The sequence below is a fragment of the Antarctobacter sp. genome (assembly GCF_048262615.1).
Taxonomy (GTDB): Bacteria; Pseudomonadota; Alphaproteobacteria; order Rhodobacterales; family Rhodobacteraceae; genus Antarctobacter.
Genome location: NZ_JBLXFB010000026.1, coordinates 1 through 52,362 on the forward strand (window position 1 = coordinate 1; position 52,362 = coordinate 52,362).

Consider the following 52,362-nt stretch of genomic DNA (forward strand, 5'->3'; position numbering starts at 1 on the left):
TGACACCAACCGGAGACCCCGCCATGACCGCCGCCACACCCAGACCCCCCGGACGGACATCCCTTCGCCTGACGGGGACCACCGTGGCGGCGGTCACCCTCAGCGCCACCCTCGCCGCCACCCTCGCCGCTACCTTATGGGCCCCATCATGGCCGCCCGGCCCGGCGGAGCGCGGGCATTGAGGCTGGGTGTCGGTTTCTGTGCTTAAATAGTGGGCAGCCCAGTCGCATGTGGTGGTTTGTTACCCTCTGAAATTGAGAATGCCTCGCAGTAACATTGACTTTTGCGAGTTGGTCGCAATATAGATCGGTTGAAACGGGTGCTCGGGGCGCCTTTTGCAACGCCCCGGTGTGCCTCAAGTAGGAGCCGATGGCGTGACACCAACCAAAAGAGACTTTTTGACCGGCCTTGCTGCGGCGTCGCTTGTGCTGGCAAGCGGCCCGGTCGCGGCGGGGGGGACGCTGTCTGTCGTGGCCACCACAGGCATGATTGCCGATGCGGCCCGTCAGGTCGGCGGCGATCTGGTCGAGGTCAAGGCCCTGATGGGGCCGGGCGTGGACCCGCACAGCTATCGTCAGACCCGGACCGACATTGTGGCCCTGGCCCGCGCCGACGTGGTGCTGTGGCATGGTCTGTACCTTGAGGCGCAGATGCAGGACTTTTTGCAGGATCTGAGCGAGCAGGGCACCGTGACCGCCGTGGCGGAGTCCATCCCGCGCGCATTGCTGCTGGCCCATGACACCTATGCCGACAAATTCGACCCGCACGTCTGGATGGTGCCCGACCTCTGGGTCCATGTGGTCGAAAATGTGCGCGCGGCCCTGACCGCGGCCCGGCCTGAAAACGCCGGGGCCTTTGCCGCCAATGCGGCCGCCCATCTGGACGAACTGGCTGCGCTGGCCGCCTACGCGGCTAAGATCATGGCCACCGTTCCGGCCGAACGCCGGGTGCTGGTCACGGCGCATGACGCCTTCAACTACTTCGGGAAGGCCTATGATTTTGAGGTCATGGGCATTCAGGGCATCTCGACCGAGTCCGAAGCCGGATTGCGGCGCATCGCCGATCTGGTGGACGTGCTGGTCAGCCGCGAGATCAACGCCGTCTTTGTCGAAAGCTCTGTTTCCGACCGCAACGTCCGCGCCCTGATCGAAGGCGCGGCGGCGCGGGGCCACAAGGTTGAGATCGGCGGCGAGCTGTTCTCGGACGCCATGGGGGAACCGGGCACATATGTCGGCACTTATATTGGTATGATTGACCACAACGCGACGGTGATCGCCCGCGCGCTGGGGGGGACCACCCCAGAGGCGGGCATGAAGGGATTGTTGAACGGATGACGGATACCGCTGTAACCTTGGCCGCCGCGGACGGACAACCGGCGCGCCTGCCGCAGAAATCCGACGCGCCTTTGGCGCTGCGCGGACTTACGGTCTCCTACGGGGAGAAGCCTGCGGTTTTCTCGGTCGACGCCACTTTTCCGGCGACGCAGATGACCGCGATCATCGGACCGAACGGGGCGGGCAAGTCCACACTTCTCAAGGCCGCGCTGGGGGTGATCCCGCGTCTGTCGGGCGAAGTCACCAGCTTTGGCGCGCCAATCGATTCCGCCCGCGCCCGCATCGCTTATGTCCCGCAAAGGGCCAGCGTGGACTGGGATTTCCCGACCACGGTGATCGATGTGGTGATGATGGGGCTATATCGTCAGGTGGGTCTGCTGGGCCGCTTTACCGGGCGTCTGAAATCCCGCGCGCTGGCCTGTCTGGACCGGGTCGGCATGGGCGGTTTCGCGGATCGTCAGATTGGCCAGCTATCGGGTGGCCAGCAGCAGCGGGTTTTCCTTGCCCGCGCGCTGGCGCAGGATGCGGATCTGTACCTGCTGGACGAACCCTTTGCCGGGGTCGATGCGGCGACAGAGCGGGCGATCATCGACGTGCTGAAAACCCTCAAGGCAGAGGGCAAGGCGGTGGTTTGTGTCCATCATGACCTTGCCACGGTGCGCGACTACTTTGACCACGTCTTCATGATCAATGTGCGCAAGATCGCCGAGGGGCCGGTTGAAACCACCTTTACCCCCGAGGCGTTGAACGCGACCTATGGCGGGCGACTTGCGGCCACGCATATCGACCAATTGCAATTGGTGGGCGGCGCGTGACAGCCTTCTTCGAGGCGTTGCTGCTACAGGCAGGGTACAACGCGGCGCTGGTCGCGGTGGGGGCCACGCTGCTGGGCTTTGCTGCCGGGGCGGCGGGGACGTTCCTGTTCCTGCGCAAACGGGCGCTGGTCTCTGATGCGGTGGCCCATGCCACGCTGCCCGGTGTCGGGCTGGCCTTTATCATCATGGTGTCGCTGGGCGGCGACGGTCGGAACCTGCTCGGGCTTTTGGCCGGATCGGCGGTCACGGCGGGCATCGGCCTGTTGGCGGTCGAATGGATGGCGCGGCGCACGCGCCTGTCCGAGGATGCGGCCATCGGGGCGGTGCTGTCGGTCTTTTTCGGCCTTGGCATCGTGATCCTGACGATCATCCAGACCATGGGATCGGGGCGGCAGGCGGGGCTTGAATCCTTCTTGCTGGGCTCGACCGCCGGAATGCTGTTTCAGGATGCGGTGGTGATTGCCGTGGGCGGGTCATTGGCGGTTCTGGCGACATGGATCATGCGGCGACCGATGACGATGGTTGCCTTTGATGCGGAATATGCGGCGGCCAACGGGGTCAACGTGCCAGCGGTGGACCGCATGATGATGGGCCTTGTCATGGCGGTGACGGTGATCGGCCTGAAGATCGTCGGCCTGATCCTGATCGTGGCCCTGCTGATCATACCGCCGGTCACTGCACGGTTCTGGACCGAACGCAGCAATTCGGTGATCTGGTTCGCGGGTGTTCTGGGTGGCCTGTCAGGCTATCTGGGCGCGGCGCTGTCGGCCTCGGCCCCGGATCTGCCGACCGGGCCGATCATCGTACTGGTCTCTGCGGCGCTGTTCCTGCTGTCACTGTTCTTTGCCCCCGTGCGGGGCGTCGCGGCGGCGGTGTTCCGGCATCGGCGGTTTCAGCGCCGGGTGCACCGGCGGCAGGGTCTGCTGGCGCTGGCGCGCCGAGAGCCGATCCATGATGAGCTGACCCTGCGTGTGTTGCGCGCCGAGGGGCTGATCCGCGCCGATGGCGTCGGCACGGAAACGGGACGTGCGCAGGCGGCCAAGATCGCCCGCGATGAGCGGCGCTGGGACGTTGCGCGCGAGATCCATCAGGACACCGGCCTGACCGGGCGCTACGACGGCCTGACGCCCATCGAAGAGGTCTTTGCCCCCGATGAGATTGCCGAGTTCGACCGCAAGATCGGCGGGCCACGACCGGTGGCAGGGGGTGCGTGATGGGCAGTGAGTTTGTGATGTTCTCGCTGACGCCGATGCTGATCGGGGTTCTGGCCTCTGTGGCCTGCGCGCTGCCGGGAAACTTTCTGATCCTGCGGCGGCAGGCGTTGATCGGCGATGCCATCAGCCATGTCGTGCTGCCGGGGATCGTCGTCGCCTTTCTGCTGACCGGCGTGGTTGCCGCGCTGCCGATGCTGCTGGGCGCAGCGGGGGCGGCGGTGGTGGCGGTGGTGCTGATCGAGGCGATCAAGCGGCTGGGCAAGATCGAACCGGGCGCCGCCATGGGCGTCACCTTTACCACGCTTTTTGCGGGCGGCGTCCTGCTGCTGGAGCAGAGCGACACCTCCAGCGTCCATCTGGACGTCGAGCACGCGCTGATGGGCAACCTTGAATCGTTGGTCTGGCTGCGGGCGACGGGGTGGGGGTCATTGCTGGACGCGCACGCGCTGACCGGCCTGCCGGAAGAACTGCCGCGCATCGCGGTGGTCTGTTTCGCGGTGATCCTGCTGACGCTGGTGTTCTGGCGCTGGCTGAAGATTTCGACCTTCGATGAGGGCTTTGCGCAGGCACTGGGCCTGCCGGTCGGCATGATCGGCATGGGACTGGTGATCACGGCGGCGGTGGCTGCCGTGGCGGCCTTTGACGCGGTCGGGTCGATCATCGTGATCGCCATGTTCATCTGTCCGCCCGCTGCGGCGCGACTGATGACCAACGGCCTTGAACGACAGGTCTTGTGGTCGGTGCTGTTCGCGGTGGTCTCGGCGGTGGCGGGGTATGTGCTGGCAGGCTATGGCCCGCTCTGGCTGGGGGCAGAGGATGCCGTCAGCGCTGCGGGCATGATCGCCACCGTGTCGGGCGCGATCCTTATTCTGGCCTGTATCTTCGGGCCGCATCGGTCACGGGTGGGCGCGCGGGCCGAACTGTGATCCCGGACCCTTGGCCACATCCAAAAATACAGCGCCGCATCGCACAGGCGATACGGCGCTGACTGTATCAATCTATAAGACCGGAGGCGTTGCGATATCGACCGGTCAGGCGGCGGGGCGGGCACCGACGACGCCGACGGTGACAGAGTCCGTCATTTCCAGCGTTTCGTTTTCGCTAAGGTGCATCAGTTCTGCCAATCGGGCGCGGGCGCGTCCCACGCGGCTCTTGATGGTGCCGACGGCCACGCCACAGACCTCTGCCGCCTCTTCATAGGCCAGCCCCTGCGCGCCGACCAGCACCAAGGCTTCGCGTTGGGTGTCGGGCAACTGGTCAAAGGCTACCTTGAAATCCCGCAGGTTCAACCGCCCGTCGTGATCCGGCTTGGTCGCAAGACTTTCGCCCATCGTGCCGTCCGCATCCTCGACCTCGCGCTTGCGCTTGCGGCGCAGCGAATAAAAGGTGTTGCGCAGGATGGTGAACAGCCAGGCGCGCATATTGGTGCCTGCCTCGAACTTGTCGATGTTTGTCCACGCCTTGACCAGCGTCTCTTGCACCAGATCGTCGGCGGTGGCGGAGTTGCGGGTCAGGCTGAGGGCGAAGGCGCGCAGCGAACCGATGTGATCGGTCAGTTCCTCACGGGGATCAGGCATCCTTCTCGCCTCCGCCCTTGCGCGGAGTTTCGGCGGCTTTGAGTTGTGCAAGAAGGTCCGTGAAGCGGTCCGGGACGGGCTGCTCTGCCATGTCATCGAAGGCCTGCCGCAAGTTTTTGTCGATTTCCTCGGCAATCCTTGAATTGATCTTTTTCCGCGTCATCTGTTTTGTCATCTTTTGCCTCGCAACGCCTCGGTACGGAACCAAAACGCTGCAACCTGCGTTAGGTTCCATATCTAACGTCAAAAATTGGAGCGACAAGCATGACTGGCCCGTCTTCCCCGGATATGACATCCGCAATCGGTGGCAACCTTCCGTACCTGCGCCGCTACGCTCGGGCACTGACCGGGCAGCAGGACAGCGGAGACCGCTATGCGGTCGCCACGCTAGAGGCGATCCTGAACGATCCGGACCTTTACGACGCTTCCCTGTCGGACAAAGTCGCCTTGTTCCGTGTGTTCCACGCGATCTGGAGCTCATCGGGCATGCCGGTTGCGGACGGAGGCGAGGTCGGCCTTGCCGCGCGGGCGCAGCAACATCTGTCGCGCCTGACGGAAAACACCCGCGAGGCGCTGTTGCTGCACACGATCGAAGAGTTCGCCATCGACGAGGTGGCGCTGATCATGCAGGTCGACAGCGAAGAGGCCGGGCAATACGTCGAAACCGCCTTCCTTGAAATGCGCGACGCGATTTCCGGCAAGATCATGATCATCGAGGATGAGGCGGTGATCGCCATGGACCTTGAGAGCATCGTGATGGACATGGGCCACCGCGTGACCGGCGTAGCGCGCACCGAAGGGGACGCGCTTGACCTTGCCGCCAAGGAGCGGCCCGACCTGATCCTGTCGGACATCCAGCTGGCCGACGATTCCAGCGGCATCGACGCGGTCAACCGGATCATCGCGCGCGACGGCGATGTGCCTGTGATCTTCATCACGGCCTTCCCCGAACGGCTGTTGACCGGCGAAGGGCCAGAGCCGGCATTCCTGATCTCCAAACCCTATACCGAAAACCAGGTGCGGTCCGCCGTCAGTCAGGCGTTGTTCTTTGCCTCGACAGAGACACTTATCCGCTGAGCGTCGGAACAGAACAAAAAAAGGCCCGTCTATCCGACGGGCCTTTTTCATGTCTAAAGAACGAAAGGTCAGCTTTTCGACAACGCGCGCAGCATCCATGCAGCCTTTTCGTGAAAGGCGCTGCGGGCGGTGGCAAGGTCTTCGGTCACCGGGTCCTTGCGGCTGCCCGACATCTCGACCAGCGCGTGCAACCGATGCGCCAGCTTTTCATGGTCGGCGGCCAGTTGGTCGATCATGCCGGCGGCGCTCAGCCCCTCGGTCACATCTTCGACGCGCGACCGATGGATGATGTCGTCCAGACGCGACGGCGCAAGATGACCCAAGGCGCGGATGCGTTCTGCCAGTTCATCGGCGGCGGCGAAAAGATCCTGATACTGCGCCTCGGTCAGGTTGTGCACCGAAAAAAACAGTGGACCTTCGACGTTCCAGTGAATGGCGTGGGTCTTGAAGAGCAGGCGATAGGTATCGGCCAGCACGTCGGACAGGGCACTGGCCAGCGGTCCGGTGTCGCGCACTCCGGTTGAAACGGAATCTGCTGTTGGGACGACTTTGAGCGAGTCGGTCATGAAATCCTCCTGATTGCTTGTTCATCATATCAACGGGTCGGCGGTGGAAACGTTCCCGTAAAACCGCCGGGAACCGGAGCCGGAAGGCTGCCGGTTGATCAAAGAAACGGACTGCCAAAAAGAAACGCCCGCGCATCGCTGCACGGGCGTTTTATCGGCATGGCGCCAAATCAGGCGAGGCTGCGGCCAGAACGCGGGCCGGCGATCAGCCAGACGATAAAGCCGATCAGCGGCAGCAGCAGGACAAACAGGGTCCAGATGACCTTGCCGCCGGTGCTGGCGTTCGAATTGACGATGTTGACGATGGCCCAGATAGCGAGGCCAAGAAGGATCAATCCGCCGATGCCTGCAAATTCAATTCCCATTGTGATGTCTCCTCTAGGTTTGATGGTGTTTGTGTTCGCAAAGCCTGTCAGTCGCGGAGCGCCGCGATGAGTTGGTCCTTGGTCATGTCCGACCGGCCCGTGATGCCCAGATCCTGAGCGCGCGCATACAGGTCGTCTTTGGTCCAGTCTTCGTAAGGCGGGGCTTTGCCGCCCTTGCGGGATGGGGTCATGTCCTCATTGGCCTGCGCATTCGCAATGGCTGCGGCCTTGGCGGCATCATAGCCCTTTTCGCGCAGACGTTCGTAGGTGGCGTCATCCTTGATAGAAGGGCCGTGGTCGTCGGGCATGTGCTCACCTTTCCATAGGGTGCGATCTGGGATGAAAACGCCGGAAAGTCGCAAAGAGTTCCGCGAGACCCCGTTCAGAGCGGCAAATATCCAAGGGAACCGCGGACGGGGCGGCGGCGTTTTACGGGCATGGATCATTTGTATGACGTTCGCAGCTTCCGCGCTTTGCCCCGCCCTGAAACACGTTCCGGTCAGCCTCGGCGCTGCGGCATCGAAATTGAATTTTCCGGCATGGATGAGGCCGCGACCGCGCAGATCATCGCGCGCAGGGTGGGCGGCGATGTCTCCCGGACCGGCCCGCATCTGTACACCGTGGACGATACCGATATCGGCACGGTCGGCGTAGAGCTGGACACCCGCTATGCCAAGCCCGGCACTCAGCTTGTGCCTGAAAGCGTGCTGGACGCGGCGCGGGTCATTGTCCCGGTCGAGATTATCACCGCGCCTTTGCCGCCGGACCAGTGGGGCCGTGTAATCGACCTGACCGCAGCGCTGCGCGAGGCGGGGGCCAAGGGCACCTCTGACAGCCTGTTGGCGGGGTTCGGCATTCACTTCAACCCCGAGGTCACCGGCTATGACGATCCCTTCCTGATCCGCACGATTATTGCCTACGGCCTGCTGGAAGGCTGGCTGCGGGAATGGCGGCCGCTGAATGTGTCGCGCCGTATCCTGCCCTTTGTCGATCCTTGGCCCGCGCATTTCATTGATGCGCTGTTGCTTGCGCCGGACCTTGATCTGCGGGCTGTCTCAACGCTGGTTCACAGCCATCTCAAGGGGCGCAACTACGGCTTGGATCTCTTGCCGATCCTGCATGACTTCGATCCAGACGGCTTTGCCGCGCGGTTCGGCAGCGAGGCCAGCGGCGCGCGTCCCGCGTTTCACTTTCGCCTGCCGGACTGCCGCATTGATGAACCGGGGTGGAGCATCGCCGACGAATGGGACCGCTGGTGGCTGGTCGAGGCTTTGGCGGCGGATGAGTCCCGCTTTGACGCGCTCTGCGCGGCGTGGCGCAAGGGGGCGGGGCACGGGGCGGGATGGCTACAGGTCGTATCGCAACACATCGGCCCGAACGGCGAGAGGCTGTTCAAATGAATCGCCCGTTGATTGGTGTGACCACCTCGACCCGCTCTGGCTGGCGGATCTTTCCGCTGGTGCGTTTCAACCTCTGGCTTGCTGGCGCGCGGGCGGTGCGCTGGACCACGCGGTCGGATATCGATCTGGGTGGCGTGGACGGGGTGATCATCGGCGGCGGCGACGACATCTCACCGGAGCTGTATGGCGGCGCGCTGGAAATGACCGCGCGGCTGGACCCGGACCGCGACCAGATGGAACATGACATCGCGCAAAAGGCGCTGGCGGACGATATCCCGGTGCTGGGGATCTGCCGGGGCGCCCAGATGCTGAACATTGCCGCGGGCGGCTCTTTGCATCAGGACGCCTGGTCGCTGTATCCCGACGCAGAGCCGATCAAGACGATCCTGCCCAAGCGGACGGTTTGCGTTGAGCAGGGATCGCATCTGGCCATGCGGCTGGGGGACAAGCCGATGAAGGTCAACGCCTTGCACACGCAGGCGGTGAACCGGCTGGGGCAAAGCTTTCGCATCGCCGCGCGCGATACAAATGGCATGGTGCAGGCAATCGAACGCTGCCGTGATCCCTTTGCGCTGGGTGTCCAGTGGCACCCGGAACATCTGTTCTACGCGCACCGCCAGCGGGCGATCTTTCGGGCACTGGCAGAGGCCGCATGCGCCTATGCAGAGGGGCGTCGTCAGGTTTTTGCGCCTGCCTGAGCAAGCCCCGACAAACAAAAGGCCCGCCGAACCGGCGGGCCTGATCGTGTTCACATCATGAGATCTGTCAGACTTTGGCAAGGATGCTGTCCAGCGCCTCGCGGGCCTCGTCCTTGGACTTGCCAAGACGTTGCTGAAGCTTGCCTTCCAACTGTTCGCGGTTGCCGCGCGCTTCTTCCAGTTCGTCGTCCGTCAGAACGCCATACGCTTCGCGCAGGCGGCCTTTGACTTCGGTCCATTTTCCTTCGATGCGGTCGTTGTCCATTGGTCTTCTCCCGGTTCACTGCAATGGCCGACGCATCCCGTGTCGGCCTCTGGTAAATAAACGCGGAGGCAGGGGGAACGTTCCGCCCAAATCCGCTTTAGTTGACCTCTTCCAAGGCTCGTGTGATCGCTGTTTCGATCTCGTCCAGCGGATGATTGGTCAGGACCTTGGGCAGGTCGAGCACCAGTCTGGACGCGACCTCGTCATGCATCTCGTCGCGCAGGGCGCTCAGCACCGGGCGGCTGGCGGCGATTACCAGCGCGTCGAATTTCCCCCGATGCGCGGATTTGTAGAGATCCTTGGCGATGTCCTTGGCAAAGCGCGTCTTTTCCAACTGGTGCCAATCGGTGTCATCCACCGCCGATCGCTGCACGCCGGGGCCATCGTGAAAGCGGCCGGGGCGGCTTGCCGCCCAGTCCTGTGCCTTGGGGTTGTCCTGTTCGGCGCGGTCGCGGACGGCCAGATGCAGGTGCGCCTCGTCGCCCTTGTTGATCAGGTACAACGCCTTTTCGCCATCGGCGATCAGCACCCAAGTGCCATGCGGCACACCCTTAGCTTTCATCATTGCCGCGCTCCTCTGCCATGGATTTGGTCACGCGGGTGGCCCCTGCGGGCCGTTCATAGGCCCGCTTCAGCTCATCCTTGCTGCCGATATGGCGCGACAGGCGACCGCCCGCGTGTCCGCCGTGGGGGATGCTGCCCTCTGCGCCGAGAATGTCCTTGGTGTCTCGATGTCCGTCTTTGGATCGGTGTCGTTGCGTCATGATGCGCTTCCTTTCCTCTCGGGCGTGGGCCGGGCATGGCCCGCGCCGCCTGAAGGGATAACGCCGCGCGGGGCGGGGCGTTCCGGGAAAGGTTCAGACGATGTCTTCGGTGACGCCGGGCAGAGGCTGCGCCAGATCGGCCCCCCGCTCTGGATCGAACGGCACAAGAAAGCCTTTGCGATTTTCCGGCAGGCTGACGCCGTTGCGACGAATTTCCGCGTCCCACCAGGGTTGTAGCGTCTCCGGTGCCATGGCCTCGGGCGGCAAGGGCGCGTGCCACCAGTGCGACAACAGCCGGTCGCGGGCCTTGGCCACCCGCGCCGGGGCGGTCACGTCCAGCGCCAGTTCGGTGTCCCAGTGCATGGAGCGCCCGTTGAGATTGGCTGACCCGATCATCGCATAGTCATCGTCGCGGATCAGCACCTTGTTGTGCACATGGATCAGCGGCGACCCGGCCAGCGTCTCATCGGTGTCGCGGGCGGCCAGCACCGGGCGGACGGGGGTTGCGATGGTCAGGCGCGGGCCGAACCCGTCGCGCAGCGTGGCGACGGCGCGCTGGCGCAGCCCCAGACCATAACGCGCGTCAAGGCTGTCGGAGGAATCAAACGCCACATCCTCTGGCAACCCCGGCAGGATCATCACCGCTGTCAGCGCAGAGTTTTTCCGCGCCGCTTCGGCCAGCCCCTCGGCAATCCGGCTGGAGCGGATGAACTGGGTCTCGATGTGGATCAGATGCCGCGCCGTGCGGAAGGCGTTCAGATGCGCGTCCTCGATCTCGGACACCAGCGTGCGGGGCGACAGGTAGGGCAGTTGCACCCGCCGAGGGGCCGACAAGGTGCGTTTCAGGCCGGGGACGTCCGGCGGCGGCTGGCGGCCAGAGGTGACTGCGCGCAGGGTTTCCAGATGGCGTCGCGCCGCGCGGGCCTCTGGACCGCGCAGCATGACCTGTACATCAGACCATGTGGCGCGCGCCGGGCGTGCATGCGCGGGCGTATCGTAGCGGCGCTCGTTCAGGTCCAGTCCGCCGATATACAGCCAGTCATCGTCAATCGCCGCGACCTTCTGGTGATGCGACACCGTGTGCAGGCGGGGCAGCAGATTGCGTTCCAGCCCGACCGCCTGAACCCGGCGCTGGACCGGGGTGGTCTGGCGTATGCTATCCCAGCGTTTGCGCAACACCGCGGGCAGAAAGGCCACCCAGGGCAAGGCCCCCGCCTGCGCGGGGTGCAAATGGGCCCGGACCTGCAAGCGGTCCGGTCCCGCGCCTGTTACCTCGGACAGGGCGACACCCTGCCGAACCGTGCGCCAGCAGATTTCATGCAGACCCGTGCGCATCACGGGGTCGAAGTCACTGACCGTCAGGTCGACACGAACGCCCCGGCGCACCGCATCGGCCAACAGGTCAAACCAGTCGTCACCGACGGCGCGCGCCGCGTCGCTGCGCAGCCGCGTGGACATGTCGAAAATCCGAAAACCGGCGGTGATGTGGTCCCGCGCATTCAGGACGGCGCGTTCCAGCACAGGCCAGGCTTCGTCGGCCGTGATCATCACCTCGAATTCATCGGCCATAGCGACCCCCTGTCAGTCGCCGTAGGCGGCGCGTGGAAACCTTACCATGGTTCTGTAACGCCCCTTCTCGGTCGAGGTTTCCATCGTTCCGCCCATTTGAAGCAGGAAAGCCGTGATCATCTTTCTGCCCATGCCGTCAAGGCGTTCCGCCGGGGCGGTGCCCGTGTCGGTCATCGGCGGGCTGTCGATGATCAGGCAGATGTCGCCGTCGTCCGCCGCCGTCAGGTTGACCCCGATCCGGTTGCCCGTGTCGCGGCGGCAGGCCTGTGTAATCGTGTTGTTCAGTGTCTCGGCGACAAACAGCGACAGCGGGATTGCCTGATCGGGGTAAAGGGCGATCTGTTCCAGAACGGTGTCGATCTCGGGGGCCATTTTTGGCCCGACCAGATCCTGCACGTCGCGCACCACGGCGCGCACCAGCGCCGCCGCGTCGACGGTCGTGCTGGTGGGGGTGTTGTACAGTGCCCGATGCAGCACAGCCATGCCGCGCACCCGTCGCTGCAACTCCGAAACGACATGTTTCGCCTCTTCGGTTTCCAGTTCACGCGCCTGCATGTTCATGATCGAGGCGATCAGTTGCAGGTTGTTCTTGACCCGGTGGTGCACCTCGCGCAGCAGCACCTCCTTGTCCTTCAGGTCCTGTTCGCGGCGCAATTCGCCCTCGGTGATCAACAGCGCCATGCGGTTGAAGGCGCGCTGCGCCTCTTCCAGCTCGGCAGGCGGGTCGGTCAGCTCCAGCGTGGTTCCCGCGCGTTCGCCAAGCGCAAAGCGGCGCATGGCCGAGCGCAGTTGCGCCACATGGCGGATCACCAGCCGTTGAATGCCGAAAAGCGCCACGCCCACACCCGCGATCCACATCAGGACCGGCAGCGCGATGGCAATCCAGCTTTGCACGTCCGTGTCTGTTCCCGGCACAGAGGACAGCGGCCAACTGCCAACCAGCATCACCTTGCCCTCAAGCATCGGAGTGACCGCGTAGTACCGGTTTTCACCTGTGCCGCTAGGGGCCTGAAAGGTTTCATTGCGGCTTTGAACAAGGTCGGCCAAGGGGATGTCGCGGGGCAGAAAATCCTCTGCCGCGTCCAGTCCCAAAGAGGCGGCGATCAAATCGCCCTCGATGTCGATGGCCGCAATACGCAGGCCGCCCTCGGACCCCGAGTCCTCCAGTTTGCTCAAGACGGTGGCATGCGGGATCGACAGCGATACAAAACCCACGATCTCGTCGTCGTCGTCGCGCACCGGCTGGGTGACGATGACGATGCTGCGTCCGGTCACCGCGCCGTTCTGGACCACCTGCACGCTGGTGCCGTCGCGTTCCATCGCCCTGCGGACGGTGTCGCGTTCGGACAGATCCATGGTATCCCCGGTGGAACTGCACGCCAGCCAGCCGGAGGACCGCACGAACCCGGCAAAGATGTAGTTCTCGTTGCCGTCGACAAAGCCGCGCAGGATGTCCTCGCAATTGTCTTCGCCCAGTTTGGCAATCAGCACGGCCAGTCCGTTAGAGGCCGCCAGCGCATTCTCGATCAGTTCCCGTTCGCTGGTGGCGCCGGACCGGATCTGCGACATCAGCGAGGCGCGGCTTTGCAGGCGGGCGCTGTCGATCACCGCCTGTGTCTGGTAAACAGCGATCAGGCCCACCGGAAGCATGGCGATGGTCATCAGGACCGCGATGCGCGCCGACAGACTGCGCGACATACGGACAAGGTTTTTCAGGCGCGTCTTCATGAACGGCGGTCATTTCTGCAACATGGCAATCGGGAAAACGTCGGGGCGTGTGGGTCCGGCGATGACATGTATGGAGACAAATACCCAATGGCGCAGCCATCCACGCAAACGCGCGAACCTGACCGGCCGCAATGCTCCAGTTTCATGCCGTATCCTCGCTCGAGACACACTCCCCACCACGTGAACACACCATCGGGGTTTTGGTTCCCGATCTATTGACCGCTTTTTTCGGTCAGGTCTGAAGGCGTTGCAGCGGAATGCACAGCTTTCTTTGAAAGCGGCCGGCGTCGATCCGGGTCTTGATCTCGCCGGCAAGCTGGCTTTCGACAGCGATGGACAGCAGGCGCGCGCCGAACCCGGTCCTCGGCGTGGCGTCGGTGTCCCAGTCGACGCCGGTTTCTTCCCAGCAGACCTCGACCGTGTCATCCTCGGTCAGGTGCCAACTGATGGACAGCCGTCCGCCATCGGTCGAAAGGCCGCCGTATTTCGCGGCATTGGTTGCCAGTTCGTGCAGGGCCAGCGTCAGATACACCGCCGCCTTGGCCCCGATTGGCACATGCTCTCCGCTGATGGTGATCCGGGTCCCGTTTTTTGCCCCGTGCGGTGCCAGCAGTTTGCGGGTCAGTGCGTCCAACGTGGTGGTGGCGCCTGTGCTGCGTCTGGCGTTGACGACCGGAACGATCATCTCATGCGCGTCGCTCAACGCCTTGAGCCGTGCGCCCATGCTTTCCGCCAAGGCCTCGGAAGAGTCATGCGCGCTGCGTTCCATCCGCAGCATACTGTTGATGATGGTGAAGAGGTTCTTCACCCGGTGGCTCATTTCCTGAAGGATGATGTCGCGCTCTTCGAGCGTTTCCCGCAGCCGGAGGTCGGACTCGATCATTGCGGCCAGATCGACCATATGCGCGACATCGTCGTCGTGCCAATCGCGCGGTTTGCGGTCGATCACGCAAAACGAGCCAAGCACATGGCCATCAGGCGACCGGATCGGGACCCCCAGATAGGCTACCACGCCCATATCGCGCACCGCGCCGTTGTCACTCACCCGCGCGTCCTGACGCGCGTCGGTGACGATCAGCGGTTCATGGGTTTTCACCACAAACTGGCACATGGAATGGCTGAGCGCGGTTCCGCTTTCACAGGCGACGTCGCCTTCGAGGCCCACATGGGCCGAAAAATACTGCCGTACATCATCGACAAAAGTCACCAGACTGACCGGAACATCCAGCAGACGTGCCGCAAGACGGGCCGCGCGTTGATGCGCGCCCGGTCCCGGTCCGTCCATCAACCCCGATCGCGCCAGCGCCTGCAAACGCTCGATATCCTTGAGTCGTCTGTCACCCATGTAAACGTCACCCTCGAGATCCATCACACAAGCATCTTTCATGGACATACTTTCGCGACAACACATCACTTAAGGTAACCAAGCAGTACATGATTGAGATTGCAGGGCAAGCGGCGAATTTTTGCCGTATTGCCCCCTGTTTGGGCGGATCGCACGGCAAATTTCCGGAACCTTTGACGATGAGGCACGTTTCTTTGTCACAGCGCCTCAGACGGCGCGTTCGAAAAACACGTTCGGAACAATATCAAGGAGATGTCCCATGCTTGGTTGGGCCCTGACTTTTCTCATCGTCGCTCTGATCGCGGCAGCTCTTGGTTTTGGCGGCATCGCCGGTGCGTCTGCCGGGATCGCGCAAATCCTGTTCTTCGTCTTCCTCGTTCTGTTTGTGCTGTCGCTGGTGGCGCGCGCTGTCAGAGGATGACGCGCCGACACGGCGCACGGGGTCAGTGGCCCCGACAGATATGACAAGCGGCCCGCTTGCCGGTGAACGGGGCGGGCCGCGTGGTGTCTGGCGTCCATGATGGGCGACAAGACGCATTCAGCGCAGCCAAAGGAGTTCTGTCATGAGCGAGAACAACAAGGATCGCGCCGCCAATGGCGCTGCCGAAGCCGCCGAAGCCGGTGCCGACTACGCCCGCGCCGCGCGGGCAGCCGCCACTGAAAGGCTGGAAGAGGCACAAGAACACATCGACCGGGCGATTGCCGACGGTCGTCATGAGTTTGAGGCAATCGCGGCGCGCTCGACCCAGGTGGTCCGTGACAACCCCCTTCTGGCGGTTGCGGGCGCGGTTGGCGTCGGGCTGCTGCTGGGATTGGCCTGGCGCAAAAAGGGCTGATCCGGACCGGATCGAATTGGGTGGGGCGTTGCGGGTGCAACGCCCTTTCTTGTTTTGTGGCAATATGTTGCGCCGACGAAGGGAACCAATCTTCGCGCCAGAAGTTGCCCTCAGGACCGACCACGAAACAGGAGCGCCGAGATGACCCGCAAGTCGAATTCCCGCAGCACGCGATCCGCAGGTGCCACAGCGGGCGCGCTTATCGCCTCGCAGGCGGCGTCACGGTTCGGCATTGCGGCTCCGGCTGGACTGATGTTGCGCGGGTTGCACATGGCGCGGCGGAACCCGGTGCTTGCCTTGGCCGCGACAGCGGTGGCGGGGTACGTGGCCGTGCGCCGCCGGAAATCGCGAGCAGCTCCGGTCGAAACCGATGACCGGTCGGTTATGGCGCAACTGAACGAAGGCCCCGGCAATGTCCGGTCCTGATCTGCGCGACGCGCCCCGCCTGTTGTCCGAGGTCGCGCAACGCGTTGTCTCGTTGGCGCAGACGGAATTCCGCCTCGCCAAGGCCGAAATGGCGCAAAGCGTGGCCCGGGCCGGCACCGGGCTGGCGTTTTATGGCGCGGCTCTGGTGCTGTCGATTGTCGCCCTGAACATGCTGGCCACCGGGTTTGTGGCGTGGCTGGCCACGCAGGGGCTGTCGGCGGTCCAGGCCGCCGCGGCGACAGGCGGCGGCCTGTTGCTGGTCGCGCTGCTCTGCGCATGGGTGGGGCGGCGACGGATCAGCGCCAAAAAGCTGACCCCGACGCGCAGCCTCAACAACGTGAAGCGCGATATGGAAACCTTGCAGGAGATGCGCCGTGGCTGAGATCGAATACCTGGAAATGCGCGCTGCCGAAGAGCGCGCGCGTCTGAAAATCGCGCTGGAGGCCTTGGAAGGCAGCACCCGGCGCGGGGCCGTGGCGGCCCCGCTTGCCGGCGTCGCCCAGCATCAGGCCGGCAGGATCGCACGGGGCGCCTTTGGCGCCGCGCGGCACAACCCCGGCGCTGCCGCGTTGATCGGGCTGGGTCTGGGACTGTTTGCATCCGGCAAGGGCGCACGCGAGACCGGCGACGCCGGTTCCGGGTCGGGGTTTCCCACCGGGGCGCTGGTCCTTGGGGCCGGGGCGCTGGCCGCCGTGCTGCTCTCGCAGGCGCGTCGCCAAAAATCGCCCAAGTGATCCGGAAGGTCCCGACATGCTGACCACTGCCCTCAGCGACCGCGCACAGCGCGTCATGTTGCTTATCCTGACCATGATTGCGGTGACCATTGGCCTGTACCTTGGCAAGCAGGTCATCGCGCCCGTGGTCTTTGCGCTTGTGGTCGGTATCGTTGTGTCGCCCTTGGCGGAGCGCCTGACCGCCCTTGGCGTGCCGCGGGTCGCAACGGCGATCCTGCTGCTGCTGGTCACAACCAGCCTGATTGCGCTGCTGTTGCTTATGGTAGAGCCGCTGCTGAACATGTTCATCGAACAGCTGCCGCGTCTCAAGGCGGCGGCGGCGCGCTGGATCGACACCCTGTCCGGCGTGCTGCGTGGGATCGAGACGATCAGCAAAGAGATCGAGGGGGCGAATGGCGGCGCGGACGCAGACACCAAAAGCGCCCTGCCGTCGGTGCGCGACGCATTGTGGCTGGCCCCCAACTTTGGCGCGCAGTTCTTTATCTTCATCGGGACGCTTTTCTTCTTCGTGCTCACCCGGAACGAGATCTATTCCGCCGTTGGCGTGTTGGAGCCGAAGCTGCGCAAGGCGGATCGCGCGGTGGCGCGTTACTTCGCGGCCGTCACGCTGGTCAACGCCTGTCTCGGGACGATCACCGCGCTGGCGATGCTGGCCATCGGCGTGGAATACGCGATGCTCTGGGGGCTGGCGGCGGCGGTGTTGAACTACATGCTGTACCTTGGTCCGCTGATGGTCATCTGCGGGCTGCTCATTTCCGGCCTTTTGCAGTTTACCGGTGCCATGTCGTTGCTGCCCGCGGTCGCCTATTTGCTGCTCAATTTCACTGAGGCCAACTTTGTGACCCCCTGGGTGGTGGGCCAACGGCTGGCCATGAATCCGCTGGGCGTCTTTGTGGCGATTGTCTTTGGTCTCTGGCTCTGGGGGCCGGTGGGGGCCATCGTGGCGCTGCCGGTGATGCTGTGGTTCGAGGTGCTGATGCGCCCGCAAATCCTGAGCGGCGGCGTCCCGGTCAGCGACGGGTCCCCGGCGACGGCAGACTGATCACAGGCGGGTCACAGCCCGAGCGTGTCCAGCCGGACGGTCAGGCGGTTGCGCTCCCGTTCCGTCATCAGCCCGGCGGTGCCATGGGCGCGAAGATCGGCGATCAAATCGTCGATCACGGCGCGGCCTTCGGCCGGCATCCGCTGGCGCAGATGTGCCAACGCCAAGGCCACCGCCTCCAGCACGTCGCCAAACCCCGCCGCGTCCCGCGACAGATCGCGGAATGCCGCCTCGACCAGCGCATCCGCCCCAAGCGCACGCAGGTAGACCCGATCATAGATCGGTTCTGCGGCGTTCTCATCGGCCAGCGCCCAGTCCCATAGCAGGCGTTCCAGACGGGCGATCACGTCGATCGCGGTCTTGGGGTCGTTGATTCCGGGCGACAGCGCCTTGGAGGCCGACTCGCGCAGCGCTTGCAGGGCATAGGCCGGGTCCTGTTCATAGGTCCGCTCCGGGTCGATCAGGAAACAGGCGGCAAAACCGTCGGTTTCGGCGCTGCCCCGCAGCGTGCCCAGCACCTGTTCGCGCAGGACTATCGAACCGGGCAGAACCGTCAGGCAGACCACGGCGTCACACCGCTCGGCCCGGCTTTGCAGTTCATCCATCTCGACCCGGCGGACAAAGCCGGAGCGTGGCGCGATGATCTTGGTCTCTTCGCCGTCTGGCACCTGTTCCAGCGCCCGCCCGCCGAGGCGCGGCAGGTGTCGCTGTTGGTACAGGATCTCACGCGCGGTCTGTTCGGCGCGCAACAGGGCGTATTCCACGCTGCCGATTTTTGACAACTGCCCGATCCAGCGCACCAGCGACACGACGATTGCCGCCACCACAAAAACCGTCACGGCAAAGACAATGACCGAGGCGCTTTCGCTGTAGTACCCCGCGCGGTAAAGGATGATCGACGACAGGGCAAAGACAAAGGCCCCGATAAAGGTCGCCAGCATCGTCTGGGTCGAGGTGTCTTCCATCAGCAAGCGGTGAATGCGCGGGGTCGATTGCTGCGCCAGCGTGCGGTGGGTCGAAACCATGATCCCAAGCGAAAAGGTCGCCACCGCCAGCATCCCGTTGGCAAGGATGCTGAGGATCGGCAGCGTGGCGGATGCGGTGAACCGGTCACGCGGGCCATCCGGTATCAGCGGCCCCAGCAGTTCCGCCGACAGCGCCGCGATCACCGACAGGGCGGACAACAAGGCGACCCTGACCCAAAGGATGCGGCTGATCCGGCGCAGGGTCAGCATGGTCTGGACAAAGCCGAAGGCACGTTTTTTCGCCATCCCCGTCACCCGGCCGCCTGCGCGCCGTGCGGCAGCGACACCCAGCCCCGTAACGTCCGGGCAAAGTGCTGCGGCTGCTCGACAAAAGGCAGGTGGCCGCCGGGCACCAACTGTGCCTGCGCCTGTGGCAGGTGGCGCAAGAGCTTGATCTGGTGTTGCGCGGGCACCACTTGGTCATGCCGCCCGATGATGGCAAGGCAGGGCGTGTCGATCTGCGTCATCGTGGCGGTGACATCCTGCGCCAGCACCCATTTTCCAAACTGGCGGATGGCTTCCGGGTCACAGCGTTGCAGGCTGCGCCGCATCGCCTCGGGGACGTGCCTTGTCGACGCGCGTGGCAGCACCGTTGCCATGGAGCGTTCGAAATTCGCCCGCGTCGCCAGTCCCAGCCGCCAGAGCAGCGGCATGCTCCACCGTCCGGCCAGATCATGCGCCATGAGCGCCCCGCCAATGTCACGCGGCAGGTCGCGGCGACCGGTGACCGGCGCGCCCACCAGCACCAGAGAGCGCACAAGATGCGGCGCGCGCAGCGCCAGCAGCAGGCTCACCAGCCCGCCGCTGGAATGGCCGACCAGATGCACCGGGCCGCCATCGGAAAATTGCGCGATCTGCGCCGCCATCCGGTCCAGCCAGCGATCGTCTTGCAGCATCTCGACCACCTGCGCCGCCGTTTCTCCGGCGCGGTGTCCCGGCAGATCCAGCATCAGCCGGTTGCGCAGCCCCATGGTTTGGCAAATCGGTGTCCAGGCGTCGCTGGTCATGAACAGGCCGGGCAGAAAAACCAGCGGGTCCACCGCACGCTGCGGCGGGACGGGGACGTGTCCGCCACGGGTCGAAAGGGTGAATGCGTTCATGTCTGGCCTGTCCTTCGGTGGCGGTAAATTCCCCGCTGGGGCGCAACGCGCGGCTCTGGCGATTCGTTCCCCGCACCCAAATTGCGGGGAATTGCGAGCGCAAGGGAACCTTTTCCGCATTGGCGGAGTTTTGCTATTGAAGACAGCGGACGGAGGCATGTTTTGCGGCAACTCGCCGCGCTGCCATGACATAGCCCTCCGCTGGGGCGTCGCTCGTTCGGCGCCATTGTCGAAAACAGTTGGCCAAATGGGGGGCAACGAACATGAACGCGATGTGTCTGCCGACGCCAACGGTGCCGCCCCGGTGTGAGCCGCCGCCCGGCAAGCTCTAGTTTTCGACCGGCGCGCCGCCAAGCCCGTACCACGACACCAGATCGCAAGACCAGAAACCACGGTCGCCGCCATGACGGCGCGACCGGACGGGCAGAATTTGCCCAAAGACCGCAACCGGACCAGGAGGATCACAATGCTCCGTATCATCGCACTCACTTTCGCTGCCGCCTTGCTGACGGCCCCCGCGAACGCGCAGGTCCGGGATGGGCTTGCCGCCGATCTGCATCAATTTGTCGAGGCCTTTGAACTGGCGGAGGTACCGCCGGAGGGCCGTGCCCGTCTGCAAATGATCGTAGATCACCCCTCGGCCTCGCATGTGGCCAAGCTGGTGGCGATTCATGACGTGCTGGAACAACACGACGCGCTGGTCCACGTCGATATGCACGGCGCACAATCGACGCTGCATTCGGCCCTGCTCGACTGATCCACTCTGAATAGAACAGGCAAACGCCCGTCGCGGTTTCGCGGCGGGCGTTTTTCGTGTGCCCGGTGGCTGTGCATGTGCGCCGCACGCCCCCCCCGGTCCATGACCCGCGCAAGGAAACGCCCCCGGCGGAGCACCGACGGGGGCGTTATCTTGCGGGCGGGGGAGAGGGGAGGGAATGCACCCGCAGGTCTCGTGCCTTGATAGCAACCCAATGCCCGGCGGAAGGTTTTGTTCCCCGCCGGATAACCTTTTTTAACCCTGTCGGGTCATAGCTCGGTCTCGGCGACGGTCTTCAGATCGGCGCGATGCGCATCGACCACAAGATGCCCGCCCGCCTCGGCCCGGTGCCGCAGGCTGGCAAAGGGAAGGTCGCAGGGGCCGCCATCGGGTGTATCGGTCAAGCGCAGTCCGCGAATGGTCCGGGTGGCGGGCTCAAACAGCAGCGCGGTCAATCGCCCAAGCTCTCCATCCTGTCCAAAGACCGCCGCGCCGATCCAGTCGCTGGCCTGTTCCAGCGGCGCGACCAGTTCATTGGCGGTCTGGGTGTCCGGCGATGTGTCGTCGGACTCGGGCATATTGGCGCGCAGCGCGGACAGCGCCAGCAAAGGCGCGAAACTGGTGCCCAGCGGCCCAGCCACAACCATCGGCCAGATCGTCAGGTCTTGGGCGTCGCTGTCCAGCACTTCGGGCCAACTCAGCGCCTCGGCGATTTCATCGTCGCCCACGGCAAGCGTCCACCCCCCGGCCTCATGTACCGGGGTCGACAGGCGCGCCGCGTCGATCAGCGCCTCTGTCCGGGGGGCCGCCTGTGTCATCTCGATGGCCACAAGGCGGATGCGGCCTGTTGCGCGGTCGAAAAAGACCTCGCGCAGGGCCGCCGGGCCAGAGAGGGTTTCAAGCGGCGTGTCAGACAGCTCTGAAAGGTCGTGCAACATCGGGGCCTCCTTGTGCATCCTGCGGGCAGGCGGCACGCCGCACCCGTCCTGTACTCCCTTATGGAACGCGGACAGGGCCCGCCGCGTTCCCTGTCGTGGTTTGTGAACATCTTGTCAGCGCAGGCGGGCGGGGCTAGTCACGGGAGGCCCCGGCACAAGACCGGGCGCCTGCATCGGGAGGAGCGGACCATGGGCTATATTCTGGCCATTGATCAGGGCACCACGTCAAGCCGGGCCATCGTTTTTGACGCCGGGCTAAAGATCGTCAGTGCGGCGCAAGAGGAGTTTCCCCAGTATTATCCGGCCTCCGGCTGGGTCGAACATGATCCGTCGGATCTTTGGGCCACCACGGCGGCCACCTGCCGGGCGGCGCTGGAAAAGGCCAATCTGCGCCCTTCGGAGGTTGCCGGTATCGGCATCACCAACCAGCGCGAAACGACATTGGTCTGGGATCGCGCCACGGGCAAACCCATCCACAACGCGATTGTCTGGCAGGATCGCCGCACCGCCGACATGTGCCGCGCGCTCAAAGAGGCGGGCCACGAACGCGCCGTGACCGAGGCCACCGGCCTGTTGCTCGATCCGTATTTCTCGGGCACCAAACTGGCGTGGCTGCTTGACAACGTCGAGGGTGCCCGCGCGCGGGCCGAGGCCGGAGAGCTGCTGTTCGGCACCGTGGACAGTTGGCTGATCTGGAACCTGACCGGTGGTGCGCGCCATGTCACCGATGCCACCAATGCGGCCCGCACCATGCTGTTCGACATCCATCGCGGGGCATGGTCGGATCAGATGTGCGCCATGCTGAACATCCCCAAGTCCATGTTGCCAGAGGTGCTGGACTGCGCCGCGGATTTCGGCATGACGCGCGCCGACCTCTTTGGCCGCGAAATCCCGATCCTTGGCGTGGCGGGCGATCAGCAGGCCGCCACCGTGGGGCAGGCCTGTTTCAAACCGGGGATGATGAAATCCACCTATGGCACCGGCTGTTTTGCCCTGCTCAACACCGGCGACACGCCGGTGACCAGCACCCACCGGCTTTTGACCACGATCGCCTATCAACTGGATGGCAAGCGCAGCTATGCACTTGAAGGGTCGATCTTTGTTGCCGGTGCGGTGGTGCAATGGCTGCGTGACGGGTTGAAGATCATCCGCGAGGCCGCAGAGACCCAGCCTTTGGCCGCCACCGCCGACGAGGGACAGAACATCATCCTTGTCCCCGCCTTCACCGGACTTGGCGCGCCCTATTGGAACGCGGACTGCCGCGGCGCGATCTTTGGCCTGACCCGCAATTCCGGCCCGGCGGAACTGGCGCGCGCCGCGCTTGAATCCGTGGGCTACCAGACCCGTGACCTGCTGGAGGCGATGCAGGCCGACTGGGGGGCCTCCAGCGGCGGCGACAAGGCGACCGCGACCCTGCGGGTCGATGGTGGCATGACCGCGTCGGACTGGGCGATGCAGTTTCTGTCGGACATCATCGGCGCATCGGTCGACCGGCCCGAAGTGCTGGAAACCACCGCCATGGGGGCCGCTTGGCTCGCCGGACAGCGGGCGGGGCTGTACCCCGACATGGCGGGCTTTGCCGAGACATGGGCACTGGACCGCCGGTTCGAGCCGGACATGGATGAAGACAACCGCAGCGCCAAATACGCCGCATGGAAACGCGCCGTCGCAGCGGCGCAGGCGTTCTGAGCGATGATTTCCGAAGCAAACCTTCGCCGGGTTTCTGACCGGCTTGCACAGGTCACGCCCAAGGGCCGCCGCCTGATGCTGGCCGTTGCGGGCCCGCCGGGGTCGGGCAAATCCACCTTGGCAGAGGCACTGGTCGATCATCTTGGCCCGCGCGCGGTGCTGATGCCGATGGACGGCTTTCACCTCGACAACCGGCTGCTGGAACCGCGCGGCCTGCTGCCGCGCAAAGGCGCGCCAGAGACCTTTGATTTCGATGGGTTCAGGGCCATGCTGCTCCGGGTCGCGTCTGAACCGTCGGTTTTTCTGCCGGTCTTTGACCGCTCCCGCGAAATCGCCATCGCGGGTGCGCAAGAGATCGGCCCGGACACGGAAATCGTTGTGGCCGAAGGCAATTACCTATGTTTTGCCGAAGCCCCATGGGATAGTCTGATGCCGCTCTGGGACGCGACCGTTTTTCTGGACGTGCCCGAGGAGGAACTGGAGCGCCGCCTTGTAAGCCGCTGGCTTGGCTATGGGTTCACCCCAGAGGCGGCGCTGCAAAAGGCGCTGTCCAACGACATCCCCAACGCGCGACGGGTGGTGGCCGGCCAAGCGGCCGTTGACGTTGTGGTACGCCAGACCTGAAGCGCCTGTTTTTCGGGCGCTTCGGGCAATTGGCGTGCAGCCGCCCATTTTTTGCGCAGCCGGCGGCTCTGCCCGGTCGCTGCGCTGGCGTGACCCGCTGCGGGCCGTCATAACAGGACGGCAATGAAACATCGGCATCCCGCGTGACAGAACTTGTCGTCTTCAGCGATCTGGACGGGACCCTTCTGGATCACGAAAATTACTCATACGCCCCGGCGCAACCGGCACTGGATGCGCTTGCCGCGCGGGGCATCCCGCTGATCCTTGCCACGTCCAAAACCGCCGCCGAGGTCGCTGTGCTGCACAAGGCGCTGAACCTCGGGCATTGGCCCGCCATCGTCGAAAACGGAGCAGGGATCTACCGCTTCGGGGCACGTGGCGCAGATGATGCACCCTATATCGCAATCCGCGCCGCGCTGGACGCGCTGCCCGCCGATCTGCGCGCCCTGTTCACCGGCTTTGGCGATATGACAGACGCCGAGGTCACGCAGATCACCGGCCTGCCACTGGCGTCGGCAAAACGCGCCCGCCAACGCCAGCATTCAGAGCCCGGTCTCTGGCATGGTACGGACGCGGGGCGCACCGCCTTTCTGGAGGGCCTCGCAGAGCAGGGCATTCACGCACGGTCCGGCGGGAGGTTCCTGACGCTCTCGCACGGGCGCACCAAGGCCGACGGCTTGCGCCAGATTGCCGCCGAACTGCACGCGCGGCGCACGCTGGCGCTGGGCGACGCGCCCAACGACAGCGACATGCTGCGGGCCGCCGATTTCGGCGTCATCGTGCGCAACGACCACGGCCCCGGCATCCCCGAATTGCCCGGTGAAGCGCAGGGCACCATCCGGCGCACCACAGGTTTCGGCCCAAATGGCTGGGCCGAGGCGGTGCTGGCCTTTCTGAACGACACAAAGGACTGACTCGCATGGCGGATTTTCACCAGAACGGCAATATCGCGCAGTTTCACAACCTCCGCTCGCGCCCGCAGGAGGAATTGATCTATGAGATCGAGACCTACGCCCAGACCCGCAAGATCAGCCTCGTCCTGCCTTGCCTGTTTTCCGAACTCGAAGGCCCGGCCATGGGCAACATCATCGATGAGCTGAGCAAGGTCACTTACCTGCACCGCATCATCATCGGCCTCGACCGCGCCGATGAATCCCAGTTCCGGCGCGCCCGCGATTTCTTTGCCCGCCTGCCGCAGGACCATGTGGTGCTCTGGAACGACAGCCCCCGTATGCAGGCGCTGGACGCCAAGCTGGTCGGGATGGGACTGGCACCAGAGGAGCAGGGCAAGGGCAAGAACATGTGGACCTGCATGGGCTACCTGATTTCCTGCGCCGACAGCGCCGTGATGGCGCTGCATGACTGCGATATCGTCACCTACAAGCGCGATCTTCTGGACCGGCTGGTCTACCCCGTGGTGAACCCGAATTTCCGCTATCAGTTGTCCAAGGGGTTCTATCCCCGCATCGGCGACGGCAAGCTGAACGGGCGGGTGACCCGCCTCTTGGTGTCACCGCTGCTGATCGCGCTGAAAAAGGTGGTCGGTGACCGCGATTACATCGATTACCTGCGCGCCTTCCGCTATCCGCTGTCGGGGGAGTTTGCGCTGCGCACCTCGCTTTTGCCCGATCTGCGTATCCCGTCGGACTGGGGGCTGGAGATCGGCGTCCTGTCAGAGGTCTGGCGCAATCTGGGGCGGCATTCGGTCTGTCAGGTGGAAATCGCCGACGCCTATGACCACAAACATCAGGCGGTCAGCGAAGAGGACGCCGCCACCGGGCTTAACCGTATGTCGATGGACATCTGCAAGGCGATCTTCCGCAAGTTGGCCGCCGACGGCACGGTCTTTACCCCAAACGTCTTTCGCGCGCTCAAGGCCACGTATTACCGGGTCGCGCTGGATCTGGTGGAATTCTATGACAATGACGCCAAGATGAACGGCCTGACCATCGATCGTCACCGCGAGGAAAAGACCATCGAACTGTTCGCCAACAACATCATGGCGGCGGGCCACGTCTTCCTCGACAAGCCGAATGAGACGCCCTTTGTCCCGAACTGGAGCCGCGTAAACGCCGCCGACGCCGGGATTGTCAGCGAGTTGCGCGCGGCCGCCGCCGCCGACAATGATGAGTACGCGCCCAAGGCGTTCTGAGCGACCACGCCCCCCCCCCGGCAATGTCGACGTGCGCCAAGGAAGGCGCTACGCTCGGGCGGGATTACCCGCCTGCACAGGCGACTCGGGACGACACGGAGGGACATGTGATGATGTGGAAAGCGGGACTGGCGCTGCTGGGCGCCTTGGCTGGAACCCCCTCATTCGCCCTGTTCATCACCGGCGACGCGCTGGTCATCGGCAATGCCCGCTACGGCGAAGTGACCGCCGGTTTCGGCCCCGCCGAGGTGCAGGAGGTGGCCCATGCCCTGCGTCTGCGCGGGCAAGAGGTCGAGGCGCTGGCAAACGGCGGGCACGCTCCCATGGCGCAGGCCTTTGATGCCTTCGTCGGCTCGATTGCCAAGGATGAGGCCCCGCTGGTTGTTGTCCTGTCGGGCAAGTTTGTGCAGGGGCCGGGCGACGTTTATCTGCGGCCTGCCGGCCCGGATCAGGCAGCGGGGGCTCCAGGCCTGTCGCTGTCTGCCGTTCTGGACGTGCTGGCGCAAAGCCCGCGCCGGGCCTTCCTTGTATTGGGGGAGGCCGGGGCACAAGAGGCCCTCGGCGCGCTGGTTGTTCCCAACGGCGTGACCGTGATCCGTGGCCCATCCGATCAGGTGGCGCAGTTCGCCGCCCGCGAAATGGCGCAACCCGGCACGCGACTGGAACGGGCGGCAGAAGGCTATGACCTGACCATCGACGGACACCGCTCTGACAGCCTTGTGGTGCTGGACCATACAGAGGTCAGGCCCCCCACAGAAGCCGAACAAACAGCCGCACGAAACCGGGCGCGGCGGCTGGACGACATGGCTTGGCAGCAGGCGCAGGGGGCGGGCAGCGTCGATGCCTTTCGCGGCTATCTCGACAGCTTCCCGCAGGGGCACTTTGCGGACCGGGCGCAGGGGGCCGTGGCAGAGGCGGCGCTGACGCTGGATCCGGCGGCGCGGCGGTCGATCCAGCGCGATCTGGTACGCCTTGGGTTCCCGACGCGCGGCATCGACGGCATATTCGGCCCGGTCACGCGCGGGGCAATCGCCGCATGGCAGAATAGCGACGGGGCGGCAGTGACCGGCTATATCGACGCGCAGCAGATCGCGCGTCTGGCGGACCTCGCCGCCACGCAAGCCCCGCAGGCCACCGTCGCGGTCCCTCCCGTCAGACAACCAGTCCGTGCCGCCGTTTCCGCTCAGGAAACCGCTATCTGGAGCCGTGCGCGGGGCGAGGCGGGGTTGCACAACTATCTCAGCCAGTACCCCAGAGGCGCCCATGCCGCGCGTGCCCGTGTCCTGCTGAGCAATATCCAAAGGGGTGTCGACCGATAGGCGCGCGCCTCACTTTCGGTTGGTGATCCACCGGCATTGATAGGGGGCCAGCGTGACGCCGTCCTCTTCCGGGTGCAGGGTCTCACCGGACAGCAGATCCACCCAATCCTCATCCGCGATCAGGTTCAGCGCGCGGGGCGGCAGGTCGACCGTTTCGGCGCTGACGTTGTGCAAGGCAAAGATCGACTGACTGCGGTCCAGCGCCTGCCGCCAGACGGCAAAGACCCGGTCATCCACCATCAGGGTGAAATTCGTCGCGTTGGGATGGAACGCCGCCTGTTTCGACCGCAGCCGCAGCCGCTCTGACAGCGCTGCCAGCACCCGCGCCTGATCGCTTGTCGGATCGGCCAGCTTTGCCCGCAACTCAGGATAGTCCCAGCGATGCCGGTTAATCGCCCGGTTCATGCCGCGCCGCGCGACGCCCTCTAGGTCATTCTCGGTGGCCAGCATGGCGTGGATGTAGAAAGCCGGGATACCCTCCAGCGACATCACGATGGTCTGCGAGCAGACAAAGCGGTCCACCTGCAACCCGTCCGGCCCCTTGTAGGTGCGTTTCATGGCCGAAAAGAAGGTGGTGTTCAGTTCATAGACCGCCGTCCCGCCGCCGGGCAGCGCCCGCATCGAGGCAAGGCCGCCGGTTTCCTGCACGGTCTGGATCATCCGGGCGATTTCCTCATCCGGCAGCAGCCCCTCGGCGGGGCGCATGCCGATGCCGTCGTGACTGGACGAGAAGTTCAGGTAGGCGCAGCCATGCGGGGCAGGGGGCATCGCCCGCTGCCAGTTCGACAGCGCCTTGGCATCGCCCGACAGCATCGCGTGCAGGATCAACGGCGGCAGGGGAAAGTTGTAGATCCAGTGCGCCTCATTCAACTGCCCGAAATAGCTGAGGTTCTCGGCCTTGGGCACGTTCGTCTCCGTCAGCAGGACAATCGGTTCCGCCGCGAAATCCGCCAGCACGCGCAACAGCTGCACAATGGCATGGGTCTTGGGCAGATGGATCGAGGGCGTGCCGGGTTCCTTCCAGACAAAGGCCACCGCATCCAGTCGGACGATCTTGACGCCTGCGTCCACATGCAGCCGGATGATGCGGATGATTTCCAGCAGCACCTCGGGGTTGCGGAAGTCCAGATCGACCTGATCGTGGCTGAAGGTGCACCAGACATGTCGGGTGCCCATCGCCGTCTCGACCTCTTGCAGCAGCGGCGTGATGCGCGGACGGACCACCATCGACAGGTCGTCCTCGGGTGAGGCTTCGTAAAAGAACCCGTCAAAGGGGGCCTGGCCCTGGCGGTAGGCGTTGAACCAGGTGCCCTGACTTGAGACGTGGTTGAGCACCAGATCCGACATCAGGTGCCATTCCGCGCCGATCCGGCGGATGTCCGGCCAGTCGCCCAGCGTCGGGTTCACCTTGCGATAATCGGTCACGGCAAAGCCGTCGTCAGAGGTGAACGGGAAGAACGGCAGGATATGGACCCCGTTCACCACCCCCTGCATGTGGCTGCTCAGAAAGTCGCGCAGCAGGTCCAGCGGTTTGTAGACGCCGTCGATCAGGCTGTCGCCATAGCTGATCAGCAGCGCGTCCTTTTGCGACCATAGGGTATTGCCGGGCTTGCGGGCGCGTTTGCGGGTGGCGGATTGATCGGGCCAGAACGCCTCGATCACCTGCGCGGTCAGCATGTCGGCGTCGCGCTCCGGATAAAGCCGCATCAGGAGCGCGCGCAGACGGTTTGACAGCGGGGCGGGCGGTGGCATCGGGGATGGTCCGTCTGAGGTCATCATTCCGTTATAGGCAAGAGGGGCGCGACCATGGAAGCGGCAACGCGGCCCCGTGGCGCGCCTTGAAGGCCGATGCACATTTGTTGGGCGCGCAGGGGGCGCTGCCCCCTCTGCGCCTTTGGCGCATTCACCCCCGGGTGTATTTGGACAGAGAAGAAGCCGGGATCAGCGCGCCGCCAGTTCCCGCAACACCTCATTGAGATCGGCGCGCCAGTCGGGGCGCGGCAACCCAAAGGTCCGGGTGAGGCTGCTGTTGTCCAGCCGCGAATTCAGCGGGCGGGCGGCGGGCGTCGGATAGGCGGCGGTTGCGATGTCCAGCACCTGTGTCCCAAGGCCCGCGCGGTCAAAGATGGCGCGGGCGAAATCGGCCCAGCTGGTCTCCGGGGTGCCGGAAAGGTGATAGGTGCCGGTCTTTTGCGGGTTGTGGCGCAGCGCCCGACCCACCGCAAGGCAGGCGCGGGCGATGGCGGCGGCGGAGGTCGGGCCGCCGATCTGGTCGGCGACGATGTTCAGCCGGTCCCGGTCCGCCCCCAGCCGCAGCATGGTTTTCACAAAATTGGCACCGTGGGCCGAGAACACCCAAGAGGTGCGCAGGATGGCGTATGTGCCGCCCGCCGCGCGTATGCCCGCTTCCCCGGCCAGTTTGGAGCGGCCATAGGCGTTGATCGGCGCGGTGGGGGCGTCCGGGGTCCATGGGGCGGAGCCCGAGCCGTCAAAGACGTAGTCGGTCGAGATATGCACCAGCGCCGCGCCCGCATCCGCACAGGCGCGGGCCATGGCGGCGGGGGCCGCGCCATTGATCAGGGTGGCGCGCGCCGCGTCCTGTTCGGCGTGGTCCACGGCGGTATAGGCGGCGGCGTTGATGACGATATCGGGGCGGTGCTGGCGGATGGCGTCCGCGCAGGTCCGGGGGTCTTCCAGATTGGCGTCGTCGCGGCCAAGCGCCGTCACATCACCCAGCCGCTGCAATTCTGTGGCGACCTGCCCGGTGCGGCCAAAGACAAGGATCACGCCGTCACTCCCAGCCGCTGTCCTACGCCCTGCCGGTGTTGCAAGGCGCGCCACCAGGGTTCATGCGCCAGATACCAGTCCACCGTCCGTTCCAGCCCCTCTTCGACCGTCACCGATGGCCGCCAGCCCAGTTCATCGCGGATGCGCGCGGGGTCGATGGCGTAACGCGCGTCATGGCCGGGGCGGTCAGTCACAAAGGTGATGAGGTCGGCGTAAGACCCCTTTGGCAAAGGGCGCTTGCGGTCAAGGATCGCGCAGAGCGTCTGCACCAGTTGCAGGTTCGTGCGTTCGTTCTCTCCGCCGATGGCGTAGCTGCGCCCCACCGTGCCGCGCGTGATCACCTGCAACAGGGCCTCGGCGTGGTCCTCGACATAGAGCCAGTCGCGCACATTGGACCCGTCGCCGTAGATCGGCAGGGGTTTGCCCGCCAGCGCGTTCAGGATCACCACCGGGATCAGCTTTTCGGGGAAATGGTAGGGGCCGTAATTGTTCGAGCAATTGGTCAGCACCACCGGCAGTCCGTAGGTCTCATGCCACGCGCGCACCAGATGGTCCGACCCTGCCTTGGACGCGGAATAGGGCGATCTGGGGTCGTAGGCGGTGTCTTCGGTGAACCGGGTCCGGGGGTCTGCCGGGAGCGAGCCATAGACTTCATCGGTCGAGATGTGGTGAAAGCGGAACGCCTCGGGCCTGCCCGCCCCGGTCCAATAGGCGCGGGCCGCCTCCAGCAGGTGAAAGGTGCCCATGACATTGGTGTCGATAAAGGTGCCGGGCCCGTCGATGGACCTGTCCACATGGCTTTCGGCGGCCAGATGCATCACCGCGTCGGGGCGATGGGCGTCAAACACCCGGTCCAGCGCGGCGCGGTCGCGGATATCGGCCTGCTCGAAGGCATAGCCGGGGTGGTCCACCACGCTGGCGACATTGTCGAGACAGGCGGCATAGGTCAGCGCATCCAGATTGACCACCTCATGGCCCTGCGCAATCGCCCGGCGCACGACGGCAGAGCCGATGAACCCGGCCCCGCCGGTCACCAACAGTTTCATGCCGCGCCCTCCCAGGTGAAGGGGCTGTTGAAGGCCTTGAACACAGGGGCCCCGGCGTCCTTGTCGCTGAGCACGGCTGGTGCGGTCAGCCCCCAGTCGATGCCGATCGAAGGGTCGTCATAGTGCACCGCGCCTTCGGTTTCCGGGGCATAGTAGTCCGAGCATTTATAGACGATCTCGGTGTCCGCCGCGCGGGTGACAAAGCCATGCAGAAAGCCGGCGGGGATCAGCAGTTGCTTGCCGTTCTCCGCGGACAGTTCCACCCCGATCCAGTTGCCATAGGTCGGAGAGCCCACCCGGATATCCACCGCCACGTCGAACAGCCGGCCACGCCCGCAGCGCACCAGTTTGTGCTGCGCATGTGGCGGGGCCTGAAAATGCAGACCGCGCACGGTGCCCGCCTCTGCCGACAGCGAATGGTTGTCCTGCACGAAATCGATCTCGATCCCGTGGTCGGCCATGCGCTGCCGGTTCCACGTTTCACTGAAAAACCCGCGCGCGTCGCCGAAACGGCGCGGCGTGAGGATCAGCACGCCGGGCAGCGCGGTGGGTTGTACGTCAAGCATCGGGCCCCCGTCGGTCCTGTCGTCCGATCCGTTCTACACGGGACGCGGGGCGACAGTAAGGCGCAACCGTGGCCAGTCTGGCACAGGACACCGCCGATGCACGAAGAGTGTTTCCGATTTCGCCTCACTCTTGCCAGAGTGCGCGGGCAACAGACCGGCAACCGTCAAGCAAGAGGGGCTTATCACCCATGACACAGGCATGACACAGCGCAAGGGCATCATTCTGGCCGGGGGATCGGGCACGCGGCTGTATCCGATCACCATGGGTGTGTCGAAACAGCTTTTGCCGATCTATGACAAGCCGATGATCTACTATCCGCTGTCGGTGCTGATGCTGACCGGCATCCGCGAGATCTGTATCATCACCACGCCGCAGGATCAGGACCAGTTCCGCCGCACGCTGGGCGATGGCAGCCAGTGGGGGCTGTCCTTGGACTATGTGGTGCAGCCCTCTCCGGACGGGTTGGCGCAGGCCTATCTGCTGGCAGAGGCATTCCTTGCGGGTGCGCCCTCGGCCATGGTGCTGGGCGACAACATCTTTTTCGGCCACGGATTGCCCGAACAGTTGCGCGCGGCGGATGAGCAGGCGGAGGGCGGCACGGTCTTTGGTTACCGGGTGGCGGACCCGGAACGGTACGGCGTGGTCGATTTTGGCCCCGATGGCACGGTGCGCAGCCTCATCGAGAAACCTGTCAAAGCGCCGTCGCCCTATGCGGTGACGGGACTTTATTTTCTCGACGGCTCTGCCCCCGAACGCGCCCGCGCGGTGGTGCCCTCGGCGCGGGGCGAGCTGGAGATCACCTCGCTGCTGGAGATGTACCTGCATGCCGGGCTGCTGAGTGTGCAACAAATGGGCCGGGGCTATGCCTGGCTGGACACCGGCACCCATGCCTCGCTGCTGGACGCGGGAAATTTTGTGCGCACCCTGTCGGAACGGCAGGGCCAACAGGTTGGCTGCCCCGAAGAGATCGCCTATCAACAGGGCTGGATCGACGCCGACGCGCTGATGCAACGCGCGCGGCTGTTCGGAAAATCGGGCTACGGGGCCTATCTGGCACGATTGGTTGAAACATGAGCGACGTCACCACTCAGCGGCACGGGCGCGTCCTGTTGATCACCCTTGACCGGCCCAAGGCCAACGCCATCGCGGCGGCGACCAGCATGGCGCTGGGCGCGGCGTTCCAGACCTTGCAAGACGATGATGGCCTGTCGGTGGGCATTGTCACCGGCGGCGGCACGCGGTTTTTCTCTGCCGGGTGGGATCTCAAGGCGGCGGCCGAGGGCGAGGCGGCGGATGCGGATCAGGGCGTCGGCGGCTTTGCCGGTCTGACAGAGTTCTGGGGCCTGAAAAAGCCGGTGATCGCCGCTGTCAACGGCATGGCGCTGGGCGGCGGGTTTGAACTGGCGCTGGCGGCGGACATGATCGTGGCGGCGGACCACGCCGAATTCGGCCTGCCAGAGGCGACCATCGGTGTGGTGCCCGATTCCGGCGGCGTGATCCGCCTGCCGCGCCTGTTGCCGCGCTCCATCGCGATGGAAATGATGATGACGGGCCGCCGTGCGACGGCGCAGGAGCTCTCCCGCTGGGGGCTGGTGAATGCGGTGGTGCCGGGTGCTGACCTGCTGGACGCGGCCTTGGCGCTGGCAGAGCGTGTCGCCGCTTCTGCCCCCTTGTCGTTGCAGGCGATCAAGGAAATCGACCGCGCCACAACCGGGCTGAGCGAAGAAGAGGCCTATGCCAGAATGCGCTCGGGCGACCTGCCGATCTATGACCGCATCTACGCCAGCGCGGACGCGGCAGAGGGCATCGCGTCTTTCTCGGAGAAACGCGATCCGGTCTGGAAGGGGCGCTGATGCTGGTCACGGAAACCTTCCTGCACGACTGGACAGGGGACATCGCAGCCCCGCTGGTTCTGGTCCGCAACACGGTCAAACCCGACTGGGTGGACGAATTTCACCACCTCAACATGGCGCATTACCTGACCATCTGCGATCAGGCGAACTGGGCCTTCTGGAACTGGATCAACGCGCCGGTCCAGACCATCGAGGCGCGGCAGGGCCACGAATACGCCATTATCGAAAACCACGTCACCTACACCGGCGAACTGGCCGAGGGCGATGCGTTTTCCATTCAGACGCAACTGCTGGAGGTGGACGCCAAACGGCTGATCCTGTTCCACCGTGTGATGGACGCGGACGGCAATCTCAGCGCCACCAATGAGGTCAAGTTCCTTGGCTTTGATCTCAATGCGCGCCGCGCCGAGGCGTGGCAGCCACAGGTGGCCGGCCGGCTTGCGCAGGTCTTGACCGTGCATGACACCCTCGACCGGCCCCGGCAGGCGGGGCAGGGGATCGCCCTGAACAAGCGTTAGGGTTGGCATCCCGCCCAATACATCCGCGCCGCAAGGCGCAGCAGCAACAGGAGATCACAGGTGAGCGACAACGACCTTTTCCCGAACGGCTGGACCCCGACGACACGTTACCCCGACCCGGCGGTGCAATCGCTGGACCCCGCCTTTGACAAGTACCGCCTGCCTCTGGCGGGGGTCGAACGGCTGGCCACCGGCATGCGCTGGGCCGAAGGGCCGGTCTGGTTCGGCGACGCCCGCCACCTGTTGTGGAGCGATATTCCCAACAACCGGATCATGCGCTGGGACGAAGAGACCGGGCAGGTCAGCCCGTTCCGCGCACCGTCTAATTTTGCCAATGGCCACACGCGGGACCGGCAAGGCCGCCTGATCTCTTGCGAACATGGCGGGCGGCGCATCACCCGGACCGAATACGACGGCACCATCACCGTCCTGATGGACAGCTTTGATGGCAAACGCCTGAATTCGCCCAACGATATCATCGTCAAATCTGACGGCTCTATCTGGTTCTCGGACCCGGTGTTCGGCATCTTGGGCAACTATGAGGGCTACAGGTCAGAGCCGGAACTGACCCAGAATGTCTATTGCCTGAACCCGGACACGGGTGAGGCCATTGTCGTCGCCGATGACGTGCTTGGCCCCAATGGGCTGTGTTTCTCGCCGGATGAAAGCATCCTCTACATCGTCGAATCCCGAGGCGTGCCGACCCGCAAGATCCTTGCCTACGATGTCGGCAGCGACGGACGCACCCTGTCCAACAAACGCGTGCAGATCGACGCCGGACCGGGCACGCCGGACGGGATGCGCTGCGATGTCGAGGGGAACCTGTGGTGCGGCTGGGGCATGGGCGATCCGGAATTGGACGGCGTCATGGTCTTTGCGCCGGATGGCAGGCCCATCGGTCGCATCGCCTTGCCGGAACGCTGTGCCAACCTGTGCTTTGGCGGGCGCGCCAACAGCCGGATCTTCATGGCCGCCGCGCAGTCTGTCTATGCCTTGTACGTGAACGTGGCGGGCGTCAAAGGCGGCTGAGCCGCCCTCCGGTCAAAAAAACGCGAGGCCCCGCAAAGGGCCTCGCGCCGGTCCGTTCAATCGGCTCAGTTCAGCGCCGCGTCCGAGATCACATGCGTCCAAGCGCCCTCAGGCTGCTTGGTGATCACCGGGTCCGAACCACCTGCCAGCAGGGTATCGACTGTGCGCTGGTAATCCGCCGGGTCCAGAGCACCGTTTGACCCTGCGGTCAGCTTGGCCACCTCGCCCATCATGCGGATCTGGTGCGCCTCGGTCTGGGCGCCGGTCTCATCGTAGTCCAGCACGATCATCGCCGCGTCCTCGGGGTTTTCCTCGGCCCATTTCCAGCCTTTCATCGAGGCGGCGACAAAGCGGGTCATCTTGTCCACAAAGGCCGGATCGGCAAGGTTTTCCTCCAGCACGTAAAGGCCATCCTCCATCGTCGCCACGCCCTGATCCTGATACTTGAAGGTCACCAGTTCCCCGGCGTCCACGCCCGCGTCGATCACCTGCCAGTATTCGTTATAGGTCATGGTCGAAATGCAATCGGCCTGACGCTGCAACAGTGGGTCGACGTTGAACCCCTGTTTCAGCACCTCGACAGAGCCGTCCATCTTGCCGTCGGTCTTGATGCCAAGGCTGCTCATCCACGACAGGAAGGGGAATTCATTGCCAAAGAACCAGACCCCCAGCGTGCGGTTGTCCAGATCGGCCGGTTCCGTGATTCCGGCGTCTTTCCAGCAGGTCAGCATCATGCCGGAGGATTTGAACGGCTGCGCGATGTTGACCAGCGGCAGGCCGTTTTCCCGCGCGGACAAAGCGGCGGGCATCCATTCCACCACCACGTCGGCACCGCCCCCGGCGATCACCTGCGTCGGTGCGATGTCGGGGCCGCCGGGCATGACGGTCACGTCCAGATCGGCCTCGTCGTAATAGCCGTTTTCCAGCGCCACGTAGTAGCCTGCGAACTGCGCCTGCGTGACCCATTTCAGTTGCAATTTGACCTCATCCGCGGCCAGTGCCGGGGACGCCATCCCCAATGCCGCAACGGCGGCGATCCATGTCTGTTTCATCTTTTCAGTACCTCCTTGGTGCCTAGTCTTTTGGCCGGTTTTCCCGGTCCGGTTATCGCCCGCCTCGGAAAGAGGCGTGCCAGAATGTCATGCGGCGTTCGGCAAGGGCCACAAGGCCGTAAAACGCCGTCCCCGACAGCGCCGACACAAGGATGGCCGACCAAACCATGCCAAGGTCAAGCTGTCCGATGCTGGTCGAGATGCGAAATCCCAACCCTTGCGTCGGACTGCCAAAGAACTCGGCAACGATGGCCCCGATCAGCGCCAGCGTCGAGGAAATCTTGAGCCCGTTAAAGATGAAGGGCAGCGCGGCGGGCAGGCGGAGTGTCCACAGCGATTGCCCCCAAGTGGCCGCGTAAGTGCGCATCAGGTCGCGCTGCATGGCGGAGGTTTCCGACAGGCCCGCGACCGTGTTCACCAGCATCGGGAAATAGACCATCAGCACCACAACCGCCGCCTTGCTCTGCCAGCCAAAGCCGAACCACATCACAAGGATCGGCGCGGTGCCCACAATCGGCAGCGCCGCCATGAAGTTGCCCAGCGGCAGCAACCCCCGGCGCAGATAGTCCGACCGATCCACCAGCAGCGCGGTCAGAAAGGCCGCGCCGCAGCCGATGACATAGCCCGACAGCGCGCCTTTCAGGATCGTCTGGGTAAAGTCGCCCCAGAGCGTCGACAGGTTCCCGGCAAAGCTGGACGCGATCAGCGAGGGCGGCGGCAGGATCACCGTTGGCACCTGCATCCCGCGCACCACCAGTTCCCACATGCCCAGCACGGTCGCGCCAAAGATCAACGGCACCGTAAGGCGCACCGCGCCCGTGTCCCGCGCCGGGCCGTTCGCCAGCATCACGTTCACACCAAATCCGATGGCCCAGAGAAGGACAGCAAACACCACAAGGGTCATGGCTTGGCCCCCATCTTGCGCAGGGTCCGCCGCTCTATCCAGCTTGTTGCCCAGACCAGCACCGCCGCCAGACCCGCCGCCACCAGCAGCGCCGCCCAGATCTGCGCGGTCTGGCCGTAGTAGCTGCCCGCCAGCATCCGCGCGCCAAGGCCGCCTTTCTGCACCGGCAGTTCCCCCACGATGGCCCCAACAAGGCTGGCCGCGATGGCGATCTTGAGCGAGGCAAACAGATAGGGGACCGACGCGGGCAGGCGCAGCTTCCACAGCACGGCGGACGTGGGTGCGTTATAGGTGCGCATCAGGTCCATCTGCATCGAGTCCGGGCTGCGCAGCCCCTTGACCATGCCCACGACCACCGGAAAGAACGACAGATAGGCCGAAATCACCGCTTTGGGGATCAGCCCCTGCACGCCAATCGAATAGAGCACAACGATGATCATCGGCGCCAAGGCCACGATGGGGATGGTCTGGCTGACAATCGCCCAAGGCATCACGCTCATGTCCATGACGCGGCTGTGTACGATCCCCACGGCCAACCCGACGCCCAACACCGTGCCGATCACAAACCCCAGAAAGGTCGCGTTCAGCGTGACAATGGCGTGGTACACCAGTGACCGGTTCGACAGCGTCCCCGACCGCACGATCCCCCGCCGCCCGTTCACTTCCTCATCAATGGTCGAGTCGTAAAGCTCGACCAGCACCTGATGCGGCGCGGGCAGTTTCGGCCTGTCAGAGCTCCAGCTATCGCCAAGCGCGTGCGTGTTGCGCACCACCAGCGCCCAGTTGCCCATATCGCGCCGCTCGACCGCCGAAGGGGGCGAGACCGCAACCCCCGCACGCTCTGCCGCCGTCAGCACCTCTTTCACGTTCATCGGCACCACGGCGACGTACCACAGCGCGATCAGCGCAAGCACCATACCCAGAACCGGGGGGATGAACCTTGTCATCGTGCGCCTCCGACGTTGGGGGCTATCAGGATCAGGGCCACCGCAACGACGCCAAGAACAATGCCCGCCATCTGCAACGGCAGGGGGCGTTCGCCGAAAAACATAAAGGCCACCAACGCGGCCAGAACCAGTTGCAGCACCGCCGAGACAGAGATTGCCACCGCCATGCCGCCTTCACGCATCAGGCGCACCATCATCAGGTTGCCCAACGTATACAGGACCAAGGCCAGCCCCAGCAGCATCAGCCGCTGATTGTCGACATAGGACCGCAGCGCGGCGCTTGCGCCCAGAAAGACCGCCATCGCACCGCCAAGCCACGTCAGGAATCCCGCGCTCATTCCTCATACCCCGCACGCAGCCCCTCGCGGACGCGGTGCGCCACCTCGATGAACTCTGGCGTATCGCGAATGTCCAGCGGGCGTTCCTTGGGCAGGGGGGACACGATAACATCGGTGATCCGACCGGGTCGGGGCGACATCACCACGATATGCGTCGACAGATACACCGCCTCGGGGATCGAGTGGGTCACGAAACCGATGGTCTTTTCGGTCTTGGCCCAGAGCTTCAGCAGTTCCTCGTTCAGATGATCGCGGACGATCTCATCCAGTGCGCCGAACGGTTCATCCATCAGCAAAAGGTCGGCGTCAAAGGCCAGCGCCCTTGCAATAGACGCACGTTGTTGCATGCCTCCGGACAGTTGCCAGGGGAATTTCTTTTCAAAACCCGATAACTCCACAAGCTCCAGCACCCGCGCCACACGCTCGGCCTGTTCGGCCTTGGAAAACCCCATGATCTCCAGCGGCAGCGCGATATTGCGCCCGATGGTGCGCCACGGGTACAGCCCCGCCGCCTGAAACACATAACCATAGGCGCGCGCGCGCCGCGCCTCATCGGGGGTCATGCCGTTGACCGTCAGACTGCCGCCGGTGGGATGTTCCAGCGCCGCGATACAGCGCAGAAAAGTGGTCTTGCCGCAGCCCGACGGGCCGATAAAGCTGACAAAACTGCCCTTTTCGATGTCGAGGCTGACATCTTTCAGCGCGTGGACCGGCCCATCGGCGGTCTGGAATGTCAGGTCGAGGTGGCTGGCCTGGATCACCGGGCTTGCTGTCATACGTCTAGGCTCCAAAGGGCGGGGTCCGCGAATTCGACGCTGTTGCCAGCGGGATCGCGCACGTAGAGGGATCGCGGACCATGGGGCCAACGAAAATCGCTTTCGATGTCGACACCGGCAGCGGTCAGGCGGGCGGCAAGCGCGTCCAGCCCCTGCTCCGGTGTGGCGAAACAGATGTGTCCGGGGCCTTTGGCCCCATGCGGCGGCACCGGCAAGGCATCGGGGGCAGGGGGGTGTCGCGTGGCCTCGGCGACAAAGGCCAGCACGACAGATGCGCCGCACCGGAAAAACACGTGCCGCACGTCGACGCGAATGATCCGTTCCAGCCCCAGGAGACCGCCGTAAAACGCCTCTGCCGAGTCGAGGTCTTCGACGTAGATGGCCGCCTCAAGGACGCCAGAGAGGGAAGGCGCGCTCATGCGGGTGCCCCGTGGCACCGCACAACCCCCAACCCAATGTCCCCGAGACGCGCCAAACCTACACCCCGCTTGCCGGAATGCCCGACCGTTTTACCGGACGCGGCGCGGTCAGTTCCTTCCAAGTGCTCAAAGCGGTGTTGGTCGGCGTGCCGCCCCGGCGCTCGACAAACTTGCCGTGGCCTTCCTCTGAGGTCAGCACACCGTCGGTCACCGCGACCTGCCCGCGTGTCAGCGTGTAACGCGGCAGGCCTTTGACCTCTTTGCCCTCGAACACGTTGTAATCAATGGCGGACACCTGCGACGCGGCTGCAATCGTCTTGGTCTTCGCCGGGTCCCAGACCACGATATCCGCGTCCGAGCCGACGCGAATGGCCCCCTTGCGCGGGTAGCAGTTCAGCACCTTGGCGATATTGGTCGAGGTGACGGCGACAAATTCCTCTTTTGTCAGGCGACCGGTTTCCACCCCATGGGTCCACAGCATCGGCATCCGGTCCTCAAGACCGCCGGTGCCGTTGGGGATCTTGGTGAAATCGCCGACGCCATAGCGTTTCTGTTCGGTGGTAAAGGCGCAGTGGTCGGTGGCCACAACGCTCAACGATCCGGACTGCAAGCCAGCCCAGAGGCTGTCCTGATGTTTGGCATTGCGGAACGGCGGGGACATGACGCGGCGCGCGGCATGGTCCCAATCGGGATGCGCATATTCGCTGTCGTCCAGCGTCAGGTGCTGGATCAGTGGCTCGCCCCAGACGCGCTTGCCCTGCTGGCGCGCGCGCCGGATCGCCTCGTGCGCCTCTTCGCAGGACACGTGAACGATGTAGAGCGGCACGCCCGCCATGTCGGCAATCATGATGGCGCGGTTGGCGGCCTCCCCCTCGACCTGCGGGGGGCGGGAATAGGCATGCGCCTCGGGGCCGGTATTGCCCTCGGCCAAAAGGCGCGCCTGAAGATCGGCGACCACGTCGCCGTTTTCCGCGTGGACCATGGCGATGCCGCCCAGTTCGCCGATGCGCTGGAAACTGGCGAACATCTCATCGTCCTGCACCATCAGCGCGCCTTTGTAGGCCATGAAGTGCTTGAAAGTGGTGATGCCGCGATCTTCGATCACGGTTTTCATCTCGTTGAAGACCTGTTCGCCCCACCACGTCACCGCCATGTGGAACGAGTAATCGCAATGCGCGCGGGTCGATTTGTTGTCCCACATCTGCAAGGCATCCAGCAGCCCCTGACCGGGCGAGGGCAAGGCGAAATCCACCACCATCGTGGTGCCGCCTGCCAGCGCCGCGCGGGTGCCAGAGTCGAAATCATCGCTGGAATAGGTGCCCATAAAGGGCATTTCCAGATGGGTATGCGGGTCGATGCCGCCGGGCATGACGTAACAGCCGGTGGCGTCCAACTCCTTGTCGCCACTCAGGTTATCGCCGATCTCGACAATCTTGCCGCCGTCGACCAAAACATCGGCCTTCCAGCTAAGGTCTGCCGTGACGATTGTGCCGTTCTTGATGACTGTGGTCATTGGTGTGTCTCCCTGCGCTACGCAGTCCCGGACCTGATCCGGGACCTCAGAGAAACGAGGTGTCCATGATCAGGTCGGACCAGTTCGGATTGATTTCTTGGATCAGCGCGTCTTTCCACGACCGCCGCCACCGTTTCAGTTTTCGCTCGCGTGCGATGGCGTCCGGCAGGCTTTCGTGCGCCTCGTAGTAGACCAGTTTGCGGATGCGGTATCGTGAGGTGTGAACGGACCCTTGGCCCGAATGATGTTCCATCATGCGCTTGTGCAGATCGCCCGTCACGCCGATGTAGATCGCCGTGTTCGCGTTGCAGGCCGCGATGTAGGTGTAGAACGCCATGCGTCACATTGGGCGAAACATGGTAAACAAGATGCAAACGCAGTCCCGGACTTGATCCGGGACCTCTTTCGAGGCGTAGAGCGAGGTCCCGGATCAAGTCCGGGACTGCGTTTTGAACACCCTCGAAGCTCACCCCTCAATCCCCGCCGTCTCGACCACCGCGTGGAACAGGACGTCCGCGCCCGCCTTGGCCCAGTCCTTGCTGATCTCTTCGGCCTCGTTGTGCGACAGCCCGTCGACGCAGGGGCACATCACCATGGCCGTCGGGGCCACCCGGTTGATCCAGCAGGCGTCGTGCCCGGCGCCCGAAATCAGGTTGCGGTGGGAATAGCCCAGCCGTTCCGCCGCGTTGCGCACCGCCGTCACACAGCCCGCGTCGAATTCCACCGGATCGAACCCGCCGACCTTTTCGAACTCCACCGACAATTCCATATCGCGGCAGATCTCTTCTGCCGCCACCTTCAGCCGCGCCTCCATGTCGCGGATCACCGCCAGTTCGGGGGACCGGAAGTCCACCGTGAACACCACCTTGCCGGGGATCACGTTGCGCGAGTTCGGGTAGACGTCGATATGGCCCGCCGCGCCCACGGCGTGCGGCGCGTGGCTCAGGGCGATCTCCTCGACCTTTTCCAGAATGCGCGCCATGCCCAGACCGGCATTCCGGCGCATCGGCATCGGGGTAGAACCGGTGTGCGCGTCCTTGCCCGTCACCGTCACCTGCGTCCACGACAGACCCTGCCCGTGGGTGACAACGCCGATATCCACGCCCTCGGCCTCCAGAATGGGGCCCTGTTCGATGTGCAGCTCAAAGAAGGCGTGCATCTTGCGCGCGCCCACCTCTTCGTCACCCTTCCAGCCGATCCGTTCCAGTTCCGCGCCAAAACTCTTGCCCTCTGCGTCCTCGCGCGCATAGGCCCAGTCCTGCGTATGCACCCCGGCAAACACCCCCGAGGCCAGCATCGCGGGCGCGTAGCGGGTGCCTTCCTCGTTGGTCCAGTTGGTGACCACGATGGGATGCCGCGTCTTGATCCCCAGATCGTTCAGCGAGCGGATGATCTCCAGCCCGCCCAGAACCCCCAGCACGCCGTCATATTTGCCGCCCGTCGGCTGCGTATCCAGATGCGAGCCGACATAGACCGGCAGCGCACCGGGGTCCGTGCCCTCGCGCCGTGCGAACATGTTGCCCATGGTGTCCAGCCCCATGGTGCACCCGGCCTCTTCGCACCAGCGTTGAAACAGGGCCCGCCCCTCGGCATCCTCATCGGTCAGGGTCTGACGGTTGTTGCCGCCCGCGACGCCGGGGCCTATTCTGGCCATCTCCATCAGGCTGTCCCACAGCCGGTCGGCGTTGATGGTCATGTTGGCTGCTGGTCCGGCCATGGCGTAACTCCCCGTCTTTTCCCCGTCTGCTGCGGGTGCTTTCCGATTTGACCAATCGGTCAAAAGAACGCTACCAGAGGAGCGTAGTCAGTCAAGCGTCCTGCCGCCAAATCCGGCAGATGCGTTGAAAAGAGGCGAGCGGCGGCACCCATGACGGAAAAATCGGCATTCCTGCAAGAGGGCGACACCGCCCCGCAAACCCGCATCCAGCGCGCCAAGCGGCAGCAGATCCTTGAGGCCGGTTTGACGGTGTTTTCGGAGGCCGGATTTCGCGGGGCCACACTGGACCGAATCGCCACAGAGGCGGGCCTGTCGAAACCCAACCTGCTGTACTACTACCCCTCCAAGGAAGCGATCTACGAGGCGCTTTTGCGCGACCTGCTGGAAACATGGCTGGACCCGCTGCAAGCCATTGATTCCAAGGGGGAACCGGTCGAGGAAATCCTGTCCTACGTCCACCGAAAACTGCAAATGTCGCGGGATTTTCCACGCGAAAGCCGCCTGTTCGCCAATGAGATCGTGCAGGGCGCGCCGCGCATCATGCCCGTCCTCGAAGGCGAATTGCGCGACCTTGTCGACAGGCTGGCCACGGTGATCAAAGGCTGGATCGCCGCGGGCCGCATCGCCCCGGTCGACCCGCATCACTTGCTGTTTTCGGTCTGGTCGCTGACCCAGCATTACGCCGATTTCGACGTGCAGGTGCGTGCGGTTCTGAACGACGATGACCCGTTTCCGGGCGCGGAACAGCATCTGGATCTGTTGTTCCGGCGTCTGCTGACGCCTTAGCGGTCTGTGTCCCGGCGCGGGGATTGCGATCTGCGCGCCCAGTCCAGATAGCGGTCCTCCAGAACATGTTCGCAGAGCTTGAACAACAGCCAGCAGGACAGCGACAGCGCGCCCCAAATCACCAGTTCCGCCACTTGCCGCAGCGCCCCGTGCCGGATCGCCTCCCAGCCAAAGGCCTTGAGAAAGTCCAGACTGGCCATGGCTTGGGAAAACAGGTTGACCGTCACAAAGGCAAATGTGGCGGCTGCAATTCCGGCAAAGACAAAGATCAGGGCCGTCGGCCAGCGCGTGATATTGAGAAGGGCCACAGTTGTATCCTCCGCCTTGGGCGTTGTCCCGACGGACCGGGGGGCAGGTGCCGCAGCACAGCCCCCCGAGCGATGGCCAGATCACCGCAGCCTGACACCCCGTTCGGTGCTGCAAGGCGGGCCGGGCACCTCAGCGCCCCGCCCGTTGTCTTATTCCGCCGCCTTCGCCATCGGGTTGTTGGGATGTGTCGTCCAGTTGGCGTATTCGTCCGACACGGTCTTGCCGGTGCGCAGGTCCACCGCGCCGCCCTCCAGCCGTTCCATCGTGATGCAATCCTCGACCGGGCAGACATCGACGCAGAGGTTGCAGGCCACGCATTCCGCGTCGTTCACCTCGAACACCCGGCCCTCTTTCATCCAGATCGCCTGATGGCTGGTGTCCTCGCAGGCCGCATAGCAGCGCCCGCATTTGATGCAGGCATCCTGATCGATCCGCGCCTTGGTGACATAATTCAGGTTCAGATACTGCCAGTCGGTGACATTGGGCACCGCGCGCCCGATGAAATCAGAGGTCGAACGATAGCCCTTTTCGTCCATCCACTGGGACAGCCCGCGCTTCATCTCTTCGACGATCTTGAAGCCATAGGTCATGGCGGCGGTGCAGACCTGCACGTTGCCACAGCCCAGCGCCATGAACTCTGCCGCGTCGCGCCATGTGGTCACGCCGCCGATACCGGAAATCGGCAGGCCCGCCGTCGCCGGGTCGCGCGCGATTTCGGACACCATCGACAGGGCGATGGGCTTGACCGCCGGACCGCAATAGCCGCCGTGCGATCCCTTGCCATCAATGGTCGGCTCCGGCGCAAAATTGTCCAGATCGACAGAGGTGATCGAGTTGATGGTGTTGATCAGCGACACCGCATCCGCGCCGCCGTTTTTCGCCGCCGCTGCGGGTTTGCGCACGTCGGTGATATTGGGCGTCAGTTTCACGATGACGGGCCGGTCATAGTACTGCTTGCACCAGCGCGTCACCATCTCGATGTACTCGGGCACCTGACCTACGGCGGCCCCCATGCCGCGCTCTGACATGCCGTGCGGGCAGCCAAAGTTCAGCTCGATGCCGTCGGCGTTGGTCTCTGCCACGCGCGGCAGGATCGCTTTCCATGCCGCCTCTTCGCAGGGCACCATGATCGAGGCGATCAGCGCGCGGTCGGGGTAATCGGCCTTGACCCGCGCCATCTCCTCTAGGTTCACCTCCAGCGGGCGGTCGGTGATCAACTCGATGTTGTTGATGCCCAGAACACGGCGGTCGGCGCCATAGACCACGCCGTAGCGCGGCCCGTTGACGTTGACGATGGGCGGGCCTTCTTCGCCCAGCGTCTTCCAGACCACACCGCCCCAACCGGCCTCAAAGGCGCGGCGGACGTTGTATTCCTTGTCAGTCGGCGGCGCAGAGGCCAGCCAGAAAGGGTTCGGGCTTTTGATGCCCAGAAAGTCAGTTGTGAGATCAGCCATTTACATGTCTCCCTGTAGGGCGGGGTTTACCCTGCCGCTCCGGTCAGTGCCGCATGAATATCCTCTGCAGCATCGCGCCCTTCGGCGACGGCGACCACGGTCAGGTCTTCGCCGGGCGTGCAATCGCCCCCGGCCCAGACCCCGTCCATCGACGTGCGCCCGGTGTCCGACACCTTGATCTTGCGGTGCTCCTGATCCAGCCCGTCCGCCGGGGCCAGCGTTTGCCCGATGGCGCGGAACACCTGATCGGCGGGCAGGCGCAGCGTCTCGCCCGTTCCCGTCACCCGGCCGTCCACGACCTGCGTGTATTCCAGCTCTATCTCGGCCACGGCACCATCGCCGTGCATGGCCACCGGCATCACGTTGCACAGCAGATGCACGCCTTTGGAGGCCGCCAGATCCTGCTCGAACCGGCTGGCAGGCATTTCGGCCTGCGAGCGCCGATAAGCCAGTGTCACGGTCTGCGCGCCCAGCAGTTTCGCCTGCACAGCCGCGTCCACCGCCGTCATGCCGCCGCCGATCACCACCACGTTGCGGCCCACCGGCACCGCCGCCTTGTCCTCGGCCTGCCGCAGGGCAGAGATAAAGCTTACCGCATCCTCGACCCCCGCCAGCGCGCCGCCGTCGATCTCCAGCAGGTTCACCCCGCCCAGACCAATGCCCAGAAACACCGCGTCGAAATTCTCACGCAGACCGGCCAGCGTCACCTCGACCCCCAAGGAGCGCTGGTATTCGATGGTTATGCCGCCAATGCCCAGCAGCCAGTCGACCTCACGCGCGGCGAAGTCATCGACCGTCTTGTAGGTGGCGATGCCGTATTCGTTCAACCCGCCCGGTTTGGGCTTGGCCTCATAGATGACCACCTCATGGCCTTTCATGGCCAGCCGGTGCGCGCAGGCCAGACCCGCCGGGCCAGCCCCCACAACCGCCACCCGCTTGCCCGTCGCGGCGGCGCGGGCAAAGGGATGCCCCTGCCGCGCCATCAGGCTGTCGGTGGCAAAGCGTTGCAAGCGGCCAATCTCGACCGGTTTGCCCTCTGCGGTTTCGCGCACGCAGGCCTCTTCGCATAGCGTCTCTGTCGGGCAAACGCGGGCGCACATGCCGCCAAGAATGTTCTGCTCAAAGATCGTCCGCGCCGCCGCCTCGGACATGCCGGTCGCGATCTGGCGGATGAACAGCGGGATGTCGATGTCGCTGGGGCAGGCGGTCACGCAGGGCGCGTCATGGCAGAAATAGCACCGATCCGCCGCCACCGCCGCCTCATGCCCGTCGTAGGGGGCGTGAAGGTCCTCGAAGTTTTGCGCCAATTGCTCCTGGCTGAGGCGCCCGGACGTGATGCCGGGTGTCTGCGGGCTGGTCATGGCCTCTCCCTGTTCTTCTGTTTCCTGAGATCAGCGTGCCACAAGTCGAAATTTTATCAAACGGTAAAATTTCGAGGAGGAAAGAAAATTGCGGTTGCGGCCCCCTTTGCCAAGGATTCGAGCACGAAAAAGGGGCCGCGCGGGCCCCTTCAACCTGTTCTCATGCCATAAGGCCGGATTCAGGCGCCCGGCACCAGCACCAGTTGCACACGCCGGTTTTCCGCCGCGTCGGGAAAATGCGAGTTCTTGAGATAGTCGAACCCGACGCCCACCGCCTCGATCTGCGAGGTGCCCATGCGCAGGGTCGACTGCACATAGCGCGCCACCGAATCCGCCCGGCGCTTGGACAGTTCGCGGTTATAGGCGGCGCTGCCCACACCATCGGTATGGCCGATAAAGACCAGCTTGCTGCCTTGCAGCCGCGGGTCCGCCAGCGCCGAGGCCAGCGACGACAGCTTTGCCATCGCCTGCGGTGTCAGCCGGTCCGAATCATAGGCAAACAGCACCTCAAGGTCGATTGTCGGCAGCGGCTCAGGCGCGGGTTTGGTCCGGTCGATGACGGCAATCGCCGTGGTCGGCGTGCCCGTCGCGACGGGCGGCTTGGGCTCGCGTTTGACCACGCCAAGGTTGACCACGTCGTCCAGCGTGAACTTGGCGCCGCCACCGAACTCATTGCTGGCGCAGGCCGAGGCGTCCAGCAGGCAGTCGCGCATCTCTGTCGCGGCGGCATTCGGCTTGGGGTCGTCGTCCAGAGAAAAGGAATCCAGCGTCACGGTCGATTGCGCGGCGACCAGTCCGGGCAGGGTCAGCAGGGCAAGGGCGGGGAGGATAGATTTGGTCATGGCGGGGTCCAGCTCTGTCAAGGTAAGGGCTCAGGTCTTCGCGAAATGGCGTTGGGCCGTATTGGCCGCGTCAATGTGCCTGCCACTATAGACGAGCGGCACGACATTTTCCAGATAGCGCATTTTTTCGAGGCGCGCAGGTATGGTTTTGCTATGCTCTGGCCGAGGATTGTTTTTGACCTGAGGATTGCCATGCCCATTGTCGCCCGCCTGACCGCCGCTGCCTGTGCAGCCCTGCTTTCTGCCGCGCCGCTTGTCGCGGGCCCGGTGCCTGTGGACGGATTCCAGACCGAGGTCAGCGTCACAGGCTACAACAACGAACCGATCAACACCTATTCAGAGAACGCCGATTTCCGCAAACTCGGGCGCGGGGTGGGCATGTTGCAGATTGTCCACGACGCGGGACAGAACCCCTGCACGGCCTTTCTGGTCGATGAGAAACATCTGCTGACCAATCACCACTGCATCCCCGGCGTGCTCACCGACCCGCGCATCGGGGCCACGAAACTGATCTCGCTGACATGGGTTGCGGGGTTTCTGGAACCGGGCCGCGCGGATGAGGCGCAGCGATTTGTCGTCAAGCCGGACCCGGTCGAAACCTCCGCCGAACTGGATTACACCATCCTCGAAGTGGAGGGCGTGCCCACCGACCTGTTCCCGCCGCTGCCGCTGAGCGATCACGAAGCGACCGAAGGCATGCCTTACTGGATCATCGGTCATCCGCTGGGCAAATCCCAGCACATCAGCCGCGAGGGCTGTCGCGCCGCCCGCCCGCCGATTGGCCCCGCGCCAGAGTTTCAGGGCGGCGTCCGGCTGCGCCACCTCTGCGATACGCTGGGCGGCAACTCCGGGTCGCCGATCATCGACAGTTCATCGCGGCAGGTGATCGGGCTGCACAACTCGGGCATCGAAAAGATCGGCGTGAACTTTGGCATTCCGATGGCCCTGATCCTTGCGAACTCCAAGGTTCTCAAGGTGACGCCGCCGACCCCGACACCGGACGGCAAGCCAAGGCCGCTGCCGCTGATCATGTCCCTGTTCCCCAAGGAGCTGGGGGTGGGGCAGGAACTTTCTGTCGTGGCCGACGTGCCAGAGACCTGCACACCGGCATTTGTCGATATTTCGCCCAACCGCAAACTGACGCCGATCCCGCTGGAGATTTTCGAAAAGGTCGAACTCAGCAAGATCCAGACCCGCTATCAGGTCACGGCGACCAGCACCTATGGTCTGGAAATTCAGGAAGAGGACGAAAAGGGTCCGCACACCATCGGCTATCTGTGCAGTTCCACCAATCTGGACGACGCCGCCCAGCTCAAGGCCGCCTTGCGGCAGGTCGTGGCCGCGCTGGGGCAGGGCCAGATGGATGGCTCCGTGACCCTCGACAGCGGCACGGTGAACTACAGCTTTGGCACCTACGTGGTGAAATGAATCGGCTTGTCCTGTCCTGCCTCATGGCGGTTTGCGCCCTGACGGCCAGCGCGGCCTTGGCCGCCGAGATCACCCTGCGCGATGACCTGCGCCCCCGGCTGGCGCAGCTTTGGCCGATCTATGGCGAGTGGACAAACGTCGGCCGCAATGAACCCGTGGTGCGGCCCGCCGGGGCCGATGGCGGCTTTTACTATGGCAAGGGACTGCAAATATACCATGTCTCCGGCACGATAGATCAGGGGGACGCCCAACGCCTCGCCGACCTTATCGGCCCCGAAGAAACGGTCAGTTCCTTTGTCGTCGTCTTCGACAGCCCCGGCGGCAATTTTCTCGAAGGCGTCCAGATCGGAGAGCTTCTCCGGCTCTTTCGCGCCGGCAACGGCGATCCGGCCCTGAATGGTGTGATTGTCCTGAACGGTGACGAATGCATGTCCGCCTGCGCCGTGGCCTTTGCCCTCGCGGCGCTGCCGCGCGATTCTGGCAATTCGGTCCGCTATGTCGAACTGGGCGGGCGGCTGGGCTTTCACATGCCGTTTGTGCCCGTCGATCAGCAGGCCCGCCAGACAGAGATCGCGGCGGCGATGGACCTGACCTATCAGATCATGTCCGAATACATCCAGTTGATCGGCAATGGTATCGCGCCGTCCGCACTGGTCCAGAACGCGCTGCACTATCGCCGCCCGGACGACTTTCTGCTGTTGCACGGCGGTCTGGTGACGCGGTTCATGGACTTTGTGCCGGTGGCGGGGCCGAAGGGCACAACACCCTTGGCGCTGTCGGGACTGACCCAGCGCGATGCGCTGAACATGTGCCAATACCTGACCTATTCGCAGGGCCGCGATATGATCGACTGGGCCTATGAGTTCTGGCCGGTCGACATCGGCAGCAGCTTTCCCGACGACACCCCGCTCACCACCTTGTTCGAACGCGTCGGGGACCGCCGCCTTGCCAACGACGGTTGCAGCATCGAATGGCAGGACGGCGATACGCTGGGCATCGCGGGGACCGGGGAGTGCGGGCGCGACTCGACGGGCGGCGGCTGGTGCGCCGCCCCCCGCGATGAATTTGGCTATCTCGGGCCTGGCGGGGCCTTGCCCCGCGCCACCGGCGCGCTTCTGGCTGACAGCCTTGGCTGCCACGGCGGCAGGCTGACCGGCCGCTATTACATGTGGGACGCCAGCAACCGGTTCCTCGAAGAGGAGCAACCGGCAGAGTACCGGTGGTCCGGCGACACCAACCCCGACGCGCCGTTGAATCGGCTGGATTGGTCAGGCGCGCGGCTGGCCTCGAACCTCAATATCCGCGCCGCGCCGGGGGGAGATCCGGTCGCGCGCTGGACCGAAGGCACCCCGGTTCAGGTCTTGGACTGCACCTTGGCGGCGGACGATCAGGGGGTCTGGTATCAGGTTGCCGCAGATGGCGTGACCGGCTGGGCCAGCGCGCGCTACGTCGAGGTGCCCGCGCTGTCGGGCTGGAATTTCATGATCCGCCCGGCGGGGGGCGACTAGGCTCAGCGTCAAACGCCCAGATACTGTTGCGCCAGATCCGGCGCCAGCCCGTCCAGCGCCCCGGTCCAGGCCGTGCGCCCCCGGTTCAGGATCACCGCCCGATCCGACACCGCTGTCAGTTCCTTCAGGCTCTTGTCGACGATCAGGATCGCCAGCCCTCTGTCACGTTTCAGCCGCCCGATCGCCTCCCAGATTTCCGCCCGGATCAAAGGGGCCAGCCCCTCTGTCGCCTCGTCCAAAATCAGCAGCCGGGGGTTGGTCATCAGCGCCCGCCCAATCGCCAGCATCTGCTGCTCACCCCCCGACAGCGACCGCGCCACCTGCGCCTTGCGCTCTGCCAGCCGCGGAAACAATCGCCCGACCGCATCCATATCCCACGCCCCCGGACGCGCCGCCGCAATCAGGTTTTCCTGTACCGTCAGGTCCGCGAAACAGCGCCGCCCCTCCGGCACCAGCCCGATCCCCAGCCGCGCCGCCCGGTGCGACGGCAGGCGGCGCAAATCCTGACCGTCAAACCTAACCTCCCCCTCGGCACGCATCATCCGGCAGATGCAGCGCACCGTTGTGGTCTTGCCCATGCCGTTGCGGCCCATCAGCGCCACAACCTCACCCGAGGCCACCTCAAGGTCGACGCCAAACAACGCCTGACTGCTGCCATACCGCGCCTCCAGCCCGCTGACCTGCAACAACGCGCTCATGCGGCGTCCCCCAGATAGGCCTCGCGCACGGCGGGGTCGGCGCGGATTTCATCCACCGTCCCGCTGGCAATCACCCGCCCGTAAACCAGCACGCTGATCCGGTCGGCGAGGGCAAAGACCGCGTCCATGTCGTGTTCCACCAGCAGGATCGGCGCCTCCGCGCGCAACCCGTCCAGCAACCGGGTCAACCGCGCCGACCCCTCGGTGCCCAAACCCGCCATCGGCTCATCCATCACGAAACACCTCGGCGCCAGCGTCAGCGCCACCGCCACCTCCAACTGCCGCCGCTGCCCGTGCGATAACTCCGCCACCCGCATCCGCGCCTGATCCGCCAATCCGACCCGCGCCAAAGCGGCCTCTGCCCGGTCGCGCAACGCCCCCCGGCGCGCCACCGGACGCAGCATGTCAAAGGGCCGCCCCGCCGCCCCCAACGCGCCCAGCAGCGCGTTCTGCAACACCGTGTCCTCCATTGCCAACTGGCTGATCTGAAAGGTCCGCGCCAATCCACGGCGCGCCCGCGCGGGCACCGTCAGACCAGTGACATCGACACCGCCCAGCAACACCGAACCCGCATCTGGCACAATCGCCCCGCTGATCTGGCCGATCAGCGTCGACTTGCCCGCGCCGTTTGGCCCGATCACCGCGTGGATCTCTCCGGGACGCAACGCGATCGACACATCCTCCGTGGCCTGCAACGCGCCAAACGCCTTGAACAGCCCGCGTGTCTGCAAAACAGCCTCAGTCATGCACCCGGCCCCTTCCGGCGATCAGCCCGATCAGCCCGCCCTTGCCGAACAACACAACCCCCAACAGCAACAGCCCGAACCAGATGTGCCAATAGTCCGACAGCCCGCCCAGAAAATGCTCCAGCGCCACAAACAACACCGCGCCCACCACCGGGCCAAACAGCCGCGCGGTGCCGCCGATGATGATGAAGACGATGAACTCTCCAGACAGCTGCCAGCTGAACATGGTGGGCGACACAAACCGGTTGAGATCCGCAAACAGCGCCCCCGCCAACCCGGTGATCGCGCCAGAGATCACAAAGGCCACCAGCCGCAGGCGGAACGGGTCCAGCCCCACGGCCCGCACCCGCTCTGGCACCTGCCGCGCTGCATTCAGCGCCAGCCCAAAGGGCGACCGCAACAGCA

General features: G+C 64.5%; 60 protein-coding genes. 26 read left to right on the forward strand and 34 right to left on the reverse strand.

Features of this window, described 5'->3' with window-relative positions; genetic code table 11:
* Window positions 1-374 precede the first annotated feature (374 nt).
* The 4 genes from ACN0S5_RS19990 to ACN0S5_RS20005 are packed head-to-tail and all read left to right on the forward strand — an operon-like array spanning window position 375 to window position 4,289.
* Window positions 375-1,334: a metal ABC transporter solute-binding protein, Zn/Mn family gene (locus ACN0S5_RS19990; RefSeq protein WP_417210653.1), complete on the forward strand. Its 960-nt coding sequence runs from the start codon at window positions 375-377 to the stop codon at window positions 1,332-1,334.
* Window positions 1,331-2,149, forward strand: coding sequence for a metal ABC transporter ATP-binding protein (locus ACN0S5_RS19995; protein WP_417210655.1), 819 nt, complete (start codon window positions 1,331-1,333; stop codon window positions 2,147-2,149). The genes ACN0S5_RS19990 and ACN0S5_RS19995 overlap by 4 nt, the downstream gene beginning before the upstream one ends.
* Window positions 2,146-3,363, forward strand: coding sequence for a metal ABC transporter permease (locus ACN0S5_RS20000; protein ID WP_417210658.1), 1,218 nt, complete (start codon window positions 2,146-2,148; stop codon window positions 3,361-3,363). Before ACN0S5_RS19995 ends, ACN0S5_RS20000 begins: the two co-directional genes overlap by 4 nt.
* Entirely contained in the window at window positions 3,363-4,289 is a 927-nt protein-coding gene (locus ACN0S5_RS20005) for a metal ABC transporter permease (protein WP_417210661.1), read from the forward strand. Before ACN0S5_RS20000 ends, ACN0S5_RS20005 begins: the two co-directional genes overlap by 1 nt.
* A gap of 105 nt (window positions 4,290-4,394) precedes the next feature.
* Here the strand turns inward: ACN0S5_RS20005 and ACN0S5_RS20010 are convergent, their stop codons facing one another.
* Both ACN0S5_RS20010 and ACN0S5_RS20015 read right to left on the reverse strand, forming a co-directional pair.
* Complete coding sequence (locus tag ACN0S5_RS20010) at window positions 4,395-4,940, reverse strand: RNA polymerase sigma factor (RefSeq protein WP_323771451.1); 546 nt, start codon at window positions 4,938-4,940, stop codon at window positions 4,395-4,397.
* Window positions 4,933-5,115 (reverse strand): NepR family anti-sigma factor, encoded by a 183-nt coding sequence (locus ACN0S5_RS20015; protein ID WP_417210663.1) that lies wholly within the window; start codon window positions 5,113-5,115, stop codon window positions 4,933-4,935. The genes ACN0S5_RS20010 and ACN0S5_RS20015 overlap by 8 nt, the downstream gene beginning before the upstream one ends.
* Before the next feature lie 89 nt (window positions 5,116-5,204).
* Between ACN0S5_RS20015 and ACN0S5_RS20020 the strand changes: the two genes are divergently transcribed.
* Window positions 5,205-6,017: a response regulator gene (locus ACN0S5_RS20020; protein ID WP_417210665.1), complete on the forward strand. Its 813-nt coding sequence runs from the start codon at window positions 5,205-5,207 to the stop codon at window positions 6,015-6,017.
* Window positions 6,018-6,085: 68 nt separating this feature from the next.
* Here ACN0S5_RS20020 and ACN0S5_RS20025 read toward each other — a convergent pair whose 3' ends face one another.
* The 3 genes from ACN0S5_RS20025 to ACN0S5_RS20035 all read right to left on the reverse strand — a co-directional run bounded on the left by ACN0S5_RS20025 (window position 6,086) and on the right by ACN0S5_RS20035 (window position 7,256).
* Window positions 6,086-6,583, reverse strand: coding sequence for a Dps family protein (locus ACN0S5_RS20025; protein WP_417210666.1), 498 nt, complete (start codon window positions 6,581-6,583; stop codon window positions 6,086-6,088).
* 170 nt (window positions 6,584-6,753) lie between these two features.
* A complete protein-coding gene (locus ACN0S5_RS20030; RefSeq protein WP_417210668.1) occupies window positions 6,754-6,948 on the reverse strand; it encodes a PLD nuclease N-terminal domain-containing protein in 195 nt (64 codons plus the stop codon).
* A gap of 47 nt (window positions 6,949-6,995) precedes the next feature.
* Window positions 6,996-7,256: a Rho termination factor N-terminal domain-containing protein gene (locus ACN0S5_RS20035; RefSeq protein ID WP_417210670.1), complete on the reverse strand. Its 261-nt coding sequence runs from the start codon at window positions 7,254-7,256 to the stop codon at window positions 6,996-6,998.
* Between the two features lie 129 nt (window positions 7,257-7,385).
* Between ACN0S5_RS20035 and ACN0S5_RS20040 the strand changes: the two genes are divergently transcribed.
* On the forward strand, window positions 7,386-8,348 hold the full coding sequence (locus tag ACN0S5_RS20040; protein WP_417210671.1) for an amidoligase family protein: 963 nt from the start codon (window positions 7,386-7,388) through the stop codon (window positions 8,346-8,348).
* Window positions 8,345-9,046 carry a gamma-glutamyl-gamma-aminobutyrate hydrolase family protein gene (locus ACN0S5_RS20045; protein ID WP_417210672.1) on the forward strand — a complete coding sequence of 234 codons (702 nt, stop codon included), beginning with the start codon at window positions 8,345-8,347 and terminating at the stop codon, window positions 9,044-9,046. The genes ACN0S5_RS20040 and ACN0S5_RS20045 overlap by 4 nt, the downstream gene beginning before the upstream one ends.
* Before the next feature lie 67 nt (window positions 9,047-9,113).
* On the opposite strand, the gene ACN0S5_RS20050 is transcribed toward ACN0S5_RS20045, so the two are convergent.
* The 6 genes from ACN0S5_RS20050 to ACN0S5_RS20075 all read right to left on the reverse strand — a co-directional run bounded on the left by ACN0S5_RS20050 (window position 9,114) and on the right by ACN0S5_RS20075 (window position 14,717).
* On the reverse strand, window positions 9,114-9,311 hold the full coding sequence (locus tag ACN0S5_RS20050) for a CsbD family protein (RefSeq protein ID WP_417210673.1): 198 nt from the start codon (window positions 9,309-9,311) through the stop codon (window positions 9,114-9,116).
* Window positions 9,312-9,408: 97 nt separating this feature from the next.
* Complete coding sequence (locus ACN0S5_RS20055; RefSeq protein ID WP_417210674.1) at window positions 9,409-9,876, reverse strand: host attachment protein; 468 nt, start codon at window positions 9,874-9,876, stop codon at window positions 9,409-9,411.
* Window positions 9,863-10,075, reverse strand: coding sequence for a hypothetical protein (locus ACN0S5_RS20060; protein WP_417210675.1), 213 nt, complete (start codon window positions 10,073-10,075; stop codon window positions 9,863-9,865). The genes ACN0S5_RS20055 and ACN0S5_RS20060 overlap by 14 nt, the downstream gene beginning before the upstream one ends.
* A gap of 93 nt (window positions 10,076-10,168) precedes the next feature.
* Window positions 10,169-11,644 carry a phospholipase D family protein gene (locus ACN0S5_RS20065; RefSeq protein ID WP_417210678.1) on the reverse strand — a complete coding sequence of 492 codons (1,476 nt, stop codon included), beginning with the start codon at window positions 11,642-11,644 and terminating at the stop codon, window positions 10,169-10,171.
* Window positions 11,645-11,656: 12 nt separating this feature from the next.
* Window positions 11,657-13,372, reverse strand: a complete 1,716-nt coding sequence (locus ACN0S5_RS20070; RefSeq protein WP_417210680.1) for a sensor histidine kinase — start codon at window positions 13,370-13,372, stop codon at window positions 11,657-11,659.
* Between the two features lie 232 nt (window positions 13,373-13,604).
* Window positions 13,605-14,717 carry an HWE histidine kinase domain-containing protein gene (locus tag ACN0S5_RS20075; protein ID WP_417210681.1) on the reverse strand — a complete coding sequence of 371 codons (1,113 nt, stop codon included), beginning with the start codon at window positions 14,715-14,717 and terminating at the stop codon, window positions 13,605-13,607.
* A 259-nt stretch (window positions 14,718-14,976) separates the two neighbouring features.
* On the opposite strand from ACN0S5_RS20075, the gene ACN0S5_RS20080 reads away from it, so the two are divergent.
* The 6 genes from ACN0S5_RS20080 to ACN0S5_RS20105 all read left to right on the forward strand — a co-directional run bounded on the left by ACN0S5_RS20080 (window position 14,977) and on the right by ACN0S5_RS20105 (window position 17,755).
* A complete protein-coding gene (locus tag ACN0S5_RS20080; protein WP_417210684.1) occupies window positions 14,977-15,138 on the forward strand; it encodes a DUF1328 domain-containing protein in 162 nt (53 codons plus the stop codon).
* 142 nt (window positions 15,139-15,280) lie between these two features.
* Entirely contained in the window at window positions 15,281-15,553 is a 273-nt protein-coding gene (locus ACN0S5_RS20085; protein ID WP_417210685.1) for a hypothetical protein, read from the forward strand.
* Window positions 15,554-15,694: 141 nt separating this feature from the next.
* The gene (locus tag ACN0S5_RS20090) at window positions 15,695-15,979 is read left to right on the forward strand and encodes a hypothetical protein (protein ID WP_417210687.1); all 285 of its coding nucleotides are present in this window, start codon (window positions 15,695-15,697) and stop codon (window positions 15,977-15,979) included.
* Complete coding sequence (locus tag ACN0S5_RS20095) at window positions 15,966-16,361, forward strand: phage holin family protein (RefSeq protein ID WP_417210690.1); 396 nt, start codon at window positions 15,966-15,968, stop codon at window positions 16,359-16,361. Before ACN0S5_RS20090 ends, ACN0S5_RS20095 begins: the two co-directional genes overlap by 14 nt.
* Window positions 16,354-16,713, forward strand: a complete 360-nt coding sequence (locus tag ACN0S5_RS20100; protein WP_417210692.1) for a hypothetical protein — start codon at window positions 16,354-16,356, stop codon at window positions 16,711-16,713. The genes ACN0S5_RS20095 and ACN0S5_RS20100 overlap by 8 nt, the downstream gene beginning before the upstream one ends.
* A gap of 16 nt (window positions 16,714-16,729) precedes the next feature.
* Window positions 16,730-17,755 carry an AI-2E family transporter gene (locus ACN0S5_RS20105; protein ID WP_417210693.1) on the forward strand — a complete coding sequence of 342 codons (1,026 nt, stop codon included), beginning with the start codon at window positions 16,730-16,732 and terminating at the stop codon, window positions 17,753-17,755.
* An 11-nt stretch (window positions 17,756-17,766) separates the two neighbouring features.
* Here the strand turns inward: ACN0S5_RS20105 and ACN0S5_RS20110 are convergent, their stop codons facing one another.
* Together ACN0S5_RS20110 and ACN0S5_RS20115 are read right to left on the reverse strand one after the other, a co-directional pair.
* Window positions 17,767-19,026 carry a DUF2254 domain-containing protein gene (locus tag ACN0S5_RS20110; protein WP_417210695.1) on the reverse strand — a complete coding sequence of 420 codons (1,260 nt, stop codon included), beginning with the start codon at window positions 19,024-19,026 and terminating at the stop codon, window positions 17,767-17,769.
* A gap of 5 nt (window positions 19,027-19,031) precedes the next feature.
* Window positions 19,032-19,880 carry an alpha/beta fold hydrolase gene (locus ACN0S5_RS20115; protein WP_417210697.1) on the reverse strand — a complete coding sequence of 283 codons (849 nt, stop codon included), beginning with the start codon at window positions 19,878-19,880 and terminating at the stop codon, window positions 19,032-19,034.
* Between the two features lie 466 nt (window positions 19,881-20,346).
* Here ACN0S5_RS20115 and ACN0S5_RS20120 point away from each other — a divergent pair, with 466 nt between their 5' ends.
* Window positions 20,347-20,637 carry a hypothetical protein gene (locus ACN0S5_RS20120; RefSeq protein WP_417210700.1) on the forward strand — a complete coding sequence of 97 codons (291 nt, stop codon included), beginning with the start codon at window positions 20,347-20,349 and terminating at the stop codon, window positions 20,635-20,637.
* Window positions 20,638-20,906: 269 nt separating this feature from the next.
* Here the strand turns inward: ACN0S5_RS20120 and ACN0S5_RS20125 are convergent, their stop codons facing one another.
* Window positions 20,907-21,575, reverse strand: coding sequence for a PRC-barrel domain-containing protein (locus ACN0S5_RS20125; protein ID WP_417210701.1), 669 nt, complete (start codon window positions 21,573-21,575; stop codon window positions 20,907-20,909).
* A gap of 189 nt (window positions 21,576-21,764) precedes the next feature.
* Between ACN0S5_RS20125 and glpK the strand changes: the two genes are divergently transcribed.
* The 5 genes from glpK (at window position 21,765) to ACN0S5_RS20150 (ending at window position 27,359) form a co-directional block, all read left to right on the forward strand.
* Window positions 21,765-23,264 carry a glycerol kinase GlpK gene (glpK, locus tag ACN0S5_RS20130; RefSeq protein ID WP_417210703.1) on the forward strand — a complete coding sequence of 500 codons (1,500 nt, stop codon included), beginning with the start codon at window positions 21,765-21,767 and terminating at the stop codon, window positions 23,262-23,264.
* 3 nt (window positions 23,265-23,267) lie between these two features.
* Window positions 23,268-23,888 carry a nucleoside triphosphate hydrolase gene (locus ACN0S5_RS20135; RefSeq protein ID WP_417210704.1) on the forward strand — a complete coding sequence of 207 codons (621 nt, stop codon included), beginning with the start codon at window positions 23,268-23,270 and terminating at the stop codon, window positions 23,886-23,888.
* Window positions 23,889-24,031: 143 nt separating this feature from the next.
* The gene (locus ACN0S5_RS20140; RefSeq protein ID WP_417210705.1) at window positions 24,032-24,802 is read left to right on the forward strand and encodes an HAD-IIB family hydrolase; all 771 of its coding nucleotides are present in this window, start codon (window positions 24,032-24,034) and stop codon (window positions 24,800-24,802) included.
* Window positions 24,803-24,807: 5 nt separating this feature from the next.
* Window positions 24,808-26,040 (forward strand): glycosyl transferase, encoded by a 1,233-nt coding sequence (locus ACN0S5_RS20145; RefSeq protein WP_417210706.1) that lies wholly within the window; start codon window positions 24,808-24,810, stop codon window positions 26,038-26,040.
* Between the two features lie 110 nt (window positions 26,041-26,150).
* A complete protein-coding gene (locus tag ACN0S5_RS20150) occupies window positions 26,151-27,359 on the forward strand; it encodes a peptidoglycan-binding protein (RefSeq protein ID WP_417210707.1) in 1,209 nt (402 codons plus the stop codon).
* Window positions 27,360-27,368: 9 nt separating this feature from the next.
* Here ACN0S5_RS20150 and ACN0S5_RS20155 read toward each other — a convergent pair whose 3' ends face one another.
* The 4 genes from ACN0S5_RS20155 to rfbC all read right to left on the reverse strand — a co-directional run bounded on the left by ACN0S5_RS20155 (window position 27,369) and on the right by rfbC (window position 31,758).
* Complete coding sequence (locus ACN0S5_RS20155; protein WP_417210709.1) at window positions 27,369-29,111, reverse strand: alpha-amylase family glycosyl hydrolase; 1,743 nt, start codon at window positions 29,109-29,111, stop codon at window positions 27,369-27,371.
* A 189-nt stretch (window positions 29,112-29,300) separates the two neighbouring features.
* Window positions 29,301-30,146 (reverse strand): dTDP-4-dehydrorhamnose reductase, encoded by an 846-nt coding sequence (rfbD, locus tag ACN0S5_RS20160; protein ID WP_417210711.1) that lies wholly within the window; start codon window positions 30,144-30,146, stop codon window positions 29,301-29,303.
* On the reverse strand, window positions 30,143-31,192 hold the full coding sequence (rfbB, locus tag ACN0S5_RS20165; protein WP_417210712.1) for a dTDP-glucose 4,6-dehydratase: 1,050 nt from the start codon (window positions 31,190-31,192) through the stop codon (window positions 30,143-30,145). Before rfbB ends, rfbD begins: the two co-directional genes overlap by 4 nt.
* Entirely contained in the window at window positions 31,189-31,758 is a 570-nt protein-coding gene (gene rfbC, locus ACN0S5_RS20170) for a dTDP-4-dehydrorhamnose 3,5-epimerase (protein WP_417210713.1), read from the reverse strand. Before rfbC ends, rfbB begins: the two co-directional genes overlap by 4 nt.
* Before the next feature lie 199 nt (window positions 31,759-31,957).
* Here rfbC and rfbA point away from each other — a divergent pair, with 199 nt between their 5' ends.
* From rfbA to ACN0S5_RS20190, 4 genes are read left to right on the forward strand one after another with little or no spacing between them, the layout of a single operon-like run.
* Window positions 31,958-32,833 (forward strand): glucose-1-phosphate thymidylyltransferase RfbA, encoded by an 876-nt coding sequence (rfbA, locus tag ACN0S5_RS20175; RefSeq protein WP_417210714.1) that lies wholly within the window; start codon window positions 31,958-31,960, stop codon window positions 32,831-32,833.
* A complete protein-coding gene (locus ACN0S5_RS20180) occupies window positions 32,830-33,612 on the forward strand; it encodes an enoyl-CoA hydratase-related protein (RefSeq protein ID WP_417210715.1) in 783 nt (260 codons plus the stop codon). Before rfbA ends, ACN0S5_RS20180 begins: the two co-directional genes overlap by 4 nt.
* A complete protein-coding gene (locus tag ACN0S5_RS20185) occupies window positions 33,612-34,130 on the forward strand; it encodes a thioesterase family protein (RefSeq protein WP_417210716.1) in 519 nt (172 codons plus the stop codon). Before ACN0S5_RS20180 ends, ACN0S5_RS20185 begins: the two co-directional genes overlap by 1 nt.
* 60 nt (window positions 34,131-34,190) lie before the next feature.
* Window positions 34,191-35,159: an SMP-30/gluconolactonase/LRE family protein gene (locus ACN0S5_RS20190; RefSeq protein WP_417210717.1), complete on the forward strand. Its 969-nt coding sequence runs from the start codon at window positions 34,191-34,193 to the stop codon at window positions 35,157-35,159.
* Window positions 35,160-35,224: 65 nt separating this feature from the next.
* On the opposite strand, the gene ACN0S5_RS20195 is transcribed toward ACN0S5_RS20190, so the two are convergent.
* From ACN0S5_RS20195 to ACN0S5_RS20235, 9 genes are all read right to left on the reverse strand, one after another.
* Window positions 35,225-36,211: an ABC transporter substrate-binding protein gene (locus tag ACN0S5_RS20195; protein ID WP_417210718.1), complete on the reverse strand. Its 987-nt coding sequence runs from the start codon at window positions 36,209-36,211 to the stop codon at window positions 35,225-35,227.
* A gap of 52 nt (window positions 36,212-36,263) precedes the next feature.
* Window positions 36,264-37,115, reverse strand: a complete 852-nt coding sequence (locus tag ACN0S5_RS20200) for an ABC transporter permease (protein ID WP_417210719.1) — start codon at window positions 37,113-37,115, stop codon at window positions 36,264-36,266.
* Window positions 37,112-38,062: an ABC transporter permease gene (locus ACN0S5_RS20205; protein ID WP_417210721.1), complete on the reverse strand. Its 951-nt coding sequence runs from the start codon at window positions 38,060-38,062 to the stop codon at window positions 37,112-37,114. Before ACN0S5_RS20205 ends, ACN0S5_RS20200 begins: the two co-directional genes overlap by 4 nt.
* A complete protein-coding gene (locus ACN0S5_RS20210; protein WP_094033096.1) occupies window positions 38,059-38,400 on the reverse strand; it encodes an EamA family transporter in 342 nt (113 codons plus the stop codon). Before ACN0S5_RS20210 ends, ACN0S5_RS20205 begins: the two co-directional genes overlap by 4 nt.
* Window positions 38,397-39,176, reverse strand: a complete 780-nt coding sequence (locus ACN0S5_RS20215; protein ID WP_417210723.1) for an ABC transporter ATP-binding protein — start codon at window positions 39,174-39,176, stop codon at window positions 38,397-38,399. The genes ACN0S5_RS20210 and ACN0S5_RS20215 overlap by 4 nt, the downstream gene beginning before the upstream one ends.
* Window positions 39,173-39,595: a VOC family protein gene (locus ACN0S5_RS20220; protein WP_417210725.1), complete on the reverse strand. Its 423-nt coding sequence runs from the start codon at window positions 39,593-39,595 to the stop codon at window positions 39,173-39,175. The genes ACN0S5_RS20215 and ACN0S5_RS20220 overlap by 4 nt, the downstream gene beginning before the upstream one ends.
* Before the next feature lie 58 nt (window positions 39,596-39,653).
* Complete coding sequence (hydA, locus tag ACN0S5_RS20225; protein WP_417210726.1) at window positions 39,654-41,108, reverse strand: dihydropyrimidinase; 1,455 nt, start codon at window positions 41,106-41,108, stop codon at window positions 39,654-39,656.
* A 46-nt stretch (window positions 41,109-41,154) separates the two neighbouring features.
* Window positions 41,155-41,445, reverse strand: coding sequence for a GIY-YIG nuclease family protein (locus ACN0S5_RS20230; protein ID WP_417210727.1), 291 nt, complete (start codon window positions 41,443-41,445; stop codon window positions 41,155-41,157).
* Between the two features lie 129 nt (window positions 41,446-41,574).
* Window positions 41,575-42,825 (reverse strand): Zn-dependent hydrolase, encoded by a 1,251-nt coding sequence (locus tag ACN0S5_RS20235; protein ID WP_417210730.1) that lies wholly within the window; start codon window positions 42,823-42,825, stop codon window positions 41,575-41,577.
* A 150-nt stretch (window positions 42,826-42,975) separates the two neighbouring features.
* Between ACN0S5_RS20235 and ACN0S5_RS20240 the strand changes: the two genes are divergently transcribed.
* Window positions 42,976-43,611 carry a TetR family transcriptional regulator C-terminal domain-containing protein gene (locus ACN0S5_RS20240; RefSeq protein WP_417210733.1) on the forward strand — a complete coding sequence of 212 codons (636 nt, stop codon included), beginning with the start codon at window positions 42,976-42,978 and terminating at the stop codon, window positions 43,609-43,611.
* Here the strand turns inward: ACN0S5_RS20240 and ACN0S5_RS20245 are convergent.
* The 4 genes from ACN0S5_RS20245 to ACN0S5_RS20260 all read right to left on the reverse strand — a co-directional run bounded on the left by ACN0S5_RS20245 (window position 43,608) and on the right by ACN0S5_RS20260 (window position 47,577).
* Window positions 43,608-43,919: a hypothetical protein gene (locus tag ACN0S5_RS20245; protein WP_417210735.1), complete on the reverse strand. Its 312-nt coding sequence runs from the start codon at window positions 43,917-43,919 to the stop codon at window positions 43,608-43,610. The genes ACN0S5_RS20240 and ACN0S5_RS20245 overlap by 4 nt on opposite strands.
* A 150-nt stretch (window positions 43,920-44,069) precedes the next feature.
* Window positions 44,070-45,374, reverse strand: coding sequence for an NAD-dependent dihydropyrimidine dehydrogenase subunit PreA (gene preA / locus ACN0S5_RS20250; protein WP_417210736.1), 1,305 nt, complete (start codon window positions 45,372-45,374; stop codon window positions 44,070-44,072).
* Between the two features lie 26 nt (window positions 45,375-45,400).
* The gene (locus ACN0S5_RS20255; RefSeq protein WP_417210738.1) at window positions 45,401-46,735 is read right to left on the reverse strand and encodes an NAD(P)-dependent oxidoreductase; all 1,335 of its coding nucleotides are present in this window, start codon (window positions 46,733-46,735) and stop codon (window positions 45,401-45,403) included.
* 179 nt (window positions 46,736-46,914) lie between these two features.
* Window positions 46,915-47,577, reverse strand: coding sequence for an OmpA family protein (locus tag ACN0S5_RS20260; protein WP_417210739.1), 663 nt, complete (start codon window positions 47,575-47,577; stop codon window positions 46,915-46,917).
* A 192-nt stretch (window positions 47,578-47,769) separates the two neighbouring features.
* On the opposite strand from ACN0S5_RS20260, the gene ACN0S5_RS20265 reads away from it, so the two are divergent.
* Together ACN0S5_RS20265 and ACN0S5_RS20270 are read left to right on the forward strand one after the other, a co-directional pair.
* Entirely contained in the window at window positions 47,770-49,005 is a 1,236-nt protein-coding gene (locus ACN0S5_RS20265; protein WP_417210741.1) for a trypsin-like serine peptidase, read from the forward strand.
* Complete coding sequence (locus ACN0S5_RS20270; protein WP_417210743.1) at window positions 49,002-50,513, forward strand: SH3 domain-containing protein; 1,512 nt, start codon at window positions 49,002-49,004, stop codon at window positions 50,511-50,513. The genes ACN0S5_RS20265 and ACN0S5_RS20270 overlap by 4 nt, the downstream gene beginning before the upstream one ends.
* Window positions 50,514-50,521: 8 nt before the next feature.
* Here the strand turns inward: ACN0S5_RS20270 and ACN0S5_RS20275 are convergent, their stop codons facing one another.
* From ACN0S5_RS20275 to ACN0S5_RS20285, 3 genes are all read right to left on the reverse strand, one after another.
* The gene (locus ACN0S5_RS20275) at window positions 50,522-51,211 is read right to left on the reverse strand and encodes an ABC transporter ATP-binding protein (RefSeq protein ID WP_417210744.1); all 690 of its coding nucleotides are present in this window, start codon (window positions 51,209-51,211) and stop codon (window positions 50,522-50,524) included.
* On the reverse strand, window positions 51,208-51,957 hold the full coding sequence (locus ACN0S5_RS20280; RefSeq protein ID WP_417210747.1) for an ABC transporter ATP-binding protein: 750 nt from the start codon (window positions 51,955-51,957) through the stop codon (window positions 51,208-51,210). Before ACN0S5_RS20280 ends, ACN0S5_RS20275 begins: the two co-directional genes overlap by 4 nt.
* Window positions 51,950-52,362, reverse strand: a 413-nt coding sequence (locus ACN0S5_RS20285; protein WP_417210748.1) for a branched-chain amino acid ABC transporter permease, incomplete at its 5' end; no start/stop codon positions are given. The genes ACN0S5_RS20280 and ACN0S5_RS20285, both read right to left, overlap by 8 nt.

Coding starts and splice junctions, on each gene's coding strand:
- ACN0S5_RS19995 (WP_417210655.1), top strand. CDS start 1,331: ATGACGGATACCGCTGTAACCTTGGCCGCCGCGGACGGACAACCGGCG.
- ACN0S5_RS20005 (WP_417210661.1), top strand. CDS start 3,363: ATGGGCAGTGAGTTTGTGATGTTCTCGCTGACGCCGATGCTGATCGGG.
- ACN0S5_RS20010 (WP_323771451.1), bottom strand. CDS start 4,940: ATGCCTGATCCCCGTGAGGAACTGACCGATCACATCGGTTCGCTGCGC.
- ACN0S5_RS20015 (WP_417210663.1), bottom strand. CDS start 5,115: ATGACAAAACAGATGACGCGGAAAAAGATCAATTCAAGGATTGCCGAG.
- ACN0S5_RS20020 (WP_417210665.1), top strand. CDS start 5,205: ATGACTGGCCCGTCTTCCCCGGATATGACATCCGCAATCGGTGGCAAC.
- ACN0S5_RS20025 (WP_417210666.1), bottom strand. CDS start 6,583: ATGACCGACTCGCTCAAAGTCGTCCCAACAGCAGATTCCGTTTCAACC.
- ACN0S5_RS20030 (WP_417210668.1), bottom strand. CDS start 6,948: ATGGGAATTGAATTTGCAGGCATCGGCGGATTGATCCTTCTTGGCCTC.
- ACN0S5_RS20035 (WP_417210670.1), bottom strand. CDS start 7,256: ATGCCCGACGACCACGGCCCTTCTATCAAGGATGACGCCACCTACGAA.
- ACN0S5_RS20040 (WP_417210671.1), top strand. CDS start 7,386: ATGGATCATTTGTATGACGTTCGCAGCTTCCGCGCTTTGCCCCGCCCT.
- ACN0S5_RS20045 (WP_417210672.1), top strand. CDS start 8,345: ATGAATCGCCCGTTGATTGGTGTGACCACCTCGACCCGCTCTGGCTGG.
- ACN0S5_RS20050 (WP_417210673.1), bottom strand. CDS start 9,311: ATGGACAACGACCGCATCGAAGGAAAATGGACCGAAGTCAAAGGCCGC.
- ACN0S5_RS20055 (WP_417210674.1), bottom strand. CDS start 9,876: ATGATGAAAGCTAAGGGTGTGCCGCATGGCACTTGGGTGCTGATCGCC.
- ACN0S5_RS20060 (WP_417210675.1), bottom strand. CDS start 10,075: ATGACGCAACGACACCGATCCAAAGACGGACATCGAGACACCAAGGAC.
- ACN0S5_RS20065 (WP_417210678.1), bottom strand. CDS start 11,644: ATGGCCGATGAATTCGAGGTGATGATCACGGCCGACGAAGCCTGGCCT.
- ACN0S5_RS20070 (WP_417210680.1), bottom strand. CDS start 13,372: ATGAAGACGCGCCTGAAAAACCTTGTCCGTATGTCGCGCAGTCTGTCG.
- ACN0S5_RS20075 (WP_417210681.1), bottom strand. CDS start 14,717: ATGGGTGACAGACGACTCAAGGATATCGAGCGTTTGCAGGCGCTGGCG.
- ACN0S5_RS20080 (WP_417210684.1), top strand. CDS start 14,977: ATGCTTGGTTGGGCCCTGACTTTTCTCATCGTCGCTCTGATCGCGGCA.
- ACN0S5_RS20085 (WP_417210685.1), top strand. CDS start 15,281: ATGAGCGAGAACAACAAGGATCGCGCCGCCAATGGCGCTGCCGAAGCC.
- ACN0S5_RS20090 (WP_417210687.1), top strand. CDS start 15,695: ATGACCCGCAAGTCGAATTCCCGCAGCACGCGATCCGCAGGTGCCACA.
- ACN0S5_RS20095 (WP_417210690.1), top strand. CDS start 15,966: ATGTCCGGTCCTGATCTGCGCGACGCGCCCCGCCTGTTGTCCGAGGTC.
- ACN0S5_RS20105 (WP_417210693.1), top strand. CDS start 16,730: ATGCTGACCACTGCCCTCAGCGACCGCGCACAGCGCGTCATGTTGCTT.
- ACN0S5_RS20110 (WP_417210695.1), bottom strand. CDS start 19,026: ATGGCGAAAAAACGTGCCTTCGGCTTTGTCCAGACCATGCTGACCCTG.
- ACN0S5_RS20115 (WP_417210697.1), bottom strand. CDS start 19,880: ATGAACGCATTCACCCTTTCGACCCGTGGCGGACACGTCCCCGTCCCG.
- ACN0S5_RS20120 (WP_417210700.1), top strand. CDS start 20,347: ATGCTCCGTATCATCGCACTCACTTTCGCTGCCGCCTTGCTGACGGCC.
- ACN0S5_RS20125 (WP_417210701.1), bottom strand. CDS start 21,575: ATGTTGCACGACCTTTCAGAGCTGTCTGACACGCCGCTTGAAACCCTC.
- glpK (WP_417210703.1), top strand. CDS start 21,765: ATGGGCTATATTCTGGCCATTGATCAGGGCACCACGTCAAGCCGGGCC.
- ACN0S5_RS20135 (WP_417210704.1), top strand. CDS start 23,268: ATGATTTCCGAAGCAAACCTTCGCCGGGTTTCTGACCGGCTTGCACAG.
- ACN0S5_RS20145 (WP_417210706.1), top strand. CDS start 24,808: ATGGCGGATTTTCACCAGAACGGCAATATCGCGCAGTTTCACAACCTC.
- ACN0S5_RS20150 (WP_417210707.1), top strand. CDS start 26,151: ATGATGTGGAAAGCGGGACTGGCGCTGCTGGGCGCCTTGGCTGGAACC.
- ACN0S5_RS20155 (WP_417210709.1), bottom strand. CDS start 29,111: ATGCCACCGCCCGCCCCGCTGTCAAACCGTCTGCGCGCGCTCCTGATG.
- rfbB (WP_417210712.1), bottom strand. CDS start 31,192: ATGAAACTGTTGGTGACCGGCGGGGCCGGGTTCATCGGCTCTGCCGTC.
- rfbC (WP_417210713.1), bottom strand. CDS start 31,758: ATGCTTGACGTACAACCCACCGCGCTGCCCGGCGTGCTGATCCTCACG.
- rfbA (WP_417210714.1), top strand. CDS start 31,958: ATGACACAGCGCAAGGGCATCATTCTGGCCGGGGGATCGGGCACGCGG.
- ACN0S5_RS20180 (WP_417210715.1), top strand. CDS start 32,830: ATGAGCGACGTCACCACTCAGCGGCACGGGCGCGTCCTGTTGATCACC.
- ACN0S5_RS20185 (WP_417210716.1), top strand. CDS start 33,612: ATGCTGGTCACGGAAACCTTCCTGCACGACTGGACAGGGGACATCGCA.
- ACN0S5_RS20195 (WP_417210718.1), bottom strand. CDS start 36,211: ATGAAACAGACATGGATCGCCGCCGTTGCGGCATTGGGGATGGCGTCC.
- ACN0S5_RS20200 (WP_417210719.1), bottom strand. CDS start 37,115: ATGACCCTTGTGGTGTTTGCTGTCCTTCTCTGGGCCATCGGATTTGGT.
- ACN0S5_RS20205 (WP_417210721.1), bottom strand. CDS start 38,062: ATGACAAGGTTCATCCCCCCGGTTCTGGGTATGGTGCTTGCGCTGATC.
- ACN0S5_RS20210 (WP_094033096.1), bottom strand. CDS start 38,400: ATGAGCGCGGGATTCCTGACGTGGCTTGGCGGTGCGATGGCGGTCTTT.
- ACN0S5_RS20215 (WP_417210723.1), bottom strand. CDS start 39,176: ATGACAGCAAGCCCGGTGATCCAGGCCAGCCACCTCGACCTGACATTC.
- ACN0S5_RS20220 (WP_417210725.1), bottom strand. CDS start 39,595: ATGAGCGCGCCTTCCCTCTCTGGCGTCCTTGAGGCGGCCATCTACGTC.
- hydA (WP_417210726.1), bottom strand. CDS start 41,108: ATGACCACAGTCATCAAGAACGGCACAATCGTCACGGCAGACCTTAGC.
- ACN0S5_RS20230 (WP_417210727.1), bottom strand. CDS start 41,445: ATGGCGTTCTACACCTACATCGCGGCCTGCAACGCGAACACGGCGATC.
- ACN0S5_RS20235 (WP_417210730.1), bottom strand. CDS start 42,825: ATGGCCGGACCAGCAGCCAACATGACCATCAACGCCGACCGGCTGTGG.
- ACN0S5_RS20240 (WP_417210733.1), top strand. CDS start 42,976: ATGACGGAAAAATCGGCATTCCTGCAAGAGGGCGACACCGCCCCGCAA.
- preA (WP_417210736.1), bottom strand. CDS start 45,374: ATGGCTGATCTCACAACTGACTTTCTGGGCATCAAAAGCCCGAACCCT.
- ACN0S5_RS20255 (WP_417210738.1), bottom strand. CDS start 46,735: ATGACCAGCCCGCAGACACCCGGCATCACGTCCGGGCGCCTCAGCCAG.
- ACN0S5_RS20260 (WP_417210739.1), bottom strand. CDS start 47,577: ATGACCAAATCTATCCTCCCCGCCCTTGCCCTGCTGACCCTGCCCGGA.
- ACN0S5_RS20265 (WP_417210741.1), top strand. CDS start 47,770: ATGCCCATTGTCGCCCGCCTGACCGCCGCTGCCTGTGCAGCCCTGCTT.
- ACN0S5_RS20270 (WP_417210743.1), top strand. CDS start 49,002: ATGAATCGGCTTGTCCTGTCCTGCCTCATGGCGGTTTGCGCCCTGACG.
- ACN0S5_RS20275 (WP_417210744.1), bottom strand. CDS start 51,211: ATGAGCGCGTTGTTGCAGGTCAGCGGGCTGGAGGCGCGGTATGGCAGC.
- ACN0S5_RS20280 (WP_417210747.1), bottom strand. CDS start 51,957: ATGACTGAGGCTGTTTTGCAGACACGCGGGCTGTTCAAGGCGTTTGGC.